Genomic DNA, 55323 nt, shown 5'->3' with positions numbered 1-55323 from the left:
TGATGGAGACGATGGCCAGCCCGCGCCGCCGCAGTTCGAGCTCGTGTTTGCCCAGGCGATGTGGCTGAAAACCTGGTTCGGGTCGGATCGCGCCGGCCTGGCGCTGGCACTGCAGCATCGGCGCTTCGACGACGAGCGCATCGCCGTGGCGCGGCGGGTGGCTGAGTTGAGCGGCTTGCCCATCGTGGCAACCGGCGATGTGTTGATGCACAGCCGCTCGCGCAAGCCGCTGCAGGACGTGCTGCGCGCCACTCGGTTGCGCTGCACGGTGGCCGAGGCCGGCACGAAGCTCGAATCGAACGGTGAGGCTCACTTGCGGTCTCGCCAGCGTCTGGCCGAGCTGTATGACCCGGCGTGGCTGCAAGCCTCGGTGGACTGGGCCGAGCGGTGCCTGTTCTCGTTGCAGCAGCTGGCGTACGAATACCCGGGTGAGATCGTTCCTCAGGGGCACACGCCCCAGAGCTGGCTGCGCGAGCTGACCGACCAGGGGGCCCTCAAACGCTACCCGCAAGGGGTGCCGGCAGGCATTCGCGTGCAGATCGAGCGCGAGCTGGCCCTGATCGCGCAACTGCAGTACGAACCGTTCTTTCTCACCGTGGCGGATCTGGTGGATTGGGCGCGGTCCCAGGGCATTCTTTGCCAGGGCAGGGGCAGCGCGGCGAACTCCACCGTCTGCTATTGCCTGGGTGTCACCGAGGTCGACCCTTCACGCACCACGCTGCTGTTCGAGCGGTTCGTCAGCATCGAGCGCAAAGAGCCGCCCGATATCGACCTCGATTTCGAGCATCAGCGCCGCGAAGAGGTCATCCAGTACATCTACCGCAAATACGGCCGGCACCGGGCTGCGATGACCGGCGTGGTGATCAGCTATCGCGGGCGTTCGGCGCTGCGCGACGTGGGCCGCGCGCTCGGCTTCGACCTCGACCGCATCGAGGCGGTCACCAAGCAGCAACCCTGGTGGACGGACCATGGCCGCTTCGACCCGGTGCACATGCGTGAGCACGGCTTCGATCCCGAGTCGCCATTGATCCAGCTGTGGGCCGAGCTGGCGACCCAGTTGCGAGATTTCCCGCGCCATTTGAGCCAGCACCCGGGCGGCTTTCTGATCGCCAGCGAAGACGTCTCGTGCCTGGTGCCGGTGGAAAACGCCACGATGGAGGGCCGCACCGTCATCCAGTGGGACAAGGATGATCTCGACACGCTCAAGCTGATCAAGGTAGACGTGCTGGCGCTGGGCATGCTGAGCGCCATTCGCCGCGGGCTGACCTGGGTGGGTTGGAAGCACGGCGGGCCGCCATACCCGATCCAGCAGCTGCTGCAAGGCCAGGAAGACAAGGCCGTCTACGACATGCTGTGTGCCGCCGATGCCGTGGGTGTCTTCCAGGTTGAAAGCCGCGCCCAGCTCAGCATGCTGCCTCGGCTGCGGCCCGAGAAGTTCTACGACCTGGTGGTCGAGGTGGCCATCGTTCGGCCGGGGCCCATCCAGGGCGGCATGGTCCACCCCTACCTGAGGCGCCGCAACGGCGAAGAGCCCGAGGTCTACCCGAAAGAGGAGCTGAGGGCGGCGCTCGGGCGAACCAAGGGCATTCCGATTTTCCAAGAGCAGGTGATGCAGCTGGCGATCGTGGCGGCCGATTTCACGCCGGGTGAGGCGGACCAGCTTCGCCGCGCCATGGCCGCCTGGAAGCGCCGTGGTGGCTTGGAGCCCTTCGAAAAAAGGCTGATCGGCCGGATGGTGGAAAAGGGCTATTCGCAAGACTTCGCCGAATCGATCTTTCGCCAGATCAGGGGCTTTGGCGAATACGGCTTTCCAGAAAGCCATGCCGCCAGTTTTGCGCTGCTGGTCTATGTCAGCGCGTGGATCAAGCGCCACCACCCGGATGCCTTTCTGGTCGGCTTGCTGAACAGCCAGCCGATGGGTTTTTACGCACCGGCGCAGCTGGTGCGCGATGCGCGCGCGCATGGTGTGTGCGTGCGGCCGGTGGACGTGATGTGCAGCGAGTGGGAGTCGACGCTCGAAGACGCCGACCCAGCCCTGGCGGGCGGCGCAGAGCCGGCGGCGGGTTCCGCAGCAGGCGAACGGCGACACAGCCCACCGGCGCACACGCTGCGCCCGGCGCGCCTGGGTCTCAACCGCCTCAGCGGTTTTCGCGAAGACGCGGCGCAGCGCATCGTCACGGCGCGCGCCGAAGCGCCTTTCGCCAGTGTCGAAGACCTGACACGGCGCGCCGATCTGGATGCGCATGCGCTGCGCTTGCTGGCCGACGGCAACGCCTTGTCGGCGCTGGCGGGCCACCGGCGCGAAGCCGCGTGGGAGGTGGCGGGGGTCGACACGCGCATGGCCGCTGCCGCGGTGCTGCGCGCGACCCGCACCGAAGAGCCCGAGCGCCCGGTGCTCGAAGCGCCCAGCGCCGGCGCGGCGTTGCTGGCCGACTACCGCCGCACCGGCCTGTCACTGGCGAATCACCCGCTGGCCCTGCTGCGGCCGCGGCTGGCCGAGTTTCGCGTCAGCACATCGGCCGAGTTGCAGGGTTTCCGCAATGGTCAGCTTGCACGCGCCAGTGGCTTGGTCACCCACCGCCAGCGCCCGCAAACGGCCAAGGGTGTGATCTTCGTGACGCTCGAAGACGAGACCGGCCCGGTCAACGTGATCGTCTGGCCGCAGATCGCCGAGGCCCAGCGCACGCCGATGTTGACGGCGCGCCTGCTCACCGTCTATGGCATCTGGCAGTGCCAGGGCGAGGTGCGGCACCTGGTGGCCAAACGGTTGGTCGACCACAGCGCCTTGCTCAGAGCGCTGGACACCGAATCGCCGGCGCTCAAGACCACGAGCCGGGATTTCAGGTGACGGTCGATCAGGTTCGGGCCATCCGACCGTTGACGGTTCTCGGCACCGGCCGCTGGCGGCCTGGCGTGTGAGCGATGGGGCGCTTGCCCCGCGCGCCCATTGCGCCCCGCGCTGCCGCCCTCAGCTGATCAACACCAGATCGAAGGCCCGCTCGGCCAACCACAGCGCCGCGACAGCCGCGATCGCCACCGAGCCGCCGCCCAGCACCACGCGGCGGTAGAAGCGCGTGTTGCGCACCCACCAGGCCAGTGGCAACGCGATGGCCACGATGCCCAGCTGGCCGAGTTCGACGCCGAGGTTGAAGCCGACCAGGGTGCGTGCCAGTGCGCCCGGGTCCAGCCCCAGCTCTTTCAGCGCGCCGGCAAAGCCGAAGCCGTGGACGAGGCCGAAGACAAAGGCGAGCTGCCAACGCACGCCAGGCAGGAACCGGCGCAGGTTGTCGATCGCGGCCAGTACCACGCTGGCGGCGATCAGCGATTCGACGATGCGCGACGGTGGATCGGCGTAGCCGAGCACCGCGATCGCCAGCGTGATCGAGTGCGCCACCGTGAACGCGGTGACCACCTTGGCCACTTGCCGCAGCGCGTCTGTCCAGGTGGCCGGCGCCGCGTCGTCGATCGAGCGGCCGAGCGCCACCAAGGGGCGAGGGGTGACCTCCACCACGCCCAGGGTGCCGACCGCGGCGGTGGATGGCTTGGCGGCCCCGCCCCGTGCACCCATGACCACCGCCGGCAGCATCAACGCCAGCAGGAACAGCACATGGTCCGTGCCGATCAGGATGTGGTGAATGCCCTCGGCGACAAAGCCGCCGAACGTGCTGGCGTGCGCGCCGCTGGTGCCGGTGCCATCGGCCGAGACCGCGGCGCCGGGGGCGACGGCGGTGCCTTGCCTTGCAGACCCGGCCAATGTCCCCAGGCCGTCAGACCCGGCCAGGGCCACCGGCCCGGCGGCCGGCGCCAGCACCGCCGTGCTGGCCGTCGCCTGCGCATGGGCCCGCCACTGCAGCAACCCGCGGTGTGACGCATCGCTGTCGGCGAACAGGCGGTAGTCGACCTGCACCCCGGCGGTGCCCGCATCGGCGGGGCATTGCCAGCGGCGCTCCAGCACGGCGTAGGTGCCGTCGGCGTGGCTGTCGATGCGCGGTGTTGCCAGTGCGCCGGGTTCGCAGGCGGTGCTCGTCGTTCCAGCGCTGCTCTGGCGGGCCACAGCCAGGCGCAGGCCATCGCCGGCCAGCGCCGCAATCTGCGGCCAGGCCTGCTGCAACTCGCCCCAGGTGATCTGGCCGTCGTCGTCGGCGTCCAGCGGCAGCACGCGGTCCAGGTCGCGCAGTGCAATGTCCCAGCGCTGTTGCACCACGGCGCCGTCGGCCACCAGGCTCAGCGTGGCATTGCTCGGGGCGTGGGCGCGGGCGTCGGTGGGCACCAGCAGCATCGCCGCGGCCGTGCCCAGCGCGGCCAGCAGCAGGCGGGCCAGGCGTTCCATGCGGGCACTCGACAGGGTATGGCTCATGAGCGGCTCCGGCTGGCGGGCGGGGTGGTTGCCGAGGTGGTTGCAGGGATGGTGAGGCGCTGCTTCGCCGCCGGCCAGCGCGCGTCGACAAAGCCTTGTTCGCGGGCCCAGCGGCGCACCGGCTCGCCGGCCTCGGGCTGGCCGGCAGCGGCGGCAGCGCGCAGCAGCAGCAGCGCATCGGCCGGCTCGCGCTGCCAGGCCCAGTTGGACTGGGCCAGCGCCAGCGCCTGCGGCGCATCGCCCAGCAGGTCGAGCGCGAACCGCGCCTGTTCGCGGGCATGGCTGCGGTCGCCGCGGGCCAGCGCAGCGTCGAAGCGGGCCTGCAGCTGCGGGATCAGCGCATCGGCCTCGGCAGCGCGGCCGCCCGTGGACGACGGGTGGGCCAGGCGATGACGGGCGATGGCGGTGCGCAGCAGCAGCGCATCGGCCGCGTCGTAGCCGAGCAGCAGACGCTCGGCCTCGGCGGGGCGCTGCTGGTCGAGCAACCAGTCGGCATAGGCGGCCAGGGCGTACAAGCCCGGGGCGTTGCCGGCGGTGGCGGCGCGGAACAGCGCGTCCGCCTGGCGGCTGCCGCTGCGCTCGGCCAACTCGGCGCGCAGCAGGGCCAGCCAGGGGTCGTCGGCGCTGCCCAGCGCGGCCAGCGTGCTGTCGGCCTGTCGGGCGGTCAGTCGGCCCTGCAGCTGGCCCAGCTCGGCCAGGCAGGCACGGGCGGGGGCCTGCACGCCGGCGCCGAGCGCGGCGTAGTCGGCGCCGGCCAGGCGCTCGCAGCCGGCGCGGGCTTCGGCGTAGCGGCCTTGCACCTGGTGGATCGACGCGCGCGTCAGCTCGGCCTGGGCGCGCAGCGCCAGGCCGGGCGACGCCGCCTGGCTGTAGTCGGCGCGCCGCAGGCTGAGCCGGCTGCTGGCCGCGCCGGTATCGGGCTCGGCCAGCAGGCCATCCAGGTCGGCGAGCGCGGCGGTGAAGTCGTGTTGCCCCTGGCGGATGGTGGCGCGCAGAAGGCGCACCGGGCCGGGGGGCTGGGCGTCGGCCCACCAGGGGGCGAGGGCGGCCTGGGCCTGGCCCCAGTCGCGCGGGTCGCCGCTGCGGCGGGCCTGGTCGATCGCCTGGCGGGCCAGGGTCAGTGCAAGTGAGAGGTTCGGTTGGGCCTGGGTTGCCTGGGTGCGCAGGGCCTGGCGCTGGCTCGCGCCGGCACGGCGGGCGGCCACGCCCGGCAAACGTGCCGGCAGGCGCTCGATCACCTCGTGGTCGTCGGTGGGCACGCGCGGCGCGGCCTGGCCGGGCAGGGCCTGGGCCAGCAGCCACGCGGCGGCGAGTGTCGAGAGCGTCAAGAACAACGGGCGCATGGGTCAGGCTCCGGCCTGGGGCCGCTGCGGTCGAGGCAGCGGCGAATGAATCGGTTTTCGCGGTCAGCGGGGATCGGCCTTACAAGGCAGGCCCGGCCAGGTCGCCCCGGCCGGGCCGGCGTGGCGCTGCTTGCATGCAGCGCCACGTGGCGGCGCTTACTGCGCGCCCGGCGTCGGCGTGTTCAGGTACGGGAAGCCGCTCAGGAACGGCGTCACGGCCTGGTCGACGGCGTCGTGCAGGTTGTAGGCGGTGGTGCCCAGCGGCACGTACTTGGGCTTGCACTTCTCGCCCAGGCCCAGCGCGTTGGTGTTGCCGTTGGCCATGCACAGACCACCCATCATCGCCACCAGCGAGATGTCGACCACGTCGTCCTTCGGGCGGCGGCCGTTCGGGTAACCCGCCAGGTCAGAGCCACCGGCCAGGATGTTGCCGAGCACGCCCAGGCGGTTCTGCTGCGCAAACGGCACCGGCATGATGCTGGTGTTCAGGCGCAGCATTTCGGAGGCGACCACCCCCATCGGCTGGTTCACGCCGGGAATGCCGGTCAGGAAGGTCGTCGTCAGGTCGCTGCGCGGGTAGTTGGTCGGCGCGCTGTTGGGCAGCGGCAGTGCGATCTCCAGCAGCTTGGGCAGCGTCGGGTTGGTCACATAACTCAGGAACTGGCCGTCACCCGAGGGTTGCGAGGCGTTGAACTTGTCCTTGTCCTTCAGGCCGATCACCACCTCGTTGACCAGCGGCATGCCCAGGCGCGAGACCTGCACCCAGTCGCCGGCGTCCTTGTCGACCTTGTTCAGGCCCGAGCGCGGCGAGGCGTCGATGTTGTGCGTCTGGCGCACGCTGGCGGTGGTCCAGCCGCCGATCACCGGCTCGCTGCCCTGCGTCAGGCAGCTGATCGGCAGCTCCAGCGCCATCGTCGTCACGTTGTCGTCGGCGATGATGTTGGGGAACAGGCCGATCTGCTTCGGGTCGGTGATCACCTCGATCGGCGCGTGCACCAGGTCGAAGATCACGCCCAGGTTGACCGCGAAACCCTCGGCGCGCTGGCCGACGAACATCTTGCCCGGCGTCGCGCAGTTCGGGATGTTGATGTTGTAGATGTGCTTGGCCGCGTAGCCCGCGTAGTCGGGGATGGTCTTGGTGCCGATGTTGTCGGCCGGCTTGTCGAAGGTGGCCGAGCCGGTGTCGGCGTTGGTGATGGTCCAGGGCTCGCCGTGGCGGCGGTCGCCCTTCATCATGATCACGCTGTAGGTCTGCGCCACGTTCAGGTTGGCGTCGGCCACATTGGCCACCGGGCCGGCCTGCACCAGCGGGATGGCGACGTTCTTCTTGCCCGCAGGCAGCTCGATGCCGCGGCCGGCGTTGGCCAGCGTGTTGGTGAAGCGGAACTGGAAGCTCAGGTCTTCCTTCGCGTCGCCGTTGTTGTCGACATGGATCTCGTACAGCGCGTTCTGGTCCATGTTGAAGTAGTTGGGCCCGCCGTAGGCCGCCTGCAGCGGCTGGTAGTTGGCGATCAGCGTCACGTAGTTCGAGCGGCCCGTCTCGTAGCTGCGGAACATGTAGAAGTCGGTGCCGTCGACCTTGGGCGAGCCGGTGATGAACGGGGCCTCGCGGTGGCTGGAGGCCAGGCTGGGGCCGGCCAGCGTGGCCAGCGCCGCGGCGGCGGCCAGCGGCGCCAGGCGGACGAGCAGGGAAGTGCGGTTCATGGGAAGTCTCCTGAAGGAATGCGCCGGCTCAACGTGGCGGGCGTGACGGTGCTTACGCGCCGGCCTGCCTGGCCGGATGCAGCCGCGTGAACAAACCCCGCGGCCCGCTGGGGGGCTTGCATCCGATCGCGGCCGTGCCGCGTATGGGCGCGGTTGGCCGTGATTTCCGCCGCCAGGCCGGGCGGAACGTTTTTCCAAGCCGGGCGACAATTGCCAGATGGCTTCCGATGAACCCCAGGTCCTCCAGTGGCTGCCCGCCGCCGGGCGGCCCGAGCAGCTGATGTTGTTGCTGCATGGTGTGGGCGACAGCGCTGCCGGCATGGCAACGCTGGCCGGCTCGCTGCGCCGCGCCTTTCCGCAGGCCGCCGTGCTGGCGCCCGATGGCTTCGACCGCTTCGACGGTGATCCGAGCGGCGCGCTGGGTGGCCGGCAATGGTTTTCGTTGCAAGGTCTTGACGATGGCAACCGGATGCAACGGGTGCGCCAGGTGCTGCCCCGCCTCGCGGCCTGGGTGCGCGGCGCCCAGCAGTCCACCGGGGTGGGCTCGGCGGCGACCGCGCTGGTCGGCTTTTCGCAGGGCGCCATCTGCGCGCTCGAGCTGGCCCAGGCCGAAGACGGGCTGGCCGGCCGGGTGCTGGCGTTCGCCGGCCGCTACGCCGCGTTGCCCGAGCGGGCGCTGCAGCACACCACCTTGCACTTCTTCCACGGTGCCGACGACGGCGTGATCCCGGCCGACCATGCCCGCGCCGCGATGCAGCGCGTGGCCGAATTGCAGGGCGACGCGACGATCGACATCGCCCAGGGCGTGGGCCATGAATTGCCGGCCGCGCTCGTCGACTGCGCGATCGACCGCCTGCGCACCCACATTCCGCACCGCACCTGGGCCGCCGCGCTGGGTGCGGTGCCCGGCCTGGCCGAGCGCATGGCTTCGCGCGGCGACGGCGAGCGCGACGCAGAAGACTGATGCCCAGATGAATTGGTTCGACAGTGTGGGCGCCTTGCGTGCCTGGGCCACGGCGGCACAGCCGGTTTTCATTTGCGGCCAGGAGCGCAGTGGCACCTCGGCGTTGCAACTGGCGATGTCGCAGCATCCGGCGCTGTTCGCGGTGCCGCATGTCTACGAGACCTTCATCTTCTCGGAGCCACGCAACCTGCTGGCCGGCCAGCCGCGGCACATGCTGCAAGACTACCTGCGTGGCCCCGGGAACCTGCAGTTGTTGCACCAGCGCCTGGCCGACCTGGGCGCCCAGGCCGGCAGCGATGCCAACGCGCTCGACGAAGACGACCTGATCCGCGCCTTTTTCGCGTTCGCTGCGGACCGGGTCTATCCCGGCCAGCGCCCGCTGGAGAAGACGCCGGCCCATGTGCGTTGCCTGCCGCGCATCTTTCGCATCTTTCCGCAGGCGCGGGTGTTGGCCTGCGTGCGCGAGCCGACCGAGGTGGTCGATTCGTACCGCCGCCGCCTGCAGCGCGAACAGGCGCTGGGCAAGCCGCGTGAGGCCTGGGGCTGGCTGGACCAGACCGATGACCAACTGATCTACTACCTGCGCCAGGTTGACCGCGCCTTGACCGAGGCCACGACGCTGGCGCCCGGCCAGGTGTTCCAGGTGCCCTACGGCTGGCTCAATGCCGACCCGGTGGCCGCGATGACGGCGATCTGCGAGTTCATCGGCGAGCCTTTCGACCCCGCCGTGATGTCGGCCAAGGCCGCCTGGCGCGACCGGGTCGACGAGCGCCTGGGCCGGCCGATCGGCACCGCCGGCCCGCCCCGGCCGTCGACGCTGAGCGAAGAGTCGCTCGCCCTGTTGCGCAAGGAAACCTGGGGCCTGACCCGGCGTTGGCGCGTGCCGGGGCCGCTGCGGCCCGATCCGGGCCCGCACGACTGACCGCCCCTACGATCTCACCGAGTTTCCGTTGCCCATGTTGTTTCTGCTGTCGCCAGCCAAGACGCTGGACTATGAAAGCCCGCTGCCCGCGGCGGTGGCCAAGCGTGCCACCCAGCCGCGCTTCGTCGACGAGGCGGCCCGGCTGATCGAGGTGTTGCGCGGCCACACGGCCGACGACATCGCCGGGCTGATGAGCCTGTCGGACAACCTGGCCCAGCTGAACGTCGACCGCTATGCCGCCTGGTCGCCCCGCTTCACCAGCCGCAACAGCCGGCCCGCCGCGCTGGCCTTCAACGGCGACGTCTACGAAGGCCTGCAGGCGGCCAGCCTGAGCTCGGCCGACTGGACCTGGGCCCAGCGCCACGTGGTGATCCTGTCGGGCCTGTACGGCGCGCTGCGGCCGCTGGACCGGCTGCAGCCTTACCGGCTGGAGATGGGCACGCGCCTGGCCACGCCCGGCGGTGCGAAAGACCTGTACGGTTACTGGGGTGACACGCTGGCCCAGGCGCTGAACGAGGCCCAGGCCGACGAACGCGCGCCGATCGTCGTCAACCTGGCCTCGCAAGAGTATTCACGCGCCGCGCTGCGGCCGGCGCTGCGGGCGCGGGTCATCGAGTGCGTGTTCGAAGAGTGGCACGGTGGCCAGTGGAAGGTGATCAGCTTCTTCGCCAAGCGGGCGCGGGGGCTGATGGCGCGCCATGCGATCCGGCAGCGCGCCTCGACCTTGAAGGCGCTGAAGGCCTTCGACACCGAGGGCTACGCCTTTGACGCCGACGCGTCGGAGGCCGACCGCTTCGTCTTCCGGCGCAAGGCCGGTTGATCGGCCGCCGGCCTCGCGCCGGCCAGCGCTTCGGCGTCGGGCACCTCGGCCAGCAGGTCTTGCGCCGTCATGTGCAGGTCGCTGGGCGGCCCGAGCCGCGCCAGCAGCGTGTCGACCACCACCCGCACCCGCGGCGCCAGGTAGCGCCGATGCGGGTAGTGCAGCACCACCTCGCGCTCGCCGGGGTCGTGCTGGTCGACCAGCAGCAGCTTCAGCCGGCCGCTGCGCAAGAACGGCAGCGCGTGGTGCAGGCCGGCCTGCACGATGCCGGCGCCGGCCAGCGCCAGGTCCAGCACCGCGGCCGGGTCGCTCACGGCCAGGCGCGGCTGCGGCTGGATCTCGATGCGCTTCGCCCCGCGGCCGCCTGAGCTCGAGCGAAACCGCCAGGGGCTGGGCGTGCTGCCGGCAAATCGCACCGCCACGCACTCGTGGTCTCTCAGCTCGTCGACCGTGCGTGGCACGCCGGCGCGCTTGAGGTAGCCGGGGCTGGCCAGCATGGCCAGCGGCAGGCCGCAGATGCGCCGCGCGACCAGGCTCGAGTCTTCGATGAAACCGCCGCGAATGCCGATGTCGTAGCCCTCGGCCACCAGGTCGACCGGGCGGTTGTCCAGGTCGAGCTCGATCGTCAGCCCGGGGTGCTCGCGGCTGAGGGCCGGCAGCAGTGGCAGCACCCAGTCGCGCCCCATCGCATGCCCGACCGAGATGCGCACGCGGCCGCTGGCCTCGGTGGCGCTCTGCGTCACGTCGGCCACGGCCTCATCCAGCGCCCGCAGCGCGTGGCGGGCCTTGTCGAGAAAGCGCTCGCCCTCGGCGGTGAGCGCCAGGCGGCGGGTGCTTCGCTGCAGCAGCCGCACACCCAGCTGCGCCTCCAGCTTGGCCAGGCTCTTGCTGACGGCGGCGGGCGTCAGCTCCAGCCGGTCGGCCGCGGCGGCCAGGCTGCCAGCGCTGGCGGCTTCGACAAAGGCCAACAAGCCTTGCAGTTGCTTCATGCCGCTGATTGTCAACCAGCGGTTGTGAATCTATCAAGCGCTGGTGACTTCCGGTAGCGGTGTCGGGTGCCTAGAGTTCAGTCCATCGCAGGCCCGGTGGTCGGGCAGGCAGGCACAAAACGGAGCTTGATATGAAGATCGGAATCCTGGGTTCGGGTGATGTGGCGCAAACGCTGGCGGCGGGCTTTCTGACCCACGGCCACGAGGTGATGCTGGGCACGCGTGACCCGGCCAAACTGAACGACTGGTCGGCCCAGCACCCGAAGGCGCGGGTCGGCAGCTTTGCCGACAGCGCGGCCTTTGGCGAGATCGGCGTGCTGGCGGTCAAGGGCGGGGCGGCCGACGCGGTGCTGAAGGCCGCCGATGCCGGCCGCCACCTGGCCGGCAAGGTGTTGATCGACGCGACCAACCCGATCGCCGACGCACCGCCCGACAACGGTGTGCTGCGCTTCTTCACCACGCTCGATGACGCGTTGATGGAACGCCTGCAGCGGGCTCATCCGGCGGTGAAGTTCGTCAAGGCCTTCAACTCGGTCGGTGCCGCGCTGATGATCGACCCCCAACTGCCCGGCGGGCGGCCGACGATGTTCATCTGCGGCGACGACGCCGGCGCCAAGGCCACCGTGACCACGCTGCTGGCCGAGGTGGGCTGGGACAGCGCCGACATGGGCGTGGCCGCCGCGGCCCGGGCGATCGAGCCGCTGTGCATGCTGTGGTGCATCCCCGGCTTCTTGCGCAACGACTGGGTGCACGCGTTCAAGCTCGTCAGCCCGGCCTGACGACCAACGGCCCCGTGGGGGATACGCCCGGCTGCAAAAGCGTCGCCGCCGGGCGTCGAGGGGCCGCCAAACTGCTGCAAGAATAGGGGCATGACGACGATATCCCCCTCGATCACCCCTGAACTGCGCGCCTGGATCGTGGCCCAGGCCGAATCGGGTTTCCCGCCCGAAGAAGTGTTGGCCGCGATGCGCAACAGCGGCTGGCCGGAAGAGGTGGCGATCGAAGCCCTCGAGGTCACCTTGACCGAGCACCTGCAGGCCAAGGGCAAGCCGATCCCTGGGCGCGAAAGCCTGCCCGAGCCCTCGCTGGAAGAATCCACCACCCGCCTGATGGCCGATGGCCACGAGGTGCGGGTGCTGATGTCGATGATGCTGCCGCGCGTGGTGGTGTTCGGCGGGCTGCTGACAGACGCCGAGTGCGACGAGCTGGTGGCCTTGTCGCGCCCGCGCCTGGTGCGCTCGGAGACGGTGGTCAACGAGACCGGCGGCAGCGAGGTCAACACCGCCCGCACCAGCGAAGGCATGTTCTTCAACCGCGGCGAGAACGCGCTGTGCCAGCGCATTGAAAAGCGCATCGGCGCGCTGCTGAACTGGCCGGTGAAGAACGGCGAAGGCCTGCAGGTGCTGCACTACCGGCCCGGCGCTGAGTACAAGCCGCACCACGACTACTTCGACCCGGTGCACTCTGGTACGCCGACCATCCTGGCCCGCGGCGGCCAGCGCGTGGGCACGCTGGTGATGTACCTCAACACGCCCGAGAAGGGCGGCGGCACCACCTTCCCCGATGTCGGCCTCGAAGTGGCGCCGATCAAAGGCAACGCGGTCTTCTTCAGCTACCACGCCCCGCACGCCAGCACCAAGACGCTGCACGGCGGCGCGCCGGTGATCGAAGGCGAGAAGTGGGTCGCGACCAAGTGGCTGCGCGAGCGCGAGTTCATCTAGGCTAGGAGCCTTCGCGGCAGGCGCCGCGAAGGCTCCTAGCCTGCGGCTGTATGTTCGGCTCCCCCGAGCCCCCTCCACGAGGGAGCTCCGGTATGAATGGGCGCACCCTCCAGCCTCCCGCCGAGCGGGAGACTCCAGTCAGATTGACGATCTGAACGCCGCCTTCGTTGGCGGTGCCCCGGACATCTAGCCGGCAATTGTCTGAATGGCGTGGGCGGGGATCGTCAGCGCCACCTCTTGGGCGCCGATCTGCAGGCGATAGCTGACGGCCGCATCGCCGCTGTTCATCACCACCACCGCCAATTGGCGACCCGTGGGCCCTTGGGGGTTGACGAAGGCCGTGGTCTGAAGCGTGCTGCGGCTGCTGACCGCGCTGACGCGCTGAGCCCCGGGGCGGATGAATTTGGAGAAGTGGCCGAGGTAGGCGAAGCTGGGGGTGTAGGTCAGCTCGCCGGTCTTCGTGTCCGCATGCACCGGTGCGAAGCAGAAGTTGCCGACGTGGTTGGGGCCGCCGCGCTCGTCGAGCAGGATGTTCCAGTCCGTCCAGCCGACCGCGCCGCTGTTGAAGTCGGCGATCATCTGGCTGCCGTAGCGCTCGGCGTTCGGCCACCACTGCAGCCGCGCCGGGTCGAAGCGCTCGACCGTGGCCTCGGTCAACAGCAGGTTGACCTTCGGGTAGGCCTCGTGCACGGCGGCCACGTTGCGGTGCATCGGCTCGCCGCCGGCCCAGGTCTCGTACCAATGGAAGCCCACGCCCCAGACATAGGGCGCCGCCTCCGGGTCGCCCAGGATCGTGTGGGCGCGGTGCGTGATCAGGTCGCGGTTGTGGTCCCAGACAATGATCTTGCGGTCGCCCAGGCCTTCGCGCTGCATCGTCGGGCCGAGGTGGTTCTTCAGGAAATCGCGCTCTTCTTCGGCCGTGAAGATCATCGACTCCCAGGTCTGCTTGGCCATCGGCTCGTTCTGCACCGTGATGCCCCAGATGGGAACGCCTTCTTTCTCGTAGGCGCGGATGAACTTGGTGAAGTACAGCGCCCAGGCGCCGGCGTATTGCGGCAGCAGCTTGCCGCCTTGCAGCATGTTGGCGTTGTCCTTCATCCAGGCCGGGGCGCTCCAGGGGCTGGCAAAGGTGGTCACGCTGCCGCCGCCGGCAGCGGCCGTCTTCAGCGCGCGCTGCAGCAGCGGCAGGCGGTAGCGCCGGTCCGGCGCGATGTCGAACGAGGCGAGGGCGGCGTCGCCGTTGTTCACATAGGTGTAGCTGGCGCTGCTGAAGTCCGAGCTGTGGATGGTCGTGCGCAGCAGCGAATAGCCCAGGCCCTGGGCCGGGTCGAAGTAGGCCTTCAGCAGCTCGTCCTGCTTCGCCGGCGAGAGTTTGGCAAAGACCTCGGCCGCGGCATCGGTGACCGCACCGCCGATGCCCAGCAGCGTCTGAAAGCGCAGGGCCGGGTTGACGAAGACCGACACGTCGCCCTCGGGCGGCTGGGCGCCGCTGCCCAGTGGCAGGGTGGCGGTCAGGGCCAGGCGCTGGGGCGAGCCTTGGGCGGTGGTGAAGACCTGCAGGCTGCGGGGCGGGGCGGTGGGCGTGGGCATGGCGATAGGGGTGTCGCCCGCACGCACCGGGCCGCTTGCCAGCAGCCAGCAGGTGGACAGGGCAAGGGCCAGGGCAGATGAACGAGCGGTCATGGTCGACAGTCGGGAAACGGGCTGACGGCGGGCCGGGCAGGCGGCGGCCAGCCCTCGAAGCCGCTATTCTGACTGAAATTGGAACCGGTTCCGTTTTGGGGCGCCGCCTGGATTCTTGGGCCGGGTGCATCGGCCAAAGCCTGCAGCCGCGCGGCTCAGGTGGTGGGTGAAGGCTCGTCGCGGCCCACTGCCTGGCGGTAGGCGTGCCAGCTGGCATGGCCGGCCACCGGCCCCAGCACCAGCAGGCCGGCAAAGCCGGGCAGCATCGCCAGCACGACCGTCACGGTCAGCAGCGCGCCCCACAGCAGCATCACGCCGGGCTGGGTCAGCACCAGGTGCAGGCTGGTCAGGCCGGCGGTGATCGCATCGGTGGGCCGGTCGAGGATCATCGGCATCGACACCACGCTGATCGCGAAGATCAGCCCGGCGAACACCGCGCCCACCAGCAGGTAGGCGATGACGAAGTTCAGGTTGTCGGGTGCCAGCAGCGCCAGCAACGAGCCCTGGAAGTCGGGCATGCCGTCGAAGCTCAACGCAAAGACCACCAGCGACGCGCGGCCCCACAGCATCTCCAGCACCAGCAGCACGAAGCCGAAGATCGCCAGCGTGCCGGTCTGCATGTGCCAGGCCTGCAGCGACGCCCGCAGCGACGGGCGTTCACCGCGCTCCAGCGCCTGGCTGGCGTGGTAGAGCCCCAGGCACAGGAACGGGCCGAGCAGCAGAAAGCCGGCCGACAAGGCCAGCGTGTACGCCGGTGCCCGCTGGAACACCAGCATCAGCGCCCAGCCCATCAGCACGAACGCCGCGCCATAGAACAGGCCGATCGCCGGTGCGCGCGTGAAATCGCGCCAGCCCAGCGCCAGCCAATGCCAGGGGGCCGACCAGGGCAGCTTGTTCAGCGGCGGCGTGAGGGCCACGTCGACCCGGGCCGGGGCGTCGCCCGGCGTGGGGGTGGCGGCGCCTCGCGCGGGGTCGGCGTCGTGCGGCAGCGATTCAGGGCTCATGCGCCGAGGCTAGGCGTTGACGCGCGTCAAGTCCATCGGGCCCATCCCACACCCGGGGGCCCCTGAGCGCCGCCCGGGCGCCGTGCGTGGCACATGGTTTGCCATGGCATCGCCACCACCCTGTTTCTCAACCCACCCTGAAAGCCATCGCCATGGAACGCAAGAATTCGACCCGCACCACGAACACCAAAGTCGACGCCACCGCGCTGCTGCGCGCCGATCACAAGCTGGTCAGCGAGCTGTTCGAGCAATACGAAAAGAGCCGCTCGCCAGACAAGAAGAAAGGCCTGGTGGCGCAGATCTGCATGGAGTTGACCGTGCATGCGCAGATCGAGGAAGAGATCTTCTACCCGGCCGTGAAGGCCGCGCTGAACGACGCCGAGCTGGTGCCGGAAGCGCGCGTCGAGCACGAGACGTTGAAGACGCTGATCGCGCAGATCGAAGGGGCCGAGCCGGACGGCGAAGACTACGACGCGCGCGTCAAGGTGCTGTCCGAATACGTGAAGCACCACGTCAAGGAAGAGCAGTCGGAGATGTTCCCCAAGGCCAAGGCGTCGAGCAAGCTCGACCTGAAGGCCCTGGGGCAGCAGATGCAGGAGCGCAAGGAGGCGCTGAAGGCCGAGACCTCGGCACGGCTGGACGCTTGAGGTGTGGCTGCTGGCCGCCGATGACAAAGGGCACTGGCGGTTGCTGCAGTTGCCGCAACTTCTGCTGGGCGGCGGCAGCCCGGGCGTGCTCGACGTGGCACCGGCGCCGGACCTGACCCCGGTGGCCTGAGTCAGGCGCCAGCGCGGCGCGTTTCACGGCGGCGGTGGCGCGCGACGCGCGGGCGCGGTCTGGGCGCGCCGGCCCGGGGCGGCCACCTAGAATCCGCCGATGACGGCTGCCGTGCTCAATGTCTCTGCCTACCGCTTCGTGACGCTGGATGCGCTCGAAGCACGTCGCCAACGCCTGTACGACGATGCGCTGGCCGCTGGCCTGAAGGGCACGGTGCTGCTGGCCGAAGAGGGCATCAACCTGTTCCTCGCCGGGCCTGAAGCCGCGTTGCGCGGCTGGCTGGCCCGCCTGCGCGAAGACCCGCCGTTCGCCGGGCTCGACGCCAAGGAAAGCTGGAGCGAGACGCCGCCGTTTCAGCGCCTGAAGGTCAAGGTCAAGCGCGAGATCATCCGCATGAACATGCCGGCCGTGCGGCCCTCGGCCGGGCGTGCGCCGGCGGTGGCGCCGGCCACGCTGGCCCGCTGGCTCGACGCCGGCCACGACGACGACGGCCGGCCGGTGGTGATGCTGGACACCCGCAACGGCTTCGAGGTCGATGCCGGCGCCTTCGACGGCGCGCTCGATTGGCGCCTGCACCGGTTTTCCGACTTCCCCGCCGCCCTGGCCGCGCACCGCGAAGAGCTGGCCGGCAAGACGGTGGTCAGCTACTGCACCGGCGGCATCCGCTGCGAAAAAGCCGCGCTGGTGATGCAGGCCCTGGGCGTCGAGCACGGCTACCAGCTGGAAGGCGGCATCCTGCGCTATTTCGAGCAGACTGAAGGCGCCCCGCACTGGCATGGCCGCTGTTTCGTCTTCGACGAGCGCGAAGAGCTGGCGACCGACCTGCACCCCGAAACCCCCCACGAGATCGCCGCATGATGATGTTGCTCTGGCGCGCCTTCGGCGTGCTGCTGATGCTGACCGCGATCGCGGTGCCGCTGGCCCGCGCGCCCGACCGGCCGGTCGAGACGCTGGTGGCGCGCTGGGCGCCGGCGCCGTCGGACTTCGTCGAGGTCAAGGGCCAGATGGTGCACCTGCGCGACGAGGGCCCCCGCAACGACCAGGCGCCGATCGTGCTGATCCACGGCACCTCGGCCAGCCTGCACACCTGGGAGGGCTGGGTCGCGGCGCTGAAGACGCAGCGCCGGGTGATCAGCTTCGACCTGCCGGGCTTCGGCCTGACGGGCCCTTTCACCGGCGACTACGCGCACGACGACTACCGCGGCGACGCGCTGGCCCGCTTCACGCTCGACCTGATGGACCAGTTGCACGTGCAGCACGCGGTGCTGGCCGGCAACTCGCTCGGCGGCGAGGTGGCCTGGCGGGTGGCCTCGCTGGCGCCGGCGCGGGTGGACAAGCTGGTGCTGGTCGACGCGGCCGGCTACGACTTCGTGCCCGAGGACATGCCGGTGGGCTTTCGCCTCGCGCGGCTGCCGGTCGTCAGTGCCCTGAGCGAATGGTTCCTGCCGCGCGGCATGGTCGAAGCCAGCGTGCAGAGCGTGTACGGCGAGCCGGCCAAGGTGACCGCCGCGCTGGTCGACCGCTATTTCGAGCTGACGCTGCGCGAAGGCAACCGCCACGCACTGCGCCTGCGCATGCAGCAGCTGGAGATGGGCCAGGATGCGGCGCGCATCGCGGCGCTGAAGCAGCCGACGCTGATTCTCTGGGGCGGGCGCGACCGCCTGATCCCGCCGCCCAACGGTCAGCGCTTCGCGCGCGACATCGCCGGCAGCCGGCTGGTCGTCTTTCCCGAGCTGGGCCATGTGCCGCACGAGGAAGACCCGGCCCGCACCGTCGAGGTGGTCAAGGACTTTCTGGGCCTGAAGTGAACGCCTCGGCGCGCCCCGGCCCTGAGGTGAACCCCGTTGCCAGCGGGCCGCCGCCGCGGCAGCATCAGCGGATGCACCGCAGGGGACGCTTGCCGCAGAGTGGGCGCGGGTGCCGGACCATGGGGCTTGGCGTGGCAGCGCGGCGAGGAGTGCGCGCAATGCTCGCCGGCATCGTGGCCTGGGCCGCGCTCGGCTTGGCCGTGGCCGGCGCTGTGGCGAAGGGGCCGACGCCGGCCGCGTCGACCAGCGCCGCGCCCTGCCCAGACCACCCGATCTCGGTGGGCTTCTACGAATTCGGCGCGCTGTACGCCAGCGCCAGCACCGACAACACCGGCGGCCTGTTCGGCACCGGCATCGACGTCGACCTCGTCCGCGAAATGCAACGCCGCAGCGGCTGCCGCTTCGAGGGGCTGACGATGACCCGGGCGCGGATCTGGTCCGAGCTCGAGGCCGGCCGGCTGGACATGACCACCTCGGGCATCGCCACGCCCGAGCGCGAGAAGCTCTACGCCTTCGCCCCCTACGTGCTGCTCAAGCACTATGTCTGGATGCTGAAGACGCATGCGCCGGTGCGCGGCGGGCTGGCCGAGTTTGCCGCCACGCCGTCGCTGCGCTGGGGCGCCGTGCGCGGCTACAAGCACACGCCCGCTTACGACGCGGTGCTCGAGCAGGCGCGCACCCAGGGACGGCTGGTCGAGGCGACCGACGACGGCGCCTTGCTGCGCCTGCTGGCCGAAGGCACGGTCGACGCGGTGATCGGCCACTCGGTGGTGATGCGCCGCTACGCCGCCGACCACCCCCGCAAGCCGCAGCTGGTGGCGCTGGACTGGGCGCCGCAGAACTCGGTCGTGCCCGAGGGCATGGTGCTGTCGCGGGCGCGCTTCAGCGAGGCCGAGCTGGCCTACTGGCGCAACCAGGTGCGAGAGATCGTGCGCGACGGCACGATGGCCCGCATCGCCAAGCGGCACGTGGCCGAAGACGAAGTGCCCGAGCTGGTGCCGCGCGACTGAGCGCTCGATCGCCTTTTGCACCGCGGTCGCCCGAGAAACCAGGGTTCTTCCGGAGCAAAAAGAGCAATCTCCCGACTCAAGGGCCTGGGGCCCTGGCCGATGACCTCGGCGTGCCTGGTGTCTGGGGCGCGTCTTCAATCGGCGAGGAGCCCCGATGGATCACCACCGCACTGTCCGCTGGACCGTGGGCCGACAGTTGGCCCTGGGTTTCGGCACCACGCTGGCCTTTCTGGCCGCCGTGGCCGGGTTTGGCCTGTATGGCATGTTCGCGATCCACGGCCGGCTGGCCCAGATCGTCGAGTTCAACAACGAGGAAGCCCGGCTGGCCGTCGCGATGCGCATCGCGATCAACGAAGTCGCCACCTCGTCGAGCAACCTCGTGCTGCTCGGCGACGACCCGGTGCAGCTGCGGGCCGAGCAAGACAAGCTCAGCGGCGCGCGTGAGCGCTATGGCGCGGCCGAGAAGGCGCTGGCCGAGATGTTCGCCGGCGGCGCCTCTGCAGACGAGAGTGCGCTGCTGAAGCGCATCCAGGCGCTGCGCGACGAGGTGCGGCCGTTGAACCAGCGGGTGGTCGATCTGGCGATCAAGGGCGAAACAGTCGATGCGACCTCGCTGCTGATGACCCGCGTGGCCGGCCCGCAGGGCCAATGGCTGAAGGCGCTGGGCGAGCTGGCGGCACTCGAAGACCAGCGCACCGACGAGGCGGCCGAGGCGGCCGGCGCGGCCTTCGCGTCGATCCGGCTGCAGATGCTGCTGCTGGCGGGCCTGGCCCTGCTGGTGGCCAGCGGTTTTGCCTGGTTCATCACCCGCGGGCTGTCGCGCCAGCTGGGCGGCGAGCCGGCCTATGCGGCCGCGGTGGCCAGCGAGATCGCGGCTGGCAACCTGGCGGTGCCGGTGCAGCTGAAGGCGGGCGACGAATCGAGCCTGTTGCATGCGATGAGCCGCATGCAACATGCACTGGTGCAGGTGGTGGGCAGCATCCGCGCCGGGGCCGACTCGATCGCCACCGGCTCGAACCAGATCGCGACCGGCAATGCCGACCTGTCGCAACGCACCGAGCAGCAGGCCAGCAACCTGCAGCAGACGGCGGCCTCGATGGAGCAGCTGACCGCCGCGGTGAAGACCAACGCCGACACAGCGCGCCAGGCGGCCCAACTGGTGGCCCACGCCAGCCGCTGCGCGAACGACGGCAACCAGGCGGTCACGCAGGTGCAGGGCGCGATGGGCAGCATCGAAGCGGCCAGCACCAAGATCGGCGAGATCATCGGCGTGATCGACGGGATCGCGTTCCAGACCAATATCCTGGCCCTGAACGCGGCGGTCGAGGCGGCCCGCGCGGGCGAGCAGGGCCGGGGCTTTGCCGTCGTGGCGGGCGAGGTGCGCAGCCTGGCCCAGCGCAGTGCCGAGGCGGCGCGCCAGGTCAAGCAGCTGATCGTCGACAGCGGCGAGAAGGTGGCGGCGGGCAGCGAGCACGTGTCGGCCGCCGCCCGCACGATGGACGAGATCCTGAGCAGCGTGAAGCGCGTGAACGACCTGATGGGCGACATCGACGCCGCCACCACCGAGCAGAGCCAGGGCATCGGCCAGGTCGGCCGCTCGGTGGCGCAGCTGGACCAGGTCACCCAGCAGAACGCGTCGCTGGTCGAGGAGGCTGCGGCCGCGGCCGAGAGCCTGCGCCACCAGGCCGCCACCTTGATGCAGAGTGTCGAGGTGTTTCGCCTCGCGCCGGCGGCGGGCTGAAGCTCAGCCCTGCGTCAACGCCGCCAGCACCTCGGATCGAAACTCGCGCCGGTACAGCACGCCGACGACGAAGGCCGTGGCGCCCAGGCAGACCCAGGGCGAGAAGAACCAGCCGATGCCGGCGAAGGCCATGTAGTAGGCGCGCAGGCCGTCGTTGAAGGTCTCGGCGGCCAGGCCCATCACGCCGCCGGCGCGGTTGGCAAAGGCCTCGCGCTCGGCGTCGGTCCACGGCGCGTTGAACTCCGGCGCCGACGCGACCAGCAGCGCGCCGAAGGTGTACTGCCGCATGCTCCAGGTGAAGCGAAAAAAGGCGTAGACGAAGATCGCCATCAGCATCGCCACCTTCAGGTCGAACACCAGCACCGAGGTGCGCGCGGCGAACGGGATTTCGCGCACGAACTCGGTCGCCTTGTCGGTGGTGCCCAGCACCGCCAGCAGGCCACCGATGATCAGGATCGTGGTCGAGGCGAAGAACGACGGGCTGGTCGACAGGTTCTGCACCGTCACGCCGTCGATCACGCGGTTCTCGCGCATCGTCGTCTGCAGCATCCACTGCTTGCGCACTCGGTTGGTGGCCGCCAGCACCGATGGCTGGGTCGCGGCATGCCGGCGGGCGAACTGCGCGTAGCCCACCCAGGCCGCGAAGAGGCAGATGACGGCCAGCCAGTCGATGGCCGGCAACACGCTCAGCGCGGTCAGGGTCAGGTTCATGCCCGCGACTTTAGGGCACCCCGGGCTTCAGGTCAGGCGGGCGAGGTCGAACACCAGCACGTCGGCGCCGCGGCCGTGCGACAGGCTCAGGCGCGTCTCGCCGTCGAGCACCACGCCATCGCCGGTGGCCAGGCGCTGGTCGCCGTTCAGCGTGATCTCGCCCTGCGCCACGTGCACATAGGCCAGGCGCTTCGGGTCCAGCGCCAGCTCGGCCGACTCGTCGCCGTCGAACAGCCCGGCGCGGATCGCGGCGTCGGCATGCAGCGTCACGGCGCCTTCGCGGCCGTCGGGCGCGGCCACCAGGCGCAGGCGGCCGCGCTTGTCGGCGTTGCCGAAGGCCTTTTGCTCGTAGCCCGGGGCCAGGCCGGTTTGCGCCGGCAGCAACCAGATCTGCAGGAAGTGCGTGGTCTGGCCTTCAGCGTGGTTGAACTCGCTGTGCCGCACGCCGGTGCCGGCGGTCATGCGCTGTACCTCGCCGGGGCGGATGGAGGCGCCGGTGCCGAGGCTGTCCTTGTGCGCCAGCTCGCCTTCGAGCACGTAGCTGATGATCTCCATGTCACGGTGGGCATGGGTGCCGAAGCCGGTGCCCGGGGCGATGCGGTCGTCGTTGATGACGCGCAGGTTGCCCACGCCCATGTGGGCCGGGTCGTAGTAGTCGGCGAACGAGAAGGTGTGAAAGCTCTTGAGCCAGCCGTGGTCGGCCACGCCGCGGTCTTCGGCCTTGCGCACAGTGATCATCGAGGAACCTCCAAGGTGTGTGTGTGTCTGCTGTGCATCCAATGTAGGCAAGGGCGGCCGGTTGCGGGCCGCGCCGGCTCGAATCGACCTTTCAAATAAGATGAAGTCGACAATGCAAACGATATGGACCGACGAAGCGCGCTGACCCCCGACGCCCTGGCGATGATGGACACGATCGCCCGCACCGGCAGCTTTGCCGCCGCCGCCCGCGAGCTGGGCAAGGTGCCCTCGGCGCTGACCTACAGCGTGCGCCAGCTCGAAGACGCGCTGGACGTGCTGCTGTTCGACCGCCGCTCGCGCCAGGCCCAGCTCACCGCCGCCGGCGAAGAGCTGCTGAACGAGGGCCGCCGGCTGTTGGCCGAGATGGACGCGGTGGCGCAGCGGGTGCGGCGGGTGTCGACCGGCTGGGAAACCGAGCTGACGATCGCGGTCGACGACGTGCTGTCGCGCCTGACGCTGCTGGAGCTGTGCGAGGCGTTCTACGCCTTGCGGCCCAGCGGCGACCATGAGCCCGGCCCCGGCACCCGGCTGCGCCTGCGCACCGAGGTGCTCGCCGGCACCTGGGAGGCGTTGGTCTCCGGCCAGGCCGACCTGGCCCTGGGCGTGCCGGCCGACATGCCCGCGCCGCCGGGCATCGAGATGAAGCCGCTGGGTGCGATGCCCTTCGTCTTCGCGATGGCGCCGCACCACCCGTTGGCATCGCTGCCCGAGCCGATCGGCGACGACGAGATCGTGCGCCACCGCGCGGTGGCCGTGGCCGACTCGGCCATGCGCATGACGCGAATCACCGTGAACCTGCTGCCGGGGCAAGATGTGCTGACCGTGTCGAGCATGCAGGCCAAGATCGAGGCCCAGCTGCGCTGCCTGGGCTGCGGCTTCGTGCCCGAGGTGCTGGTGCGCGAGCATGTGCGCCACGGCCGGCTGGTGACCAAGCTGGTCAAGCGGCAGCGGCGTGTCGGCGGCATGGCCTACGCATGGCGCAGCGCGGCGGTGCCGCAGCCGAAGAAGGCGCCGCAGGGCCTGGCCTTGCAATGGTGGCTGCAGCAGCTGGAAAGCCCGGCCACGCGCCGCGCGCTGCTCGAGCGCCACCTGCCGCAACAAGGCCTGTGCGCCACCGAATGAGCCACTGAATGAGCAGGCAGGCGCCGCCGTCGCCCACGGTGCGTTACATCGGGCGTTTCGCCCCGTCGCCCACCGGCCCGTTGCATGCCGGCTCGCTGGTGGCCGCGCTGGCCAGCTGGCTCGACGCGCGGGCCCAGCGCGGGCGCTGGCTGGTGCGGATCGAAGATGTCGACACCCCGCGCTGCGTGCCCGGTGCCGACGAACTGATCCTTCAGCAATTGGCCGCCTGCGGGCTGGTGCCCGACGAGGCACCGGTCTGGCAATCGACCCGCGGCGACCGCTACGAAGCGGCGCTGCATCGCCTGCTTGCCGCCGGCCAGGCCTACCCCTGCGCCTGCAGCCGCAAGCAGATCGACACGGCACTCGCCGCGCTCGGCGTGCCGCACGAGCGCCACGGCGAGCGCGTTTACCCCGGCACCTGCCGCCACGGCCTGCACGGCCGCCCCGCGCGGGCCTGGCGCCTGCGCACCGATGCGCCCGGCGGCGACCGCTGGATCGACTGGCACGACCGCCGGCTCGGCCCGCAGCGGCAGAACCTGAGCGCCGAGGTCGGCGACTTCGTGCTGAAGCGCGCCGATGGCCTGTGGGCCTACCAGCTGGCGGTGGTGGTCGACGATGCCGAGCAGGGCATCAGCCACGTCGTGCGCGGTGAAGACCTGGCTGACAACACGCCGCGCCAGATCCACCTGCAGCGGCTGCTGGGCCTGCCGACGCCGGTGTACCTGCACACGCCGCTGGTGCTAGCGGCCGACGGGCAGAAGCTGTCGAAGCAGAACGGCGCCCAGGCGCTCGATCTGGCCGACCCGTTCGCCGCCTTGCGGGCGGCGGGGCAGGTGCTGGGCTTGCCGGCGCAGCTCACGACCGCGGGCCGGGCCGAATGGCTGGCCGCGGCGGTGGCGGCGTGGCGGCAGCGTTGGCCGCTGCCGGCTGACTAAACCAGGGTCAGCGGTGGTAGGGGTTGTCCGGCCTGCCGTCGTAGCGGTTCGGCACCCCGTCGTTGTCGCGGTCGCGGTCGTAGCGGTTCGGCACGCCGTCGCGGTCTCGGTCGTGCACGTATCCGGGCCGGCCGGCTGCTGGGGCCACCACGCAGGCGCTGAGGGTGGTGGCGAGTGCGGCGCCGCACAGGGCGATGAGGCAAAGTCGTTTGAACATGGTCCAGTCTCCTTGGTGACAGGCTCAATATGCCGACCCGCGCCAGGGTGCGCAGTCGGCGGCTCGACCAAAGCGGTGTAGGACAACGCCGTCGGCGCCTGTCGATTTGGCCGGCGCTCGTTCGTCGCCGCTTGACCGGGCAACAACTTTCATTCGGAGAGCAGGATGCGTTTCATCATCACGGCGCAGGCAAGTGCAGACAAGAAGACGACCGAACCACCTTCAGGCTTCGATGCGGAGCTCTTCAAGGCCTACATGCGCTTCAATGAAGAGATGCACCGGGCCGGCGTGCTGGTGGCCTCGGAGGGCCTCAACCCGTCGGCGCCAGGGGCCCGCATCGCGGTGGCCAACGGCAAGCGCTTTGTCGTGGACGGGCCTTTTGCCGAGTCGAAAGAGCTGGTCGGGGGCTTCTACCTCATCGACGTGGCCTCGCTGGACGAGGCGATTCAATGGGCCCTGCGCGCCCCGTCTGGTTTCGGGTCGGACGACATTCTGGAGGTTCGTCAGCTGACGGGGGCGGCAGACCTGCCGCCCGAAATTCTGGCGCTGATCAACGAGGCCGCGCCGACATGGAGCGCCTCGGCCTGGCAGAGGTGATTCGCCCGGGCAAGGGCGTGCCCGGGCAGGCACGCCCCTGTGGCGGTCAGGGCTTCGGCAAGGCGTCCAGATAGGCGCGGTGCTGGGTCGAGAACTCGAAGGCGTTGTAGCGGTCCCAGTTGATCGACCAGGTCATCAGGCCGTTCAGGCTCAGCGTGTGCGTGCGAGGGCCGTAGCTGCCGCACTGCTTGAGCTGGGTCAGGCAGTCGAACGAGGCCTGCACGTCCGCCACGCTGGTGAAGCCGCCGCCGGCATTGCCGCTGGCCGGCAGGCCGATCGCCACCTGGTCGGGCCGCAGCGCCGGGAACTTGAACGTCGTGCCGGCCACGGTGAAGCCCGTGAGCAGCATGTCGGTCATGGCGGTGTGGAAGTCGGCGTTGCCCATCGTGTGGTACTGGTTGTCCAGCCCCATGATCGGCCCCGAGTTGTAGTCCTGCACATGCAGCATCGTGAGGTCGTTGCGCAGCGCGTAGATCACCGGCAGGTAGGCGCCGGCCCGCGTGTCGCAGCTGATGCAGGTGCCGCCGTAGAAGCTGTAGCCCAGCTGCACGAAGAAGGTCTCGGGCGCCATCGTCAGCACGAACTTGGCACCGTACTTGGCCTTGAGCTGCTTCAGCGCGCTGATCAGGTTGACGACCACCGGCGTGGTCGGGTTGGCCACGTCCTTGTCGCCGCTGTTGAGCTGCAGCGAGTGCCCTTCGAAGTCGACATCCAGGCCGTCCAGGCCCCAGCGGTCGATGATGGCCGAGACCGAGTTGACGAAGGCCGTCACCGCCGCACCCGATTCGAGCCGGACCTGGCCATTGGCGCCGCCGATGGAGATCAACACCTTCTTACCCTGGGCCTGCTTGGCCTTGATGGCGGCGAGGAAGTCGGCGTCGGATTCGACGTTGGGGCATTCGCCCACCGGGCAGCGCTTGAACGCCACTTCACCCGAGGTGTTCGAGGTGGGCTCGGCAAAGGCCAGGTCGATGTAGTCCCACTTGTCGCTCACGTCGGCCATGCGGATGTAGCCCGACCCGTTGGCAAAGCTGGCGTGCAGGTAACCCACCAGGGCATGGGGCCCGCTGGGCGGCGGCGGGGGCGGGCTGCCGCAGGCCTTCGACTTGGTCCACGGCTCGCCGCTGCCCTTGGGGCCGCTGTTGTCGGAGGGGTCTTTGCCCAATGACTTGGCGAGGGCCTTGTAGCCCTTGCCGTCGTCGGTGACGAGGGCGCCCTTGCTGTACTTGAAGTCCGCGCGCCAGGGGTCGCAATCGGCCGGCGGGGGCGGTGGGGGCGGCGGCGGAGGAGGGGGCGGAGGAGGGGGCGGAGGCGGTGGGGGCGGCGGAGGTGGGGGTGACGAGCAGCTCGACACCTCGGTCCAGGGCTGGCCGCTGCCGACCGGGCCGTTGTGGGTGGCGGGCTCGTCGCCTTGTGTCCACCAGTTGGCGCGGTAGGTCTTGCCGTTCTCGGTGGCGGTGTCGCCCTGCAGGTAGGCGATCGAGGCTTGCCAGGGCTGGCAGGCGGGGGCCTGGGCCGCGAGAGGCGCGGCCATGGCGCCCGTCGGCGCGACGCCGGCGGTCACGGCCACGGCGGCCGACAAGGCCATCAGCCAGTCGAGCCGGCGCTGCCGGTGGTGAATCTGGTCGGACATGGTTCCAACTCCTTGGGATTGGCTGGTGTGGGTTGCAACCGCGCGTGGAGCGCGTCGTGTTGCCAACCGGACGCGACGCTGTCTGGCGAGCGCGCCGGTTGCCTGGAACTATCCGGGCCCATGCTCGGGCAGGCCATCGGAAGAAACCAGTATGAGACCAGTAATACCAGTTTGCAATTGAAACCAGCGTGGGCGTGGTGATGTTTTTCCCGTACCGAAGCGGTACGTGCCCTGGCTGTGCTGGCCATACCAGTTTCGGGATTCGCGCACCGCGACCTGACCGCGTGTCACGTCGACTCTGAGCCCCCAGCGGGTAGCTGCGGTTCCCGGCCGTGACATCCTGACCAGGTCCTCAAAGATCAGTGCTTGCACGCCGCGTCAACCAATCGTATGATGAGCGTCATGCGAAAGACTCAAGCCAATGCCCGAGCCGCCGCCAAAGAGGCTTCCCACGAGCGCATCGTGCAGGCGGCCGCACGCGCCATCCGGCGCAGCGGCTACGACGGCACGGGTGTGGCCGACATCATGAAGGAGGCGGGCCTGACGCATGGCGCCTTCTACGCCCACTTCGAGTCCCGCGAGGCCATGCTGGCCGAGGCGGCGGACCGCGCAGGCGCCGAGTCCAACGCGTTTGCAGCCCGTGTCGTCGCCGCGGCGCCACCCGAGCAGGCCCTGCAGGCGTTGATTCAGGCCTACCTCTCTGACGAGCATCTGGCGAGCATCGAGACGGGCTGCCCGGTGTCTGCCTTGGGTTCCGAGATGCCGCGGCAGGCGCCTGAAGTGCGCCGGGTGGCCACGCGCCGCATCAAGGAGATGATCGATCTGGTGGCACGTCAGTCGCCGGATTGGGGGCAGCCTGCCGCCCATGAGCGGGCGCTGGTGACCGTCGCCGCCATGGTCGGCACCTTGATGCTGGCTCGAGCCGTCGATGACCCGGCGTTGTCGAGCGCCCTGCGCAGTGCCGTAGTGAGCCGTTTCGCCTCCTCCGGGGCGTGATGGCACGACCGCCCTTTTTTTTGACCATTCATATGATGATCATCATGTGTATCCCACTCGCGGCCGCCGCCGCTGCGTGTGTCCCTCCCTCGGGCGGCAACAAGGAAAAGCAATGAAAGCCTTCATCGTGGATCGATACGGCAAGGGGCGGCCACTGCGGGCCGGCGATGTGCCTGAGCCGGAGTTGCGTGCCGACGAGGTGTTGATCCAGGTCCACGCGGCCGCCGTCAATCTCATCGACGCCAAGGTTCGCGACGGCGAGTTCAAGCTCATCCTGCCGTACCGCACGCCGTTTGTCCTCGGGCATGACGTGGCCGGCGTCGTGGTGCGCGTCGGGCCGCGGGTTCGCCAGTTCAAGGTGGGCGACGAGGTCTACTCGCGTCCCGATGACTTGCGCATCGGAACGTTCGCCGAGTTCGTTGCCGTCAAGGAAGACTCGGTGGCGCTCAAGCCCAAGAACATCACGATGGAGGAGGCCGCCTCCATCCCGCTGGTGGGCCTGACGGCATGGCAGGCGCTCGTCGAGATGGCCAAGCTCAAGAAGGGTCAGAAGGTCTTCATCCAGGCAGGCTCCGGCGGCGTCGGCACGTTTGCGATCCAGTTGGCCAAGCACCTGGGCGCTACGGTGGCCACCACCACCAGCACGGCGAACCTTGCGCTGGTGAAGAGCCTGGGTGCTGATGTGGTCGTCGACTACAAGAAAGAGGCCTTCGAAGCGCAACTGCGCGGCTACGACGTGGTGCTGAACAGCCAGGACGGCCAGACCTTGAAGAAATCCCTGGGCGTGCTCAAGCCGGGCGGCCACCTCATCTCCATCTCCGGGCCGCCGGACCCGCGGTTCGGCGAGGACATCAAGGCACCGTGGCCTGTGAGGCAGATCTTTCGCGCCCTGAGCTTCAGCGTGCGCCGCCAAGCCCGGCGGCTTCAGCTCAGCTATGCCTTCCTGTTCATGAAAGCCAGCGGAAGCCAGCTGAAGCAGATCGCGTCGCTGATCGAGTCCGGCGCCATCCGACCGGTGGTCGACAAGGTCTTCCCCTTCGAATCCACCAACGAAGCCCTGGCCTACGTCGAAAGCGGCCGAGCCAAGGGCAAGGTCGTCATCAAGGTTCGTTGAGCCCTTCCTGCTGAACGACACCGCACGCCCCGAAATATGACGATCGTCATATAGATCCCTCACCCAGCCTCTTGGAGACCCCCATGAACATTGAAAACGCCGTCGTCCTCATCACCGGCGCCAACCGCGGCATCGGCCTGGCGTTTGCGCGCGAACTGCTGGCCCGCGGTGCCCGCAAGGTCTACGCCGCTGCACGCGACCCCGCCACCGTGACCTTGGCCGGCGTCCAGGCCCTGCGGCTCGACGTCACCCAGCCCGAGCAGATCGCCGCCGCCGCCGAGATGGCCGCCGACGTGACCCTGGTGATCAACAACGCCGGGATTGCCCAGCCCGGCGGCTTCCTCGCTGAGGACAGCGAAGCCGTGGCCCGCCGCATCTTCGAAACCAACTTCTTCGGTGTGCTGAACGTGAGCAAGGCCTTTGCGCGGGTGCTCAAGGCCAACGGCGGCGGTGCACTGATCAACGTTCTTTCAGTGGCGTCCTGGGTCAACGGCGGTGAGCTGGCCGCCTATTCGGCGAGCAAGTCGGCGGCCTGGTCGTTGACCAACGCGCTGCGCCACGAGCTGGCCGGCCAGAAGACACAGGTGCTGGGCCTGCACATGGCGTACGTGGACACCGACCTGACGCGGGGCTTCGACGTGCCGAAGACCAGCGCCGAAGAGATCGTGCAGCGCGCGCTCGACGGGCTGGCCGCAGGCGCCGACGAGGTGTTGGCCGACGCGCTCACCCAGCAGGTCAGGCAAGGCCTGACGGCACCGCGCCCGGTCTACCTGCCCCAGGGCCAGTGAACCGCCGCTGTTCAGCACAACCCACCAGAAAGCCGCCCATGCTCTTCACCGCACTCTCCGCGCCCACCCTGAAATTGCGCAACCGCATCGTGATGGCGCCCATGACGCGTAGCCGCGCCGTGGACAACAACGCGCCCAACATGCTGATGGCCAACTACTACGGTCAACGGGCCACCGCCGGCCTGATCATCACCGAGGGCGTTTCGCCGTCCCCCAACGGCCTGGGCTACGCCCGCATTCCGGGCTTGTTCAACGAAGCCCATGTGCAGGGTTGGAAGTGGGTGACGGACACCGTGCACGCCAAAGGCGGCAAGATCTTTGTCCAATTGATGCACACGGGGCGCGTCGGCCACGTCGCCAACCTGCCCACCGACGCTGAAGTGCTGGGGCCGACGGCCGATGTGTGCCCCGGCGAGATGTTCACCGACACCCAGGGCCCGCAGCCGCACAGCGCGCCGCGCGCCATGACCGCCGAGGACATCGCCCATGCCGTGGCGGAGTACGCCCGCTCGGCCCAGCTGGCCATCGAGGCGGGGTTCGATGGCGTCGAGCTGCACGCCGCCAACGGCTACCTGATCGAGCAGTTCCTGAACGCGAACGTGAACCGGCGCACGGATGCGTACGGAGAGGGTCTGCACGGCCGCAATCGCTTCGCGCTCGAGGTGGTTCGTGCCACGGTCTCCGCCATCGGCGCAGATCGGGTGGGCATCCGGCTGTCGCCCCACGGCGTGTTCAACGGCATGGGGGCGTACCCCGATGTCGACGCGCAGTATCTGGCCCTCACGAGGGAGTTGTCGCAGCTGGGCATTGCGTCTGTCCACCTGCTGGACCACTCGCCCCTGGGTGCACCGCCCGTGCCCACCGAACTGAAGCGGGACCTGCGCGCCGCGTTCAAGGGGGTGTTCATCCTGGCGGGCGGTTTCGACAAGGGCCGTGCCGAACGTGCACTCGAGGCCGGTGACGCGGACCTGATTGCCTTTGCCCGCCCCTTCATCGCCAACCCCGACCTGGTGGCACGCCTGCAGGCCGATGCACCGCTCAACCCCCTGGACATGGCGACGTTCTACACGCCCGGCGCCAAGGGCTACACCGACTACCCCACGCTCAATGCCTGACCCGGAGACCCAATGATGAAACGCCTGATCAACCCAGTCATTCTGGGGCTCGCCCTGTCCACGACCCTGCAAACGTCATCGGCAGCCGCTGCAGAGCCTGTCCCCGCCGGCACCGCACAGAATCAGCCGGCCACGGATCAGGCGTCCGACATCTCCTGGAAGACCGTCCCGACCCAGACCATCTCCGCCGGTGGGGTCGAGTTCGCGTACCGAGAGCTGGGCAAACACCACGGCGGAACGCCCGTGGTGCTCCTGACGCATCTGGCCGCGGTCCTGGACAACTGGGACCCGCGCGTCATCGACGGCATCGCGGCCAGGCACCACGTCATTGCCTTCGACAACCGCGGCATCGGGGCATCGAGCGGTTCACCGTCGAATTCGATCGAGCAGATGGCGGACGACGCCATCATCTTCATCAAGGCCATGGGCTTGCAGCAGGTGGACCTGCTCGGCTTTTCGTTGGGTGGCATGGTCGCCCAGGAAATCGTGCTGAAGGAGCCGCCGCTCGTCCGCAAGATGGTTCTGGCGGGCACCGGCCCTGCGGGTGGCGAGGGCATCAGCACCGTGGCAGGGGTGACCTACCTCGACATGCTGCGCGGCTTCTTCACGGGCCAGGACGCGAAGCAGTTCCTGTTCTTCACGCGCACGCCTGGTGGTATCGAGGCCGGCAAGGCCTTCCTGGCGCGCTTGAACGAGCGCACCGAGGATCGCGACAAGGACATTGCGGTGAGCGCCTTCCTCGCGCAGCTGGAAGCGCTGCGCGTCTGGGGGAACAAGACGCCCGCCGACCTGTCGGTGGTGAAGCAGCCCGTACTGGTGGTCAACGGCGACAACGACCGCATGGTGCCGACGGTCAACACGCACGACCTGGCGCGGCGGCTGCCGAACAGCCAGCTCATCATCTACCCCGATGCCGGACATGGCGGTCTCTTCCAGTTCCATGCCGACTTCGTGAACAGCACGCTCGGCTTCCTGGCCCGCTAGAACATGGCGCTGTACGCCGCGTCGAAGGCCTTCGTGCGCAACTTCAGCGAGGCACTGCATGACGAGCACCGTGGCAAGCCGCGCCTGGCCTTGCCCACACGCCGCGCGACGTGACGCCGCAGCCTGTGCCTGTCCACCCTTCGAAGGATTCCAGCATGAATCACACCCACCTCACCGCACCCACCCGCCATGTGGAAGTGAATGGCGCGCAATTCGCCTACCGCCGCTGGGGCAACACCGCGACAGACCAGCCGCCGTTGTTCTTCCTCCAGCATTACCGCGGTGGCATGGACCACTGGGACCCCCTGATGACCGACGGCCTGGCCACCGGGCGCGAGGTGATCCTGTTCAACGGTCGCGGTGTCGCTTCGTCCACGGGCACGCCGCGCACCCGCATCGAGGACATGGCCGACGACGCGGCGGCGGCGATCCGTGCCCTGGGGCTGCGCCAGGTGAATGTGCTGGGCTTTTCACTGGGTGGCTTCCAGGCCCTGGACCTGACCTGGCGCCATCCCGAGCTGGTGCGCAAGCTGATGCTGTTGGGCACCGGGCCGCGCGGCGGCGACCCGGAGCTGGAGCAGCGCGTGCTGAGCACCGCCGTCAACCCGGTGCCCACGGTCGACGACTTTGCCTACCTGTTCTTTGGCCGTTCGGCGCAGGCCCAACAGGCTGCGCGGGACTTCTGGGCGCGGCGCCACCAGCGGGTGGACCAGGACCCGCCGTCTTCCCCGGAAGTCGCCAGCGCCCAGATCGAGGCCAACCTGCATTACCTGCCCCGGGTGCAGGAGGACGACCCCTTTGCCTACCTGCGCGGCATCCGGCAGCCCACCTTCATTCTCAATGGCGTGAACGACGTGATGGTGGCCACCGTCAACTCGTTCTACATGGCGCGCAACCTGCCCAACGCGCAGTTGTTCATCTACCCCGATGCTGGCCACGCCGCGCAGTTCCAGTGCCCGCAGCGCTTTCTGCAGCACGCCGTGCAGTTCCTGGCCGAGTGACGGCAAGCACTGCCGCCCCTGTGTCGATCCGCCACCGCCCACCTCTTTGAAGGTTGCCTGCCATGCTCAAGTTCAAGTTCCTTCTGTGGGCCTTCGCCCAGTTGCTGCAGAGAAAGATCCGCAGCGATGCCGATTGCGCGCGCTATGTCGGCACCAAGAAGCTGGTCTTCCAGATCCGCACCGCCTCGGGCGCCGGCCGCACCTACGTGATCCAGGACGGCACCGTGCGCTCCTTTGCCGGCCTGGGCGCGAACCCCAGCTTCACGTTGAGCTTCTCGACCCCGGCCAAGGGCTTCGACATCCTGTCGGCCAAGGACGCACAGCCCGCCTTCCTGCGCGGCGTGGGCAGCCAGGACCTGGTGATCAGCGGCGACTACCGCGAAGTGCTGTGGTTCCAGGGGCTGACCTCGTTCCTGCAGCCGCCCAGGGTCATCGCGGCCTGGGACCGCAGTCCGTTCTGAAGCCCACGGCCCCTCACCAAGAGACACCTCCATGCCCACGCGGGCCGTCGGGTTGGCCGCGGTGGTGGACGTTAACGCATGAATGCAGGCCCACCGCGCGGCACCGCGTTCCCGTCATTCACACCGACCCAGATAGCCCCAATGTCCTGCTTGAATTCGCCTGGCCGGTCCACGATGGCATGATCCCCGCCTTCGCCGCGGGAAAGGCCGCGGCGCCATCGACCACGAAAGGATCCCCCATGAGCACCCCCAGCGGCCTGCAGATCGACGACCGCGTCACCGGCAGCGGCGACACCGCCAAGGCTGGTCAGACGGTCACCGTGCACTACACCGGCTGGCTGCACGACCCGAAGGCCGCCGACGGCCGCGGCCGCAAGTTCGACTCGAGCAAGGACCGCAACGACCCCTTCGAGTTCGACCTCGGCGCCGGCATGGTGATCCGTGGCTGGGACGAAGGCGTGCAGGGCATGCAGGTCGGCGGCACGCGCGTGCTCACGATCCCGGCCGAGCTGGGCTACGGTGCGCGCGGCGCCGGTGGCGTGATCCCGCCGAATGCCACCTTGGTGTTCGAGGTCGAGCTGCTGCCCACGCCCGAGCGGCCGAAGCTGCTGATGGACGACGTGGTGGTCGGCAGCGGTGACGTCGCCAAGGAAGGCGACAGCGTCACCGTGCACTACACCGGCTGGCTTTTCGACGCCGCTGCGCCGAACAACCGCGGCCGCAAGTTCGATTCGAGCAAGGACCGCAACGACCCCTTCGAGTTCGACCTCGGCGCCGGCATGGTGATCCGTGGCTGGGACGAAGGCGTGCAGGGCATGCAGGTCGGCGGCACGCGCGTGCTGACGATCCCGCCGCACCTGGGCTATGGTGCCCGTGGCGCCGGCGGCGTGATCCCGCCCAACGCGACCTTGGTGTTCGAGGTCGAGCTGCTCGCGGTTTGAGTCTTGCAGGCCCCTTTGCTCGCGCGGCGAGCAAAGGGGCCGGGCCGGGAGGCCCGCCTTACTTCAAGGCCTTCACCAGCGCCTCGAACTGCGTCTTCACCGACCGGTCGTGCCGGATGATGGCGGGCACCTCGCGGTCCACCGCCAGCAGCTCATACACCGCCATCTGCGCGGCCCGCACCGAGTATTCGACGGTGAAGACCACGTCGTCGGCGATCTCGACGAACTGGCTGACGAAGGCGAGGTTCTTCGACGACTTCGGCACCGGCAGCGGCCGGTCGCTCAGCGCACGCGGCATGAACATGCTGGTGATGTAGGGCATGCGGCAGGGGATGCAGTTGGCGTTGGCCACGGCGTCGAGATCGAAGCGCAGGTGGCCGCACAGCTCGCGCAGGATCTCTTCGCCGCTGCATTCGGCCATCGGCTTGGCGACGAAATTGCCGATGCGGTCCGGGAACAGCGCATAACCCCAGAACACCTGCACGCCGGCCGGTTGGTTGGCAAAGTGCGGCTGGTGGGCCAGCACGATGGACATCAGCCAGTTCGAATCTTTGAAGGTCACCAGGCCGCCGGTGCCGGGCTCGTTGCCGCTGAACGCCTTCATCTTGTCGAAGAACACGCTGTCCTTGAGCGTGACGGTGAACGACTCCCACATCGACTCGGCGATGCTGCTGTTGAACGCGGCCGGGTTGCCGAAATCGGGCCGGCCCTCGGCCAGCTTTTCCCACAGCGCCCAGCCGCCGCTGTCTTGCTTGTCCAGCTTTGGCGGCGCGCTCTGCATCGAGCCCAGGCTCGACGCGTCGGTCATCGAGCCGTTCTGGAAGAACACGAGGTCGCTGGCCGCCACCTCGATGCGTTCGGCCGCCCCGGCGTGTTGGTAGTGGATGGCCGTGACGACGAACTGGCCGTCTTCTTCGCGGTGTTCCAGGTCGGTGACCTTGGCGTCCATCACGAACTGCACGCCTTGCGCCTGCAGCCAGGCCTGCAGCGGCCGCACGAACGAGTCGTACTGGTTGTAGACGGTGCGCTTGACGCCGCCCAGCGTCTCGATGCGTGAGAACTCGAGCATGAAGCGGTGCAGGTAGCGCTTGAACTCGACCGCGCTGTGCCAGGGCTGGAAGGCGAAGGTGGTGGCCCACATGAACCAGAACTCGGTCTCGAAGAACGACGGCGAGAGCCAGTCGGTGATGGCCGAGGTGCCCAGCTCTTCTTCGCTGGCGTTGCTGAGCTTGAGCAGGTCCAGGCGGTCGTGGGCCGAGAAACCCATCGACGCCACCGGCATCTTGGCGCGCTGGCGGTTGACCAGGCGGGCCATCGAATGGGCTTTGTACTTTTCGTTGAAGGCCAGGGTCTCGTCGAACACGCTTCGACCGGGGTGCTCCAGCGAAGGGATCGACTTGAACAGGTCCCAGGTGCACTCGTAGTTGTCGGTCGTGAGCATGCGCCCGCCGCGCAGCGAGTAGCCGCGCTCGGCATCGCCGGCCCCGTCCAGGCTGCCGCCCATCAGCGGGCCGGCTTCGAGGAGGGTGATGTTGGCGCCGGGCACCTGGGCGTCGCGGATCATGAAGGCGGCGGCGGCCATCGAGCCGATGCCGCCGCCCAGCAGATAGGCTTTGATCTGGGCGCGCGGGGTGGTGGGAGCAATTTCGTGCATGGATGTGGCCATCGGGTGAGGGGTGCGGAGGGTCCGCTGAGCTTCACCGGGTGGCCGGCGAAGGCGAGTCGCCAGCTTCGCCGCCGTGCCTGGGGCGATCAAATGATCAGGATCAATTGGGCGGGCCCGGGGTTGACCGGGATCAAGCTCGCAGGCGTTTGCGGATGCGGCTCAGGGCCTCGGGCGTGACGCCCAGGTAATGCGCTATGTCCCGCACCTGGATGCGCGGTGCCAACGTGGGAAACGTGGCCAGGAAGGCCCGGTAGCGCTCATCGGGGCGCATCGTCAGCAGCTCGCGCTCGCGCTGCTCCTTGCGCACGATGTGCCATTCCAGCAACTGCAGCACGGCGCGCTGCCACGCCGGGTGGCGCTCCATCAGGCGGCGCAGGCTGGCGTAGTCGACCTGCTCGATCTCGCTGTCTTCGAGCGTGATGGCCGAGTAGTCGGTCTTGCCGCCGGCCACCAGCACGTTGGGGCAGGCAAAGAAGTCACCGTCGCCGATGAATGACTTGATCCACTCGTCACCCAGCTCGTTGATGTAGCTGAGCTTGACCATGCCACGCCGCACCACGTAGACGAACGGCTGCCACTCGCCCTCGGCAAACACATCGGCGCCCTTGCCGAACTGCCCCAGCCTGAAGCTGGACGCCAGGTCGTCCCAGTCCGGCAACGGCTCTGCGGCGGCCTTTTCCAGAAGAAGTCGGGTTTGTCGCACGAACTGCTGGGCCTTCGGGGCGCGCGAAGCGCCGTCCTCTTCAAGTGGCGTGCGCGGATCCGGCTTGGCCGGTCCGCTGCGCGAGCCCCCTCGGGGGGCAGCCCCCGGAGGGGGCGTGGGGGCTCTAGAACCTTTCGTGCGGGCCCAGGTAGCGCCACTGCCCGACGGGCAGCTTGCCCAGCACGACGCTGCCGATGCGCACACGCTTCAGGCCGACGACCTTCAGGCCGACCAGCTCGCACATGCGGCGGATCTGGCGCTTGCGGCCTTCGCGCAGCACGAAGCGCAGTTGGTCTTCGTTGGCCCAGCTGACCTTGGCGGGCTTGAGTTGCTTGCCGTCCAGCATCAGGCCGTATTGCAGGCGCTTCAGGTCGGCTTCGGGCAGCGTGCCTTCGCCTTGGTATTCCACGCGCACCAGGTATTCCTTCTCGACGTCGGAGTCTTCGCCGATCAGGTGCTTGGCGATGCGGCCGTCCTGCGTCAGCACCAGCAGGCCGGTCGAATCGATGTCCAGCCGGCCGGCCGGGGCCAGGTGGCGGGCGTGGCCGGGGTGGAACGGGCGGCGGTGCGGATCGTCCGGCCAATGGGTGGATGCGGTCACCAGCACGCTGGCCGGCTCGTAGCCGTCTTCGGCCTGGCCCGAGACATAGCCGATCGGCTTGTTCAGCAGGATCGTCACGCGCTGCGCCTGCTGGTTGTGCGCCTGCGGGTCGACCTCGATCTTGGCGTCGGGCAGCACGCGCTGGCCCAGCACGGCCATCTGGCCGTCGACCTTGACCCAGCCGGCGGCGATCCAGTCGTCGGCTTCGCGGCGCGAGGCGAGGCCGCGGTCACCCAGCAGCTTGGACAGGCGGATGCCTTCGGCGTCCGACGTGCGCGGGGTCGGCGGGCGCGGGGCGGGCCGCACCTGCGGCGGCGGTGCTTCGTCGCGTGGCACGCGGCGCGGGCCGGCGGCTTGGTCGGGCCTGGGCGACCTGGGAGGCTGGTCCGGCCGGGCCGACCGGGCGGGTTGGTCCGGCCTGGGCGGTCGGTTGGGTTGGTCCGGCCGGGCCGGCCAGGGGCTTTGATCCTGCCGGGCCGGCCGGCCAGCCTGATCCGGTCGCCCTGTCTTGGCGTAAGCGGGCGCGGGTGAGCGATGGGGTGCCGGGGCGCGTTGCGGGGCGTTCCCGTATGCCGGGCGCGACGACGGCGGCGCGTACGACACCGGGACGGACGGCACGGCAGGCGGGCCGGCGGGCGCAGGGGCTGCCGGGGTGCCGGCGGGCGCGGGAGCAGCGGGCGTGGCCGCTCGTGTCGCACGCTTGGGCGTGCGCTGGATGTTGCGGTCGGAATTGATGGTCATCGTGTCAACGGCCGCGCAGGAAGAGCGCGTCCAGTTCCTTCATCGTGACCTGGCGCCAGGTAGGCCGGCCGTGGTTGCATTGGTCGGCGCGCTCGGTGGCTTCCATCTGGCGCAGCAGCCCGTTCATTTCTTCGATCGTCAGCCGGCGGTTGGCGCGCACAGCGCCGTGGCAGGCCATCGTCGCGAGGATCTCGTCCTGCGCACGCTCGATCATGCGCCCGGCGTCGGCTTCGGCCAAGTCGGCCAGTTCGCGCAGCACCGAGCGGGCCAGCGTGACGGGGTCGGCGTCGGGCAGGGCGGCGGGGCGGGCCCGCACGGCGAGCGTGGTGGGCCCGAGCGGCGAGATGTCCAGCCCCAGCGCGGCCAGGTCGGCGGCGCGGGCTTCGGCCACCGCCACCTCTTCTTGCGTGGCGGCAAAGGTGCTGGGGATCAGCAGTGGCTGCGCCGCCAGCGGTGCCTGCCGCGCGGCGGCCTTCAAACGCTCGTAGACGATGCGCTCGTGGGCTGCGTGCATGTCGACGACGATCAGCCCTTGCGCGTTCTCGGCCAGCACGTAAACGCCGGCCAGCTGCGCCAACGCACGGCCGAGTGGCCAGTCGTTCGCCTCGACCGGCGCCGGCGGCTCATCGCTGCGGGCAATGTCGTTCATGGGCGCCGCGCTGCCCGCCATGGGCGCGGCAGTGGGCACGGACCATGGGGCCGGCGCCTCGCGGGCGTACAAGGTTCCCAGGTCGGCCAGGCTCAGGCGTTGTTGCTGCGCGCCCCAGGGCAGGCCGCTGGGCGGCTGTGCGGGGGGGAAGGGGCGGGCTTCGGTGGCCGGCTGCGCAGCGGCGATGGCCTCGACCGCACGCCCCATCGGGCTGCCGCCCGTGGCGGCCAGCACGCCCTCGACCGCGCGCCGCACCGCCGAATAAACCTCGCCCGATTCGCGAAACCGCACCTCGATCTTGGTCGGGTGCACGTTCACGTCGACGCGCGTCGGCTCGATGTCGATGAACAGCACATAGGCCGGCTGGCGCTGGCCGTGCAGCACGTCTTCATAGGCGCTGCGCAGTGCGTGGGCGACGAGCTTGTCGCGCACGTAGCGGCCGTTGACGTAGGCGTACTGGTGGTCGGGCCGGGCGCGCGAGGCCTCGGGCAAGCCGGCGCGGCCCAGCACGCGCATCGGCCCGGCCGCGTGTTCGACCGCGCGGCTGTCGGCGACGAACTCGGGGCCCAGCACGTCGGCCATGCGCTGCTCGTGCGTGGCGCGGCGCCATTGCTCGACCAGCTTGCCCTCGTGCCAGATCGCGAAGCCCACGTCGGGGCGGGCCAGCGCGTGGCGGCGCACCGCCTCGGTCGCATGGGCCAGCTCGGTGGCTTCGCTTTTCAAGAACTTGCGCCGCGCCGGGGTGCTGAAGAACAGCTCACGCACCTCGATGCTGGTGCCCACCGCGCGGGCCGCAGGCTGCAGCTCGCCGCTGCGGGCGTCCAGCCGCTGGGCGTGCGGCGCGTCGGCGGTGCGGCTGACGATGGCCAGCTCAGACACCGACGCGATCGCGGCCAGCGCTTCGCCGCGAAAACCCATCGTCGCAACGCCTTCGAGCTCGGCCAGCGAGCGGATCTTGCTGGTGGCGTGGCGTTTGACCGCCAGCGGCAACTCGTCGGCGGGGATGCCGCCGCCATCGTCTTCGACCACGATCGCGCGGATGCCGCCAGCCACGAGCTTGACGGTGATCTGCGTGGCGCCCGCGTCCAGCGCGTTGTCGACCAGCTCGCGCACGACCGACGCCGGGCGCTCGACCACCTCGCCGGCGGCGATCTGGCTGACCAGCTCGTCGGGCAGTTCGCGGATCGGGCGTCGCGCCACCGTTTCGGGCGCAGCGGTGTCGGGGGCCAAAGCTGTCATGGTCGGATTGTAGGAAGCTCCGTCACCCGGCCGCGCCTTGCAGCAGGTAGGTGCCGGCGCCGGCCAGGTAGCCCAGCAGCGCCAGCAGGCTGATCTTGCGCAGGTACCAGCCGAACCCGATCCGCTCGATCCCCATCGCCGCCACACCGGCGGCCGAGCCGATGATCAGGATCGAGCCGCCGGTGCCGGCGCAGTAGGCCAGGAACTGCCAGAGGAAATGGTCGGTCGGGTAGACCGACAGGTCGTACATGCCCATCGCGGCCGCGACCAGCGGCACGTTGTCGACCAGGGCGCTGGCGATGCCGATGACCAGCACGATCAGGTCCGTGCGGCCGATGGCGTGGTCCAGCCAGGCCGCCAGCCTGGCCAGCAGGTGGGTGTGCTCCAGCGTGGCGACCGCCAGCAAGATGCCGATGAAGAACATGATCGAGGCCATGTCGATCTTGCTCAATGCATGGGCCAGGGTCAGGCGCTCCTTCTCGCGCTCGTCCTTGTGGCGGTGCACCGCGTCGCCGATCAGCCACAGCAGGCCGAGGCCGAACAGGATGCCCATGAACGGCGGCAGGTGCGTCACGGTCTTGAACACCGGCACGGCGACCAGGATCGCCAGGCCTAAGAAGAACATCAGATTGCGCTCGAAGGCGCTGGTGCCGGTGCCGGTGGCCGCATCGTCGCGCGGCGGTGCCACGACGCGGCGGCCGCGCAGCAGGAACGCGGCCACGCCGAGCGGCAGCAGCAGGCTGACCAGCGAGGGCATGAACAGCCCCTTGACGACGGCGGGGCCGGTGACCTGGCCGCCGATCCACAACATCGTCGTCGTCACGTCGCCGATCGGCGACCAGGCGCCGCCCGCGTTGGCCGCGATCACCACCAGCCCGGCGAAAAGCAGCCGGTCTTCGCGGTCATCGATCAGCTTGCGCAGCAGCGACACCATCACGATGGTGGTGGTCAGGTTGTCGAGGATGGCGCTGAGAAAGAAGGTGACGATGCCCACCAGCCCCATCAGCCAAGGCAGGCTCGATGTCCGGATGCGCGCGGTGACCACCTCGAAGCCGTGGTGCGCGTCGACGACCTCGACGATCGTCATCGCGCCCATCAGGAAGAACACGATCTGCGCCGTGGCGACCAGCGATTCGCCCAGCTGCTCGCCCAGCGCGTGGGCGTCGCCCGAGGCGAGGGCGTAAACGGTCCACATGGCGCCGGCGCCCAGCAGCGCGGAGGCAGACTTGCTGATCTTCAGCGGGTGCTCGAGCGCGATCGCCGCGTAGGTCAGCACAAAGAGAACGATGAGGGTGGTCGGCATGGCAGCATGGGGCGCGAGCGCCGGGTGGTCGTCGAAGGTCCGCAAGGCGGCCCGACCGTTGCACATGCCTGCCAGTGGCGCTTCACAGCGGCACCGGCACCCGGGGCGTATTGTAGAAGGCCGATGTGTTTGCCCAGGCGAGATGCGCCGCCTGGGGATAATCGCCGCCCATGGAGTTTCTTGCCTTTCTGGTCGACCTTGTCGTCCACGTCGACCAGCACCTGAAAGACTTCGTCGCCCTGTACGGCGTCTGGGTCTATGCGCTGCTGTTCCTGATCATCTTCGTCGAGACCGGCGTCGTCGTGATGCCGTTCCTGCCCGGCGATTCGTTGCTGTTCGTCGTCGGCACGCTGTGCGGTGCCGGGGCGATGGACCTGACCCTGTCGCTAAGCCTGATGTTCACCGCCGCAGTGGCCGGCAACCAGAGCAACTACACGATCGGCAAGCACGTCGGCCCGAAGGTCTTCCAGTGGGAGAACTCGCGCTGGTTCAACAAGCAGGCCTTCTTGAAGGCACACGACTTCTACGAGCGCTACGGCGGCATCACGCTGGTGGTCGGCCGCTTCATGCCCTTCTTGCGCACCTTCGCGCCCTTCGTGGCGGGCGTGGCGCTGATGACGCGGCGGCGCTTCACCTTCTTCGACGTGACCGGCGGCGCGCTGTGGGTCGGCAGCGTCACGCTGGCCGGCTTCTTCTTCGGCAACGTGCCGTGGGTGCAACACAACCTGGAGAAGATCATCTGGGCGATGATCCTGATCCCGGGCTTCGCCATCCTCTTGGGTGCCTGGCGCGCGCGCCGCAAGCAGGCGGCCACCGGCGCCCACCCCGTGGCATGAGCATGGCCGCGGCTTCGGTCTACGCGCTGCTGGACGACCTGGGGCCGGCCGATGGCCCGTTGGCGCGCAGCCGCTGCTACACCGGCTTTGTGCGCGAACACCACGCGCCCACGCCGGCCGGGCTGGACGCCGTGTGGGCCGCTGTCGATGCCGACCAGCGCGCCGGCCTGCATGCGGTGCTGCTGGCCGATTACGAATGGGGCGTGGCGCTGCAGGGCAAGGCACCGGCGGGTGTTGCCGAGGCGGGCGCCGGCGCCGGAGCTGTCGGCGGCCTGCGCGTGCTGATGTTCCGCCAGCTCGATCTGCTGACGCCCGACGACGCAGACGACTGGCTGAGCGCCCGCGACCCGGCGGGCGACCCGGACGACACCGGGCCGACCGTGGCTGGCGTGATGGGCCTCGTACCGTCGATCGACGAGGCGGCCTTCGACGCCGCCATCGCGCGCATCCGCCACGCCATCGAGGCCGGCGAAACCTACCAGGTCAATTTCACTTACCGCCTGAACGGCCACGCCTATGGCTCGCCGGTGGCGTTGTACCGGCGGCTGCGGTCGCGCCAGCCGGTGGGCTACGGCGCCTTGATCGCGCTGCCGCCATTGCAGGGCGAGACCGATGGCGTGCGCCACGTGCTGTCGCTGTCGCCCGAGCTCTTCTTGCGCCACCAGGCCGGCATGCTGACCGCGCGGCCGATGAAGGGCACCGCGCCGCGGCACCCCGTCGACCCGGTGGCCGACGCGGCGCAGGCCGAGTGGTTGCGCGCCGACGCGAAGAACCGGGCCGAGAACCTGATGATCGTCGACCTGCTGCGCAACGACCTGGGCCGAGTGGCCGAGCCAGGCTCGGTGCAGGTGCCGGCGCTGTTCGCGGTCGAACCGTATGCCACGGTCTGGCAGATGACGTCGACGGTGCAGGCGCGGCTGCGCCCGGGCATCGGCATGCCGGGCCTGCTGCGCGCCGCCTTCCCCTGCGGCTCGATCACCGGCGCGCCCAAGCACCACACGATGGGCCTGATCCGCGCGCTGGAGACCACGCCGCGCGGGCTGTATTGCGGGGCCATCGGCTGGGTCGACGCGCCCGGTGCGGCGAGCGTCGGCGACTTCTGCCTGTCGGTGGCGATCCGCACGCTGACGCTGGGCGAATGCCACAACGGCCTGGCGCCGCTGCAACTGGGCGTCGGTGCCGGCATCGTGCTGGACAGCGAAGCCGCCAGCGAACGCGCCGAGTGCCAGCTGAAGACCCGTTTTCTCACCGGCCTGGACCCCGGCTTCACGCTGATCGAAACGATGCGTTATGCGCCAGGCGCCGGGGTGCCGCTGTGGCCGCAGCACATGGCGCGGCTGGCCGCCAGTGCCGCCAGGCTGGGCTTCGTGTTCGACGAAACCGAGCTGCGCGCCGGCTTTGAAACCCTGCGGCCTGCACTCGCCCCGGTGGGCGATTCACGCGTGCGGCTGGCCTTGCGCCACGACGGTGGGGCCGACTGGCGCCACGCGCCGCTGCCCCCCTTGCCCGAGGGCCCGGTGCTGCTGCGCTGGGCCGACGAGACGCTGCCGATGAGCCGGCCGCTGGCCGCGCACAAGACCAGCGACCGCGCGGTCTACGACCGGGGCGTGCAGGCCGCGATGGCCGTCAACGCATTCGACAGCCTGTTCCTGCGTGACGACGGCGCGCTGTGCGAAGGCGGCCGCAGCAACATCTTCGTCTGCCTGGACGGCCACTGGTGGACCCCGCCGCTGGCCGACCAGGTGCTGCCCGGCGTGATGCGCGGGCAGTTGCTGGCCGACCCGAGCTGGGAGGCCGGCGAGCGCCGGCTGACGCGCGAAGACGTCGAGCAGGCCGAGGCGCTGGTGGTGTGCAACGCCTTGCGCGGCGTGCTGCCGGCCGTGTTGATGCCGGTGCAGCAGGCCTGATCGGCCTTCGGGCTCAGGTCGCCCGGTTGCGCGACAACGGCGGGTTCTTCGCGAAGTAGCGCTCGATGCCGCTGAACAGCGCCTGCACCAGGCGCTGCTGGTAGTCGGGGTCGCGCAGCTTGTCTTCCTCGTCGGGGTTCGAGATGAACGCCGTCTCGACGAGGATCGACGGGATGTCGGGCGCCTTCAGCACCGCGAAGCCGGCCTGCTCGACCTTGGCCTTGTGCAGCCGCCCGACCGAGCCGATGCGGCTCAACACCTCGTGGCCCACGCGCAGGCTGTCCTTGATCTGCGCGGTGGTGCTCATGTCGAGCAGCGCGCGCAGCACCTGCTTGTCCTTGGTGGCGGCGTTGACGCCGCCGACCACGTCGGCCGCGTTTTCCTTCTGCGCCATCCAGCGGGCCGCGCTGCTGGTGGCGCCGCCCTGGCTGAGCGCAAACACGCTGGCGCCGCGCGCTTCGGGGGTGAAGAAGGCGTCGGCGTGGATCGACACGAACAGGTCGGCCTGCACGCGCCGCGCCTTGGCCACGCGGTCTTGCAGCGGCACGAAGAAATCGGCGTCGCGCGTCAGCATGGCGCGCATGCCGGGCTTGGTGTTGAGCTTGTCGCGCAACTGCAGCGCCACCTGCAGCACCACGTCTTTTTCTTTCAGCCCGCTCGGGCCGATGGCGCCGGGGTCTTCGCCGCCATGGCCGGGGTCGATCGCGACCACGATCAGGCGGTTGATGCGGTCTTTCTGCGCAGCGGTGGGCGGCGGTGGCGGGGGTGGCGGGCGCGGCGTGGTGGCCGAGACGGTGCTGCCGGGGGCGTTGGCCTGGGCCAGCGGCTTGTCGACGCGCCCGATGAACTCGCCCAGTGCGTCCTGCACCTCGCGGGCGGCTTCGCGCTCGGCCGCGCCCTTGTCGCGAATGAGGCTCAGCAGCGGGTCGGCCTCTTCGGTCGGGTAGAGATCGAACACCAGCCGGTGCTGGTAGGCGGCCACCGGCGTCAACGCGAACTGCTGCGGCTTGACGGCCTGCTTCAGGTCGATCACGAGGCGAACGATGCGCGGCTGGTTCTGCCCCACGCGCACGCTGGCGATGTAGGGGTCGTCGGAGCGCACCTTGCCGACCAGCTCGCGCAGGGCCGGGCTGAGCTCGAGGTTCTCGATGTCGACCACCAGCCGTGGCGGGTTGTCGGCCACGAAGTGGTTGGCGATCAGCGACTGGTCCGACTCGATCGTGACCCGGGTGTACTCGGCCGCGGGCCACACGCGCACCGCGACGATGGCCGAGCCCCAGGCCAGCTGCGCCGGCCCGAAGCTGAGCACCACCGTGCCCAGGCCGCCGGTGAGCAGGCTGCGCCGGCGCATCAGGCCAGCTCCTTCGTGGCGGCGGCCAGCAATTGCCGGCCCGCGGCGCTGAAGGCTTCGGCGCGCACTTCGCGGCGTTCGTCGGCCAGGGGTTCGATGGTCAGCACCAGATCGGGCGGTGGCAGTTGCTCGGCGGCTTTGCTGGCCCACTCGGCAATCTTCAAGCCCGGTGCGGCATAGACCTCGCGAAAGCCGGCATCGGCCCACTCGCGCGGGTCGTCGAAGCGATAGAAGTCGAAATGCGACACTGCGAGCAATTGGCCGTTGCCCAAAGGCAACGAATACGGCTCAACAACGGCGTAAGTGGGGCTTTTGATGCGACCGGTGGCGCCCAGCGCACGCAGCAAATGGCGCACGAACGTGGTCTTGCCGGCACCGAGCGGGCCGTCGAGTTCGAGGCGCGCGTCCTGCAGGGCAGGGGTGTTGGTGATCGCGTGGGCCAGCGCAGAGGCGAAGCGTCCACAGGCCGCTTCATCGGGCCAGGGCAGGGACTGGGTTTCTAGAATCGTCGGATGAGTCAAGGTTCAGGAGTCGAGCAAGCAATCGCACGGGTGGCGCGACAACTCGACGGCTGGGCTCACACGCTCGGATTCTCCCAGATCGGTGTGGCCGATGTCGACCTCTCGAGCGCAGAACAGCCGCTGCTGGACTGGTTGGCCAAGGGCTTTCATGGCGAGATGGGCTACATGCAGGCCCATGGCCTGAAGCGTGCACGCCCGGCCGAGCTGGTGCCGGGCACCGTGCGCGTGATCACCGCGCGCATGGCCTACCTGCCGCTGGGCGCGGCCGAAGGCTGGGTCGAGCGCGAATGGCAGCGGCACGATCGGCCGGGCGAGGCCATCGTCTCGGTCTATGCCCGGGGCCGTGACTACCACAAGGTGCTGCGCCAGCGCCTGCAAACGCTGGCCGATCAGATCGCCGAAGCCGTGGGCCCGTTCGGCCACCGCGTGTTCACCGATTCGGCCCCGGTGCTGGAGGTGGAGCTGGCCTCGCGCAGCGGGCTGGGCTGGCGCGGCAAGCACACGCTGGCGCTGTCGCGCGAGGGCGGCTCGATGTTCTTCCTGGGCGAAATCTTCGTCGACTTAGGCCTGCCGTTGACCGAGCCCGTGACCGCCCACTGCGGCAGCTGCGAGGCCTGCATCCAGGCCTGCCCGACGCAGGCGATCCTGGCGCCTTACCAGCTCGATGCTCGGCGCTGCATCTCGTACCTGACGATCGAGCAGGGCGGGCCGATCCCGCTCGAGTTTCGCCGTGCGATGGGCAACCGCATCTACGGCTGCGACGACTGCCAGCTGGCCTGCCCCTGGAACAAGTACGCGCAGCGCAGCACCCTGCCTGACTTCGACGAGCGCGAACCGCTCGGCGGCGCGCAATTGATCGCGCTGTGGGCCTGGACCGAGGCCGAGTTCCTGCGCCGCACCGAGGGCAGCCCGATTCGCCGCATCGGCCACGAGCGCTGGCGCCGCAACCTGGCGGTGGCGATGGGCAACGCGATCGCGGCGGGTGCCGACGAAGCCGGTGCCATGCGCGCGGCGCTGGGGGCCGAGCGCGAGGCCAGCTCGCCGCTGGTGCGCGAGCACATCGACTGGGCGCTCGCGCAGGCCCGATGAGCACCGCGGCCACCAAGAAGCTCCGCCTCGGGCGCCCCAAAGCAGCGGCCAAGCCGGCCGCCGCGGACCCGCTGATCGATGCCTTCGTCTCGTCGCTGTGGGTCGAAGACGGCCTGGCCGCGAACACGCTGGCGGCCTATCGGCGCGACCTGAGCCTGTTCGCCCAATGGCTGGCCATGACCGATGGCGCCACGCTGGTGCAGGCGAGCGAAGAGCAGCTGCGCCGCTACGCGGTGGACCGACACGCCGCGACACGGGCCACCACCGCCAACCGCCGGCTGGCGGTGTTTCGCCGCTTCTACCGCTGGGCGCTGCGCGAGCGGCATCTCAGCGCCGATCCCACGCTGCGCCTGGGCAGCGCCCGCCAGCCGCTGCGCGTGCCCAAGACATTGAGCGAAGCGCAGGTCGATGCGCTGCTGAGCGCACCGGACGACACCACGCCGCTGGGCCTGCGCGACCGTTGCATGCTGGAGCTGATGTACGCCAGCGGCCTGCGCGTGAGCGAGCTGGTGGCGCTGCCCAGCGTGCAACTGAGCCTGGCCGACGGCGTGTTGCGCGTGAGCGGCAAGGGCGCGAAAGAGCGCCTGGTGCCGTTTGGCGAAGAAGCGTCGGCATGGATCGAGCGCTACGCCCGCGAAGGGCGGGCCGAGATCCTGGCCGGCCAGCAGACACCGGCGTTGTTCGTCACCGACCGCGGCGGGCCGATGACACGGCAGATGTTCTGGATCCTGGTCAAGAAATACGCGCGGCAGGCCGGCATCACCGCGCCCTTGTCGCCCCACACGCTGCGCCACGCCTTTGCCACGCATCTGCTGAACCACGGCGCCGATCTGCGCGCGGTGCAGATGCTGCTCGGCCATGCCGACATCTCGACGACCACGATCTACACCCACGTGGCGCGCGAGCGGCTGAAGGCACTGCACGCCAAGCACCATCCGCGGGGATGAGGCTCGGCGATCAGATGCCTCTGCGCTTCAAACATGCCAGGGCAGCCGCCACCGCGGCGCCGTCCGTTTCGAGACCGAGACCGACATCCCGGAACTCACCATGTCTTCTGCAGGGTGCGCGGCATGCCCGCTCGCCAGGCTGTCGGTGCAGCCACGCCCAGAATCTCCACCACACAGCAAAACAATCGTGACCAGCACCGTACAGGCCGCACACCGGCCCCGCACCTCATCCCACGGCGGCGTGGTCGCCGTTTTCTCGGCGGCCATCGGGCCGGCGCTGTGTGCTGCGCTCTACGCCGCCGGCGCCTGCCGCGGCCCGGTGCCGATGGCGGTATCGCTGGTCCTGGCCGCGCTGCTGTATGGCAGCGTCCGCCTGACCGGCCGCCAGGCCACGGTGTGCTTCGCACTGGCGGGGGCGGTGATCCTGGCGATGGCCGCGGGCGTGGTGCCGGGCTTCACGCGGCTGGCAGTGGGCCACTTGTCGATCAACAGCCCGAAGGCGTTGGCCGGGCTGGCCGCGCTCGCGATGTTCCCCTCGTTCTGGGCCTGGAACCGGCGCTGCAGCTTCATCGCGTTGGCCTGCCTGGTGGGTGTGCCGCTGCTCGCACTGTCGGTCGGTTGGGTGCGTTGGGCGCCGGCGGCCCCAGGTACGCTGCTCGCATTCGCCGTGAGCAACGTGTTCACCGTGATCGCCGAGGAATGGTTCTTCCGCCACTGGGTCCAGCGCCCGCTGGCGCGCTGGAGCGCCTTGGCCGCCGTGGTCGTCAGTGCCGCGCTGTTCGGCCTGGTGCATCTGGGCGGTGGTGTGGTCTTCGCCGGCTTGGCCGCCGCGGCCGGCCTGGCCTATGCCGGCGTCTACGCCGCCAGCCGTGGCAGCATCTGGGCCGCCGTGGCTCTGCACTGGGTGCTCAACCTGCTGCGCATCGCGCTGTTCGGCCTCTGAAAGGAACATCCAAGCTCGAACGCATCGGCCACGGGCCGAAGCCGCTGGAGATCGTGGTGGTCAACACCCGCGCCGGCTCGCGCTACGGCCAGGCCGACTACGCCTCGGCCGGCTGGACGCGGGCGGTGGCGATCTTCGACGAGCGGTTGTTGGCGTCGGGCGGTTGAGGCCGGCGCGTTGGCCGTCGAGCGGGATGGCGCAATGGGGAAAAGCGACAGCGTCCGCGCAACAACCCGTCTAGCGCGACAGATGTCGGCAGGTGCAAGAGTTTGGGTTGAGCGGAAGGTGCAGTGCACCTGGGGCGGGCGGCGGCCGGGCACAATCGCCGCCCATGGACCACACCTTCGTCTCCGCTTTCGTGCTGCTGTTGCTGGTGCTGGACCCGTTCGGCAGCCTGCCGATCTTCATCTCGGTGCTGCGCGGCGTGGCACCCGAGCGGCGCACCATCGTCGCGGTGCGCGAGGTGTCGATCGCCTTCGGCGTGCTGCTGGCCTTCATGTTCACCGGCCAGGGTTTCCTGAGCCTGATGCACCTGTCAGAGCGCTCGCTCGAAGTGGCCGGCGGCGTGATCCTGCTGATCATCGCGATCCGCATGATCTTCGCCTCGGGCGGCGAGATCTACGCGACCGACAGCCAGCGCGAGCCGATGATCTTTCCGCTCGCGGTGCCGCTCTTGGCCGGCCCATCGGCCATGGCCACCGTGCTGCTGCTGGCCTCGCGCCAGCCCGAGCGCATCATGCATTGGATCGGCGCGCTGACCCTGGCGATGGCGATCAGCGGCATCGTGCTGCTGTCGGCCGAGCGCATCCGCAAGCTGCTGGGCACACCGATGGTGTCGGCGCTCGAAAAGCTGATGGGCCTGGTGCTGACCGCGATCGCGGTCGAGATGATCCTGGCCGGGCTGAAGCGCTATTTCTTCGAGGGCTGACCCAGGCCAGCTCAGTGGCCGAGGCGCGCGATCTCGTCGGCGTCGAAGCCGGCGGCGCGGCGCGCGTCGAGATTGAACGGACCTTTCAGCCGCGGCGCACCGTAGCGCGTGGCGAATTCGGCGTAGCTGGCGATGGGGTCGAGGCCGTCGCGTTCGCACAGCCAGCGGTACCAGTGGTTGCCGATCGCCACATGGCCGATCTCGTCGCGCAGGATGATGTCGAGGATCTCGACCGCGCGCAGATCGCCGGCCTTGCGCAGCTTGGCCTGCATCGGCGGCGTGGCGTCCAGGCCGCGGGCTTCGAGCGTGCGGGGCACCAGCGCCATGCGGGCGGTGATGTCGTCGCGGGTCTTCTCGGCCATGCTCCACAGGCCGTCATGCGCCTCGAAGTCGCCGTAGTCGTGGCCCATCGACTGCAGGTGGGTGCGCAGCAGTTGGAAGTGCAGCGCCTCTTCGCCGGCCACCTGCAGCCAGTCGCGGTAGAAGCGCTCGGGCATGCCGGCAAAGCGCCAGGCCGCGTCCAGCGCCAGGTTGATGGCGTTGAACTCGATGTGGCACACCGCATGCAGCAGCGCGGCGCGGCCTTCGGGCGTGAACGGGGTGCGGCGCGGCACCTGTTCGGGCGGCACCAGCAGCGGCTGCGCCGGGCGGCCGGGCAGGGCGGGCGGCGGCACCAGCACGGCGCGGGTGTCCAGCGCGGCGCCGGCCCGGCTTGCTTCGAGCAGCTCGCGCGCCTGCCGGGCCTTCGATTCGGGCTCGGCGACGCACAAGACCTTCAACGCCTGTGCACGGACTTCCATCCGTAAAATTATCGCCTTGCCCACCACGAGAACCAGAGCAGCCATGGCCATCTACCAGCTGGGCGACCACCACATTCCCCGCATCGACGACAGCGCCTGGGTGGCCGAATCGGCCCAGGTGATCGGGCGAGTGGCCTTGGCGGCCGATGCCAGCATCTGGTATGGCGCGGTGCTGCGCGGCGACAACGACTGGATCACCATCGGCGAGCGCAGCAACATCCAGGACCTGAGCGTGCTGCACACCGATGCCGGCATCCCGCTGACGATCGGCGCCGATGTGACGGTGGGCCACCAGGTGATGCTGCACGGCTGCACGGTCGGCGACGGCTCGCTGATCGGCATCCAGTCGGTGGTCTTGAATGGCGCGCGCATCGGCAAGAACTGCATCGTCGGCGCCGGCGCGCTGGTCACCGAAGGCAAGGAGTTTCCGGACGGTGTGCTGATCGTCGGCAGCCCGGCCAAGGTGGTGCGCGAGCTGACGCCCGAGCAGATCGAGCGGCTGAAGATGAGCGCCGCGCACTATGTGGACAACGCACGCCGGCACCGCCTGCACCTGAAAAAGCTTTGAAGAAGTCTCCCCATGGATGAATTGCACAAGTTCCTGTTCGAAGGCCTGCCGGTGCGCGGCATGCTGGTGCGGCTGACGGACGGTTGGCGCGAATCGCTCGCGCGGCGCGAGACGGTGGGCCCGTTTCCGCCGCCGGTGCGTGCGCTGCTGGGCGAGATGGCGGCGGCCGCGACGCTGATGCAGGCCAACATCAAGTTCAACGGCTCGCTGATCCTGCAGGTCTTCGGCGACGGGCCGGTCAAGCTGGCGGTGGCCGAGGCCCGCTCGGACCTGAGCTTTCGCGCGACCGCCAAGGTGATCGGCGAGGTGCCCGACGGCGCCCAGCTGGAGGCGATGCTCAATGTGCACGGCAAGGGCCGCTGCGCGATCACGCTCGACCCGCAGGACCGCCTGCCGGGCCAGCAGCCCTACCAGGGCGTGGTGCCGTTGCACGGTGACCGGCGCGAGCCGCTGCAGCAGCTGTCGCAGGTGCTGGAGCACTACATGCTGCAGTCCGAGCAGCTGGACACCCGGCTGGTGCTGGCGGCCAACGACGAGGTGGCGGCCGGCCTGCTGATCCAGCGCCTGCCGATCCAGGGCGAGAACAACCTGTCGGGCATCAACGTGGCCAACGAAGACCAGATCGGCCAGTCCGAGGGCTTCAATCGCATTGCGCACCTGGCCGCCACGCTGACGGCCGCAGAGCTACTGACGCTGGATGCCAACACCATCTTGCGCCGCCTGTTCTGGGAAGAGCAGGTGCTGCGCTTCGAGCCGCTGGCACCGAGCTTTGCCTGTTCGTGCTCACGCACGCGGGTGCGGGCGATGCTGGGCGGGCTGGGCCGCGAAGAGGCCGATTCGATCCTGGCCGAGCGGGGCAACATCGAGATCGGCTGCGAATTCTGCGGCCAGCAGTACCACTTCGACGCGGTCGACGTGGGCGAGCTGTTCACGCCGGGGCGCGACCAGCCGCCGGCGTCGGCTTCGCTGCAGTAGCCCGCGCCGTCAGTTGAACGGTTGCGGCCGCGGCGTCTTGTCGCCAGAGGGTGGCAACACCGGCAAGACGATGGCCGGCTGATCGCCGGTCAGCGTCTTCAGGAACGCGACGATTTTGTCGTTCTCGTCGGCAGTGAAGCGGCGGCCGAGCTGCACTTGCCCCATCACGTCCACGGCGTCGTGCAGCGTCGCGGCCGAGCCGTCGTGGAAGTAGGGGTAGGTCAGCTCGATGTTGCGAAGCGTCGGGACCTTGAAGTAGTACTTGTCGGCCTCCTGCTTGGTGACCTCGTAGCGGCCCAGCGAGCTGCTGCTGCTCTTGAACGGTGACACCAGGCCCATCTTCTGGAACGAGCCACCGCCCACCGCGGCGCCGTTGTGGCAGGCCACGCAGCCGCTGCCCTTGAAGAGTTGATAGCCGGCCAGCTCTTGGGCGCTGAGCGCCTTGGTGTCGCCCTGCAGCCATTGGTCGAAACGCGAATTCGGCGTGACCAGCGTCTTTTCGAATTCGGCGATGGCCTGCGTCACCTGCTCGATGTCGAGCGGGGCCTTTTTGTAGACCCGGGTGAATTCATCGACGTACTGCGGGATCGATCGCAGCACGTCGACCGCCATCTCGTGCGAGAAGCCCATCTCGCCCGGGTTGGCGATCGGCCCGCCGGCCTGGGCCTTCAGGTCGGCCGCGCGGCCGTCCCAGAACTGAGCCACGTTGAAGCTGGCATTGAGCACCGTGGGCGCATTGATCGGGCCCTGCGCCCAGTGGTGCCCGATGGACGACCGGACGTTGTCGGTGCCGCCCATCGACAGGTTGTGGCACGAGTTGCACGAGATGAAGCCCGACCGGGACAGGCGCGGATCGAAGAAGAGCTTCTTGCCCAGCTCGACCATCTGGCGGTCGGCGGGTGGTGTGCGAACGATCGGCTGGATCGGTTCGGCGCTGGTCGTCGAGGCGACGGCGGCAACGCCCATCGCGCCTGCCGCACCGGCAGCGGCCATCGCGAGGGCCAGGGTGCGCAATCGTAGTTTCATCGGATCTCCTTCCTCAGGTTGTCGTTGTTGCGGCGGGCGCGGTCGCGCCTGTCGCTACGGTGAGTGCTGGAGGGGAGGTTGTCGGGTCAATGACCAACGGCACTGGCGCACGGGTGGCGCCGTGGGGGATCTGCGGGTGGGCGCCGGCGCCTGCCTCGCGGCCGGCCGAGGCGGGCGTGTCAGCGCCGGCGAAGGCGCAGCGCCGCGTGCTCGCAATCCGGCACGTCGCAACTCTCGCAGACCCAGCGCCACTCGGGCTGCGCGGCGTCGCGCTCGGCCAGGCGGGTGAACAGGCCGGGGGTCGGTGAGTCGTTGCGGCGCAGGTGGGGCGCGAGGGCATCGAGCGCCGCCTCGACCCGCGCAGGGCCGAGCCCACCGACAACGACGAAGGGCAAGCCGGACCCGACCAGCGCCGTGCGCAGCATCGTGTCGACCGGCTCGCGCACATGGGCGCCGTCGCGCTGGTGGCCGTCGGCTTGCCAGGGCAGGTCCAGCGCGGTCAGCAGGGTCAGCTTGCAGCGGCGCTGCCAGGCGATCGCCGCCGCGTCCATCGAGCCGTCGCCGAAGACGTGGCGGTGGTAGATGGCGGTCATCAGCGGGGTCGTGTCGGCGATCACGATGTCGTGGCCGGCTGCGGCCGCCTCGATGCGGCGGGCCTGTTCGGCGGCGATCGTCTCTTGCTCGTGCGCGGCCGGCGTGCGCCCTTCGCGCTCGCACCACTCGCGCAGGTACTCGGGCACCCAGGTGCTGCGCCAGCCGGTGGCCTGCAGCAGTTGTGTGGCCAGTGCTTCGGCGAGCGTGCTCTTGCCGGTGCTTTCGGCGCCGACGATCGCGAAGACCCAGGGTGGCGTGTCAGTGCCGGGCATCGACATGCCCCTCGAGGCGCGCCCACGCGCGCCAGCCGGCCACCGACAGCACGGCGAAGATCGCGTAGAGGATGACCGTGAGCCACAGCATCTTGTAGGCGAACAGGCCGATGCTGACCACGTTCACGGCCAGCCACACCGGCCAGTTCTCGATCAGCTTGCGGCCCAGCAGAACCTGGCCGGTGACGCTGGCCACGGTGGGCAAGGCGTCGAAGAAGGGCACGTCCGACGTCGTGAGGCGCCCGAGCAGCAGCCCGAGCAAGGGCCAGGCGGCCAGCGTCAGCAACGCGGCTCGGGCCCTTTGCGGCAGGCTGAGGCGGTGCACCTTCAGCTCGGCCCCGTCATCACCGCGGCCGCGCAGCCATTGCCACCAGCCCCAGCCCGACACGGCCACGAAGAACAGCTGCAGGCTGGCCTCGCCGAAGAGCTTGCTCTGGGCGAACAGCAGTGCGTACAGCAACGAGCTGACGATCGCCAGCGGCCAACCCAGCGGATTGACCCGCATGTTGCAGCCGACCATCCAGATCGACAGCACGAAGGCGACGACTTCGAGCCAGGTGGTCGGGCTGCCCCAGAGCGTGAACGCTTCAACCAGCAACGGGGAAGTCAGATCAAGGAGCTCGTTCATCACAATCGCGCGTATATCAGGCGCGCGAAGCGTCGCCGCCCTTCAAGTGGCGTGCGCGGGTCCGGCTTTGCCGGTCCGCTGCGCGAGCCCCCTTGGGGAGCAGCCCCGGGAGGGGCGTGGGGGCCTCACTTCGCGACCACCACGAGTAATTCGTCCGGCCGCACCATGCCCAGCTCGCGCCGGGCCTTTTCTTCGACCATCTCGGTGCCCTCGCGCAGGTCGGCCACTTCGGCGGCCAACTGCTCGTTGCGGGCGCGCGCCTCGGCGTTTTCGGCGAGCTGTTGCTTCAGCTCGCTGCGCAAGGCGATTTCATGCGGCACGCCACCCTTGCCGAACCAAAGCTCCGCGTGAACCATCAGCAGCAGCGCGGCGAGGGCAAGGGGCAGCAGACGCATGGGGTGGTGATCGAGGGTGAGGGGCGCTTGCTCAGGCCGGCGCCGGTTTACCCGGCGCCGGGTGCCCCAAGGGCTTAGCGGAGGTTGTAGAACGCGCCGCGGCCAGGGTAGAACGCGATGTCGCCCAGGTCTTCTTCGATGCGCAGCAGCTGGTTGTACTTGGCCATGCGGTCGCTGCGGCTCAACGAGCCGGTCTTGATCTGGCCAGCGTTCAGGCCCACGGCGATGTCGGCGATGGTCGAGTCTTCGGTCTCGCCCGAGCGGTGGCTGATCACGGCGGTGTAGCCGGCGCGCTTGGCCATCTCGATCGCGGCGAAGGTCTCGGTCAGCGTGCCGATCTGATTGATCTTGATCAGGATCGAGTTGGCGATGCCCTTGTCGATGCCTTCTTTCAGGATCTTGGTGTTGGTGACGAACAGGTCGTCGCCCACCAGCTGCACCTTCT

General features: G+C 69.4%; 53 protein-coding genes and 3 pseudogenes (1 of these 56 only partly in view). 33 read left to right on the top strand and 23 right to left on the bottom strand.

The annotated features are described in order from the left end of the window. Window positions 1-2848, top strand: partial view of an error-prone DNA polymerase gene (locus ACE3SG_RS27790; protein ID WP_374569515.1) — the 3' portion only. It extends 650 nt beyond the left edge of the window; the window shows 2848 of its 3498 coding nt (coding positions 651-3498); its start codon lies beyond the left edge, outside the window; its stop codon occupies window positions 2846-2848. Window positions 2849-2968: 120 nt separating this feature from the next. Here the strand turns inward: ACE3SG_RS27790 and ACE3SG_RS27785 are convergent, their stop codons facing one another. The 3 genes from ACE3SG_RS27785 to ACE3SG_RS27775 form a co-directional block, all read right to left on the bottom strand. Continuing rightward, on the bottom strand, window positions 2969-4357 hold the full coding sequence (locus ACE3SG_RS27785) for a HupE/UreJ family protein (RefSeq protein ID WP_374569514.1): 1389 nt from the start codon (window positions 4355-4357) through the stop codon (window positions 2969-2971). Beyond that, window positions 4354-5700 carry a hypothetical protein gene (locus ACE3SG_RS27780; RefSeq protein WP_374569513.1) on the bottom strand — a complete coding sequence of 449 codons (1347 nt, stop codon included), beginning with the start codon at window positions 5698-5700 and terminating at the stop codon, window positions 4354-4356. The genes ACE3SG_RS27785 and ACE3SG_RS27780 overlap by 4 nt, the downstream gene beginning before the upstream one ends. A 156-nt stretch (window positions 5701-5856) precedes the next feature. Beyond that, entirely contained in the window at window positions 5857-7404 is a 1548-nt protein-coding gene (locus ACE3SG_RS27775; protein WP_374569512.1) for a DUF4331 domain-containing protein, read from the bottom strand. A 217-nt stretch (window positions 7405-7621) separates the two neighbouring features. On the opposite strand from ACE3SG_RS27775, the gene ypfH reads away from it, so the two are divergent. Genes ypfH through yaaA form a run of 3 tightly spaced genes read left to right on the top strand, consistent with a single transcriptional unit; the run spans window position 7622 to window position 10110 of the window. Then, window positions 7622-8368: an esterase gene (gene ypfH, locus ACE3SG_RS27770; protein ID WP_374569511.1), complete on the top strand. Its 747-nt coding sequence runs from the start codon at window positions 7622-7624 to the stop codon at window positions 8366-8368. 7 nt (window positions 8369-8375) lie between these two features. Beyond that, a complete protein-coding gene (locus ACE3SG_RS27765) occupies window positions 8376-9290 on the top strand; it encodes a sulfotransferase (protein WP_374569510.1) in 915 nt (304 codons plus the stop codon). A 34-nt stretch (window positions 9291-9324) separates the two neighbouring features. Next, entirely contained in the window at window positions 9325-10110 is a 786-nt protein-coding gene (yaaA, locus tag ACE3SG_RS27760; protein WP_374569509.1) for a peroxide stress protein YaaA, read from the top strand. On the opposite strand, the gene ACE3SG_RS27755 is transcribed toward yaaA, so the two are convergent. Continuing rightward, a complete protein-coding gene (locus ACE3SG_RS27755) occupies window positions 10047-11099 on the bottom strand; it encodes a LysR substrate-binding domain-containing protein (RefSeq protein WP_374569508.1) in 1053 nt (350 codons plus the stop codon). The genes yaaA and ACE3SG_RS27755 overlap by 64 nt on opposite strands. Window positions 11100-11230: 131 nt before the next feature. On the opposite strand from ACE3SG_RS27755, the gene ACE3SG_RS27750 reads away from it, so the two are divergent. Continuing rightward, window positions 11231-11878, top strand: a complete 648-nt coding sequence (locus ACE3SG_RS27750) for an NADPH-dependent F420 reductase (protein ID WP_374569507.1) — start codon at window positions 11231-11233, stop codon at window positions 11876-11878. A 90-nt stretch (window positions 11879-11968) separates the two neighbouring features. Further along, window positions 11969-12820 carry a 2OG-Fe(II) oxygenase gene (locus ACE3SG_RS27745; RefSeq protein ID WP_374569506.1) on the top strand — a complete coding sequence of 284 codons (852 nt, stop codon included), beginning with the start codon at window positions 11969-11971 and terminating at the stop codon, window positions 12818-12820. A 186-nt stretch (window positions 12821-13006) separates the two neighbouring features. Here the strand turns inward: ACE3SG_RS27745 and ACE3SG_RS27740 are convergent, their stop codons facing one another. Together ACE3SG_RS27740 and ACE3SG_RS27735 are read right to left on the bottom strand one after the other, a co-directional pair. Then, complete coding sequence (locus ACE3SG_RS27740; protein WP_374569505.1) at window positions 13007-14410, bottom strand: glycoside hydrolase family 30 beta sandwich domain-containing protein; 1404 nt, start codon at window positions 14408-14410, stop codon at window positions 13007-13009. 248 nt (window positions 14411-14658) lie between these two features. Continuing rightward, window positions 14659-15507, bottom strand: coding sequence for a DUF2189 domain-containing protein (locus ACE3SG_RS27735; RefSeq protein ID WP_374569504.1), 849 nt, complete (start codon window positions 15505-15507; stop codon window positions 14659-14661). Between the two features lie 152 nt (window positions 15508-15659). On the opposite strand from ACE3SG_RS27735, the gene ACE3SG_RS27730 reads away from it, so the two are divergent. The 6 genes from ACE3SG_RS27730 to ACE3SG_RS27705 all read left to right on the top strand — a co-directional run bounded on the left by ACE3SG_RS27730 (window position 15660) and on the right by ACE3SG_RS27705 (window position 20843). After that, a complete protein-coding gene (locus ACE3SG_RS27730; RefSeq protein ID WP_374569503.1) occupies window positions 15660-16154 on the top strand; it encodes a hemerythrin domain-containing protein in 495 nt (164 codons plus the stop codon). A 1-nt stretch (window position 16155) separates the two neighbouring features. Beyond that, entirely contained in the window at window positions 16156-16284 is a 129-nt protein-coding gene (locus tag ACE3SG_RS27725; RefSeq protein WP_374569502.1) for a hypothetical protein, read from the top strand. A 99-nt stretch (window positions 16285-16383) separates the two neighbouring features. Next, window positions 16384-17142: a sulfurtransferase gene (locus ACE3SG_RS27720; protein ID WP_374569501.1), complete on the top strand. Its 759-nt coding sequence runs from the start codon at window positions 16384-16386 to the stop codon at window positions 17140-17142. After that, entirely contained in the window at window positions 17139-18092 is a 954-nt protein-coding gene (locus ACE3SG_RS27715; RefSeq protein WP_374569500.1) for an alpha/beta fold hydrolase, read from the top strand. The genes ACE3SG_RS27720 and ACE3SG_RS27715 overlap by 4 nt, the downstream gene beginning before the upstream one ends. A gap of 158 nt (window positions 18093-18250) precedes the next feature. Then, window positions 18251-19102: a substrate-binding periplasmic protein gene (locus ACE3SG_RS27710; RefSeq protein ID WP_374569499.1), complete on the top strand. Its 852-nt coding sequence runs from the start codon at window positions 18251-18253 to the stop codon at window positions 19100-19102. Between the two features lie 154 nt (window positions 19103-19256). Continuing rightward, window positions 19257-20843, top strand: coding sequence for a methyl-accepting chemotaxis protein (locus tag ACE3SG_RS27705; protein WP_374569498.1), 1587 nt, complete (start codon window positions 19257-19259; stop codon window positions 20841-20843). A 3-nt stretch (window positions 20844-20846) separates the two neighbouring features. Here ACE3SG_RS27705 and ACE3SG_RS27700 read toward each other — a convergent pair whose 3' ends face one another. Beyond that, complete coding sequence (locus ACE3SG_RS27700) at window positions 20847-21554, bottom strand: DUF599 domain-containing protein (RefSeq protein WP_374569497.1); 708 nt, start codon at window positions 21552-21554, stop codon at window positions 20847-20849. Window positions 21555-21581: 27 nt separating this feature from the next. Further along, window positions 21582-22292, bottom strand: a complete 711-nt coding sequence (locus ACE3SG_RS27695) for a pirin family protein (protein WP_374569496.1) — start codon at window positions 22290-22292, stop codon at window positions 21582-21584. A gap of 123 nt (window positions 22293-22415) precedes the next feature. On the opposite strand from ACE3SG_RS27695, the gene ACE3SG_RS27690 reads away from it, so the two are divergent. Continuing rightward, window positions 22416-23414: a LysR family transcriptional regulator gene (locus tag ACE3SG_RS27690; RefSeq protein ID WP_374569495.1), complete on the top strand. Its 999-nt coding sequence runs from the start codon at window positions 22416-22418 to the stop codon at window positions 23412-23414. An 8-nt stretch (window positions 23415-23422) separates the two neighbouring features. Beyond that, a complete protein-coding gene (gluQRS, locus tag ACE3SG_RS27685) occupies window positions 23423-24349 on the top strand; it encodes a tRNA glutamyl-Q(34) synthetase GluQRS (protein WP_374569494.1) in 927 nt (308 codons plus the stop codon). Window positions 24350-24356: 7 nt separating this feature from the next. Here gluQRS and ACE3SG_RS27680 read toward each other — a convergent pair whose 3' ends face one another. Beyond that, on the bottom strand, window positions 24357-24566 hold the full coding sequence (locus ACE3SG_RS27680; RefSeq protein ID WP_374569493.1) for a hypothetical protein: 210 nt from the start codon (window positions 24564-24566) through the stop codon (window positions 24357-24359). A gap of 165 nt (window positions 24567-24731) precedes the next feature. Between ACE3SG_RS27680 and ACE3SG_RS27675 the strand changes: the two genes are divergently transcribed. Then, window positions 24732-25163, top strand: coding sequence for a YciI family protein (locus ACE3SG_RS27675; protein WP_374569492.1), 432 nt, complete (start codon window positions 24732-24734; stop codon window positions 25161-25163). A gap of 46 nt (window positions 25164-25209) precedes the next feature. Here the strand turns inward: ACE3SG_RS27675 and ACE3SG_RS27670 are convergent, their stop codons facing one another. Further along, complete coding sequence (locus ACE3SG_RS27670) at window positions 25210-26796, bottom strand: chitinase (protein WP_374569491.1); 1587 nt, start codon at window positions 26794-26796, stop codon at window positions 25210-25212. A gap of 390 nt (window positions 26797-27186) precedes the next feature. Here ACE3SG_RS27670 and ACE3SG_RS27665 point away from each other — a divergent pair, with 390 nt between their 5' ends. The 9 genes and pseudogenes from ACE3SG_RS27665 (at window position 27187) to ACE3SG_RS27625 (ending at window position 34196) form a co-directional block, all read left to right on the top strand. After that, window positions 27187-27792 (top strand): TetR/AcrR family transcriptional regulator, encoded by a 606-nt coding sequence (locus ACE3SG_RS27665; protein WP_374569519.1) that lies wholly within the window; start codon window positions 27187-27189, stop codon window positions 27790-27792. Window positions 27793-27904: 112 nt separating this feature from the next. Continuing rightward, window positions 27905-28906 carry an NADP-dependent oxidoreductase gene (locus ACE3SG_RS27660; RefSeq protein ID WP_374569490.1) on the top strand — a complete coding sequence of 334 codons (1002 nt, stop codon included), beginning with the start codon at window positions 27905-27907 and terminating at the stop codon, window positions 28904-28906. Between the two features lie 83 nt (window positions 28907-28989). Beyond that, window positions 28990-29694 (top strand): SDR family oxidoreductase, encoded by a 705-nt coding sequence (locus ACE3SG_RS27655; RefSeq protein ID WP_374569489.1) that lies wholly within the window; start codon window positions 28990-28992, stop codon window positions 29692-29694. Between the two features lie 38 nt (window positions 29695-29732). After that, window positions 29733-30809, top strand: coding sequence for an alkene reductase (locus ACE3SG_RS27650; protein ID WP_374569488.1), 1077 nt, complete (start codon window positions 29733-29735; stop codon window positions 30807-30809). A gap of 15 nt (window positions 30810-30824) precedes the next feature. Next, window positions 30825-31793, top strand: coding sequence for an alpha/beta fold hydrolase (locus ACE3SG_RS27645; RefSeq protein ID WP_374569487.1), 969 nt, complete (start codon window positions 30825-30827; stop codon window positions 31791-31793). Window positions 31794-31948: 155 nt separating this feature from the next. Then, a complete protein-coding gene (locus tag ACE3SG_RS27640; RefSeq protein ID WP_374569486.1) occupies window positions 31949-32794 on the top strand; it encodes an alpha/beta fold hydrolase in 846 nt (281 codons plus the stop codon). Window positions 32795-32856: 62 nt separating this feature from the next. Then, window positions 32857-33255, top strand: a complete 399-nt coding sequence (locus tag ACE3SG_RS27635; protein WP_374569485.1) for a helicase — start codon at window positions 32857-32859, stop codon at window positions 33253-33255. Window positions 33256-33494: 239 nt separating this feature from the next. Beyond that, a pseudogene (locus ACE3SG_RS27630) lies at window positions 33495-33839 on the top strand (FKBP-type peptidyl-prolyl cis-trans isomerase); the annotation flags it as partial. Between the two features lie 27 nt (window positions 33840-33866). Further along, window positions 33867-34196 (top strand): FKBP-type peptidyl-prolyl cis-trans isomerase, encoded by a 330-nt coding sequence (locus ACE3SG_RS27625; RefSeq protein ID WP_374569518.1) that lies wholly within the window; start codon window positions 33867-33869, stop codon window positions 34194-34196. Window positions 34197-34254: 58 nt separating this feature from the next. Here the strand turns inward: ACE3SG_RS27625 and ACE3SG_RS27620 are convergent, their stop codons facing one another. The 5 genes from ACE3SG_RS27620 to nhaD all read right to left on the bottom strand — a co-directional run bounded on the left by ACE3SG_RS27620 (window position 34255) and on the right by nhaD (window position 41098). Further along, a complete protein-coding gene (locus ACE3SG_RS27620) occupies window positions 34255-35850 on the bottom strand; it encodes an oleate hydratase (RefSeq protein ID WP_374569484.1) in 1596 nt (531 codons plus the stop codon). 142 nt (window positions 35851-35992) lie between these two features. After that, on the bottom strand, window positions 35993-36565 hold the full coding sequence (locus tag ACE3SG_RS27615) for a Crp/Fnr family transcriptional regulator (protein WP_374569483.1): 573 nt from the start codon (window positions 36563-36565) through the stop codon (window positions 35993-35995). Between the two features lie 124 nt (window positions 36566-36689). Beyond that, window positions 36690-37502, bottom strand: a complete 813-nt coding sequence (locus tag ACE3SG_RS27610; protein WP_374569482.1) for a pseudouridine synthase — start codon at window positions 37500-37502, stop codon at window positions 36690-36692. Window positions 37503-37911: 409 nt separating this feature from the next. Next, window positions 37912-39795 (bottom strand): DNA mismatch repair endonuclease MutL, encoded by a 1884-nt coding sequence (gene mutL, locus ACE3SG_RS27605; RefSeq protein ID WP_374569481.1) that lies wholly within the window; start codon window positions 39793-39795, stop codon window positions 37912-37914. Between the two features lie 22 nt (window positions 39796-39817). Then, on the bottom strand, window positions 39818-41098 hold the full coding sequence (nhaD, locus tag ACE3SG_RS27600) for a sodium:proton antiporter NhaD (RefSeq protein ID WP_374569480.1): 1281 nt from the start codon (window positions 41096-41098) through the stop codon (window positions 39818-39820). Window positions 41099-41268: 170 nt separating this feature from the next. Between nhaD and ACE3SG_RS27595 the strand changes: the two genes are divergently transcribed. Both ACE3SG_RS27595 and ACE3SG_RS27590 read left to right on the top strand, forming a co-directional pair. Next, the gene (locus ACE3SG_RS27595) at window positions 41269-41934 is read left to right on the top strand and encodes a VTT domain-containing protein (protein WP_374569479.1); all 666 of its coding nucleotides are present in this window, start codon (window positions 41269-41271) and stop codon (window positions 41932-41934) included. Window positions 41935-41936: 2 nt separating this feature from the next. Next, window positions 41937-43841, top strand: a complete 1905-nt coding sequence (locus ACE3SG_RS27590; protein WP_374569478.1) for a chorismate-binding protein — start codon at window positions 41937-41939, stop codon at window positions 43839-43841. Between the two features lie 13 nt (window positions 43842-43854). Here the strand turns inward: ACE3SG_RS27590 and ACE3SG_RS27585 are convergent, their stop codons facing one another. After that, window positions 43855-45192, bottom strand: a complete 1338-nt coding sequence (locus ACE3SG_RS27585; protein WP_374569477.1) for an N-acetylmuramoyl-L-alanine amidase — start codon at window positions 45190-45192, stop codon at window positions 43855-43857. After that, window positions 45192-45713 carry a tRNA (adenosine(37)-N6)-threonylcarbamoyltransferase complex ATPase subunit type 1 TsaE gene (gene tsaE / locus ACE3SG_RS27580; protein ID WP_374569476.1) on the bottom strand — a complete coding sequence of 174 codons (522 nt, stop codon included), beginning with the start codon at window positions 45711-45713 and terminating at the stop codon, window positions 45192-45194. The genes ACE3SG_RS27585 and tsaE overlap by 1 nt, the downstream gene beginning before the upstream one ends. On the opposite strand from tsaE, the gene queG reads away from it, so the two are divergent. From queG to ACE3SG_RS27555, 5 genes and pseudogenes are all read left to right on the top strand, one after another. Beyond that, window positions 45705-46802: a tRNA epoxyqueuosine(34) reductase QueG gene (queG, locus tag ACE3SG_RS27575; RefSeq protein ID WP_374569475.1), complete on the top strand. Its 1098-nt coding sequence runs from the start codon at window positions 45705-45707 to the stop codon at window positions 46800-46802. The two genes, tsaE and queG, sit on opposite strands and share 9 nt — an antisense overlap. Continuing rightward, window positions 46799-47749 (top strand): site-specific tyrosine recombinase XerD, encoded by a 951-nt coding sequence (gene xerD / locus ACE3SG_RS27570; protein WP_374569474.1) that lies wholly within the window; start codon window positions 46799-46801, stop codon window positions 47747-47749. The genes queG and xerD overlap by 4 nt, the downstream gene beginning before the upstream one ends. 187 nt (window positions 47750-47936) lie before the next feature. After that, window positions 47937-48692 carry a type II CAAX prenyl endopeptidase Rce1 family protein gene (locus tag ACE3SG_RS27565; protein ID WP_374569473.1) on the top strand — a complete coding sequence of 252 codons (756 nt, stop codon included), beginning with the start codon at window positions 47937-47939 and terminating at the stop codon, window positions 48690-48692. 8 nt (window positions 48693-48700) lie between these two features. Further along, a pseudogene (locus ACE3SG_RS27560) lies at window positions 48701-48805 on the top strand (cyclase family protein); the annotation flags it as partial. Window positions 48806-49023: 218 nt separating this feature from the next. Next, entirely contained in the window at window positions 49024-49620 is a 597-nt protein-coding gene (locus tag ACE3SG_RS27555) for a MarC family protein (protein WP_374569472.1), read from the top strand. 11 nt (window positions 49621-49631) lie between these two features. On the opposite strand, the gene ACE3SG_RS27550 is transcribed toward ACE3SG_RS27555, so the two are convergent. Further along, complete coding sequence (locus tag ACE3SG_RS27550) at window positions 49632-50420, bottom strand: ferritin-like domain-containing protein (protein WP_374569471.1); 789 nt, start codon at window positions 50418-50420, stop codon at window positions 49632-49634. A gap of 43 nt (window positions 50421-50463) precedes the next feature. On the opposite strand from ACE3SG_RS27550, the gene ACE3SG_RS27545 reads away from it, so the two are divergent. Then, window positions 50464-50988, top strand: a complete 525-nt coding sequence (locus ACE3SG_RS27545; RefSeq protein WP_374569470.1) for a gamma carbonic anhydrase family protein — start codon at window positions 50464-50466, stop codon at window positions 50986-50988. 12 nt (window positions 50989-51000) lie between these two features. After that, the gene (locus ACE3SG_RS27540; protein ID WP_374569469.1) at window positions 51001-51963 is read left to right on the top strand and encodes an Hsp33 family molecular chaperone HslO; all 963 of its coding nucleotides are present in this window, start codon (window positions 51001-51003) and stop codon (window positions 51961-51963) included. Between the two features lie 9 nt (window positions 51964-51972). On the opposite strand, the gene ACE3SG_RS27535 is transcribed toward ACE3SG_RS27540, so the two are convergent. The 5 genes and pseudogenes from ACE3SG_RS27535 to eno form a co-directional block, all read right to left on the bottom strand. Beyond that, window positions 51973-52989, bottom strand: a complete 1017-nt coding sequence (locus tag ACE3SG_RS27535) for a cytochrome-c peroxidase (protein WP_374569468.1) — start codon at window positions 52987-52989, stop codon at window positions 51973-51975. Between the two features lie 179 nt (window positions 52990-53168). Continuing rightward, complete coding sequence (locus ACE3SG_RS27530) at window positions 53169-53855, bottom strand: AAA family ATPase (RefSeq protein WP_374569467.1); 687 nt, start codon at window positions 53853-53855, stop codon at window positions 53169-53171. Then, entirely contained in the window at window positions 53842-54483 is a 642-nt protein-coding gene (gene pnuC, locus ACE3SG_RS27525; protein ID WP_374569466.1) for a nicotinamide riboside transporter PnuC, read from the bottom strand. Before pnuC ends, ACE3SG_RS27530 begins: the two co-directional genes overlap by 14 nt. A 125-nt stretch (window positions 54484-54608) precedes the next feature. Then, entirely contained in the window at window positions 54609-54878 is a 270-nt protein-coding gene (locus tag ACE3SG_RS27520) for a septum formation initiator family protein (protein WP_374569465.1), read from the bottom strand. Between the two features lie 74 nt (window positions 54879-54952). Continuing rightward, window positions 54953-55323 (bottom strand): annotated as a pseudogene (gene eno, locus ACE3SG_RS27515) (phosphopyruvate hydratase); the annotation flags it as partial.

It is taken from the genome of Ideonella sp., from assembly GCF_041914305.1.
GTDB lineage: Bacteria > Pseudomonadota > Gammaproteobacteria > Burkholderiales > Burkholderiaceae_C > Ideonella.
Note: the sequence above shows the minus strand (reverse complement) of the source record. Positions and strands in the feature narration are given on the sequence as shown.

Bases quoted from the DNA above. Each gene is read 5' to 3' on its own strand.
- ACE3SG_RS27785 (WP_374569514.1), bottom strand. From the start codon at position 4,357: ATGAGCCATACCCTGTCGAGTGCCCGCATGGAACGCCTGGCCCGCCTG.
- ACE3SG_RS27780 (WP_374569513.1), bottom strand. From the start codon at position 5,700: ATGCGCCCGTTGTTCTTGACGCTCTCGACACTCGCCGCCGCGTGGCTG.
- ACE3SG_RS27775 (WP_374569512.1), bottom strand. From the start codon at position 7,404: ATGAACCGCACTTCCCTGCTCGTCCGCCTGGCGCCGCTGGCCGCCGCC.
- ypfH (WP_374569511.1), top strand. From the start codon at position 7,622: ATGGCTTCCGATGAACCCCAGGTCCTCCAGTGGCTGCCCGCCGCCGGG.
- ACE3SG_RS27765 (WP_374569510.1), top strand. From the start codon at position 8,376: ATGAATTGGTTCGACAGTGTGGGCGCCTTGCGTGCCTGGGCCACGGCG.
- yaaA (WP_374569509.1), top strand. From the start codon at position 9,325: ATGTTGTTTCTGCTGTCGCCAGCCAAGACGCTGGACTATGAAAGCCCG.
- ACE3SG_RS27755 (WP_374569508.1), bottom strand. From the start codon at position 11,099: ATGAAGCAACTGCAAGGCTTGTTGGCCTTTGTCGAAGCCGCCAGCGCT.
- ACE3SG_RS27750 (WP_374569507.1), top strand. From the start codon at position 11,231: ATGAAGATCGGAATCCTGGGTTCGGGTGATGTGGCGCAAACGCTGGCG.
- ACE3SG_RS27745 (WP_374569506.1), top strand. From the start codon at position 11,969: ATGACGACGATATCCCCCTCGATCACCCCTGAACTGCGCGCCTGGATC.
- ACE3SG_RS27740 (WP_374569505.1), bottom strand. From the start codon at position 14,410: ATGCCCACGCCCACCGCCCCGCCCCGCAGCCTGCAGGTCTTCACCACC.
- ACE3SG_RS27735 (WP_374569504.1), bottom strand. From the start codon at position 15,507: ATGAGCCCTGAATCGCTGCCGCACGACGCCGACCCCGCGCGAGGCGCC.
- ACE3SG_RS27730 (WP_374569503.1), top strand. From the start codon at position 15,660: ATGGAACGCAAGAATTCGACCCGCACCACGAACACCAAAGTCGACGCC.
- ACE3SG_RS27720 (WP_374569501.1), top strand. From the start codon at position 16,384: ATGACGGCTGCCGTGCTCAATGTCTCTGCCTACCGCTTCGTGACGCTG.
- ACE3SG_RS27715 (WP_374569500.1), top strand. From the start codon at position 17,139: ATGATGATGTTGCTCTGGCGCGCCTTCGGCGTGCTGCTGATGCTGACC.
- ACE3SG_RS27710 (WP_374569499.1), top strand. From the start codon at position 18,251: ATGCTCGCCGGCATCGTGGCCTGGGCCGCGCTCGGCTTGGCCGTGGCC.
- ACE3SG_RS27705 (WP_374569498.1), top strand. From the start codon at position 19,257: ATGGATCACCACCGCACTGTCCGCTGGACCGTGGGCCGACAGTTGGCC.
- ACE3SG_RS27700 (WP_374569497.1), bottom strand. From the start codon at position 21,554: ATGAACCTGACCCTGACCGCGCTGAGCGTGTTGCCGGCCATCGACTGG.
- ACE3SG_RS27695 (WP_374569496.1), bottom strand. From the start codon at position 22,292: ATGATCACTGTGCGCAAGGCCGAAGACCGCGGCGTGGCCGACCACGGC.
- ACE3SG_RS27690 (WP_374569495.1), top strand. From the start codon at position 22,416: ATGGACCGACGAAGCGCGCTGACCCCCGACGCCCTGGCGATGATGGAC.
- gluQRS (WP_374569494.1), top strand. From the start codon at position 23,423: ATGAGCAGGCAGGCGCCGCCGTCGCCCACGGTGCGTTACATCGGGCGT.
- ACE3SG_RS27680 (WP_374569493.1), bottom strand. From the start codon at position 24,566: ATGTTCAAACGACTTTGCCTCATCGCCCTGTGCGGCGCCGCACTCGCC.
- ACE3SG_RS27675 (WP_374569492.1), top strand. From the start codon at position 24,732: ATGCGTTTCATCATCACGGCGCAGGCAAGTGCAGACAAGAAGACGACC.
- ACE3SG_RS27670 (WP_374569491.1), bottom strand. From the start codon at position 26,796: ATGTCCGACCAGATTCACCACCGGCAGCGCCGGCTCGACTGGCTGATG.
- ACE3SG_RS27665 (WP_374569519.1), top strand. From the start codon at position 27,187: ATGATGAGCGTCATGCGAAAGACTCAAGCCAATGCCCGAGCCGCCGCC.
- ACE3SG_RS27660 (WP_374569490.1), top strand. From the start codon at position 27,905: ATGAAAGCCTTCATCGTGGATCGATACGGCAAGGGGCGGCCACTGCGG.
- ACE3SG_RS27655 (WP_374569489.1), top strand. From the start codon at position 28,990: ATGAACATTGAAAACGCCGTCGTCCTCATCACCGGCGCCAACCGCGGC.
- ACE3SG_RS27650 (WP_374569488.1), top strand. From the start codon at position 29,733: ATGCTCTTCACCGCACTCTCCGCGCCCACCCTGAAATTGCGCAACCGC.
- ACE3SG_RS27645 (WP_374569487.1), top strand. From the start codon at position 30,825: ATGAAACGCCTGATCAACCCAGTCATTCTGGGGCTCGCCCTGTCCACG.
- ACE3SG_RS27640 (WP_374569486.1), top strand. From the start codon at position 31,949: ATGAATCACACCCACCTCACCGCACCCACCCGCCATGTGGAAGTGAAT.
- ACE3SG_RS27635 (WP_374569485.1), top strand. From the start codon at position 32,857: ATGCTCAAGTTCAAGTTCCTTCTGTGGGCCTTCGCCCAGTTGCTGCAG.
- ACE3SG_RS27625 (WP_374569518.1), top strand. From the start codon at position 33,867: ATGGACGACGTGGTGGTCGGCAGCGGTGACGTCGCCAAGGAAGGCGAC.
- ACE3SG_RS27620 (WP_374569484.1), bottom strand. From the start codon at position 35,850: ATGCACGAAATTGCTCCCACCACCCCGCGCGCCCAGATCAAAGCCTAT.
- mutL (WP_374569481.1), bottom strand. From the start codon at position 39,795: ATGACAGCTTTGGCCCCCGACACCGCTGCGCCCGAAACGGTGGCGCGA.
- nhaD (WP_374569480.1), bottom strand. From the start codon at position 41,098: ATGCCGACCACCCTCATCGTTCTCTTTGTGCTGACCTACGCGGCGATC.
- ACE3SG_RS27595 (WP_374569479.1), top strand. From the start codon at position 41,269: ATGGAGTTTCTTGCCTTTCTGGTCGACCTTGTCGTCCACGTCGACCAG.
- ACE3SG_RS27590 (WP_374569478.1), top strand. From the start codon at position 41,937: ATGGCCGCGGCTTCGGTCTACGCGCTGCTGGACGACCTGGGGCCGGCC.
- ACE3SG_RS27585 (WP_374569477.1), bottom strand. From the start codon at position 45,192: ATGCGCCGGCGCAGCCTGCTCACCGGCGGCCTGGGCACGGTGGTGCTC.
- queG (WP_374569475.1), top strand. From the start codon at position 45,705: ATGAGTCAAGGTTCAGGAGTCGAGCAAGCAATCGCACGGGTGGCGCGA.
- xerD (WP_374569474.1), top strand. From the start codon at position 46,799: ATGAGCACCGCGGCCACCAAGAAGCTCCGCCTCGGGCGCCCCAAAGCA.
- ACE3SG_RS27555 (WP_374569472.1), top strand. From the start codon at position 49,024: ATGGACCACACCTTCGTCTCCGCTTTCGTGCTGCTGTTGCTGGTGCTG.
- ACE3SG_RS27550 (WP_374569471.1), bottom strand. From the start codon at position 50,420: ATGGAAGTCCGTGCACAGGCGTTGAAGGTCTTGTGCGTCGCCGAGCCC.
- ACE3SG_RS27545 (WP_374569470.1), top strand. From the start codon at position 50,464: ATGGCCATCTACCAGCTGGGCGACCACCACATTCCCCGCATCGACGAC.
- ACE3SG_RS27540 (WP_374569469.1), top strand. From the start codon at position 51,001: ATGGATGAATTGCACAAGTTCCTGTTCGAAGGCCTGCCGGTGCGCGGC.
- ACE3SG_RS27535 (WP_374569468.1), bottom strand. From the start codon at position 52,989: ATGAAACTACGATTGCGCACCCTGGCCCTCGCGATGGCCGCTGCCGGT.
- ACE3SG_RS27530 (WP_374569467.1), bottom strand. From the start codon at position 53,855: ATGCCCGGCACTGACACGCCACCCTGGGTCTTCGCGATCGTCGGCGCC.
- pnuC (WP_374569466.1), bottom strand. From the start codon at position 54,483: ATGAACGAGCTCCTTGATCTGACTTCCCCGTTGCTGGTTGAAGCGTTC.
- ACE3SG_RS27520 (WP_374569465.1), bottom strand. From the start codon at position 54,878: ATGCGTCTGCTGCCCCTTGCCCTCGCCGCGCTGCTGCTGATGGTTCAC.